This window comes from Megasphaera sp. ASD88 (assembly GCF_002287425.1).
In the GTDB taxonomy this organism is placed as follows: domain Bacteria; phylum Bacillota; class Negativicutes; order Veillonellales; family Megasphaeraceae; genus Megasphaera; species Megasphaera stantonii.
Genome location: NZ_NQXW01000021.1, coordinates 1 through 43,491 on the forward strand (window position 1 = coordinate 1; position 43,491 = coordinate 43,491).

At 54.0% G+C, this 43,491-nt stretch carries 38 protein-coding genes, 1 tRNA gene and 1 pseudogene; 33 read left to right on the forward strand and 7 right to left on the reverse strand.

What is annotated here, in order from left to right; translation table 11 throughout:
* Positions 1–212 precede the first annotated feature (212 nt).
* Entirely contained in the window at positions 213–599 is a 387-nt protein-coding gene (locus CJ260_RS09835; protein WP_087477062.1) for a hypothetical protein, read from the forward strand.
* A 95-nt stretch (positions 600–694) separates the two neighbouring features.
* Here CJ260_RS09835 and CJ260_RS09840 read toward each other — a convergent pair whose 3' ends face one another.
* Positions 695–1,801, reverse strand: a complete 1,107-nt coding sequence (locus CJ260_RS09840; RefSeq protein ID WP_095630056.1) for an acyltransferase — start codon at positions 1,799–1,801, stop codon at positions 695–697.
* Positions 1,802–1,898: 97 nt separating this feature from the next.
* Between CJ260_RS09840 and CJ260_RS09845 the strand changes: the two genes are divergently transcribed.
* The 16 genes and pseudogenes from CJ260_RS09845 to fumC all read left to right on the forward strand — a co-directional run bounded on the left by CJ260_RS09845 (position 1,899) and on the right by fumC (position 15,586).
* Positions 1,899–2,420, forward strand: coding sequence for an ECF transporter S component (locus tag CJ260_RS09845; RefSeq protein ID WP_087477060.1), 522 nt, complete (start codon positions 1,899–1,901; stop codon positions 2,418–2,420).
* A 28-nt stretch (positions 2,421–2,448) separates the two neighbouring features.
* A pseudogene (locus tag CJ260_RS09850) lies at positions 2,449–2,845 on the forward strand (DUF3592 domain-containing protein).
* Positions 2,846–2,872: 27 nt separating this feature from the next.
* On the forward strand, positions 2,873–3,505 hold the full coding sequence (folE, locus tag CJ260_RS09855; RefSeq protein WP_095630057.1) for a GTP cyclohydrolase I: 633 nt from the start codon (positions 2,873–2,875) through the stop codon (positions 3,503–3,505).
* Complete coding sequence (gene folB / locus CJ260_RS09860) at positions 3,493–3,855, forward strand: dihydroneopterin aldolase (RefSeq protein ID WP_095630058.1); 363 nt, start codon at positions 3,493–3,495, stop codon at positions 3,853–3,855. Before folE ends, folB begins: the two co-directional genes overlap by 13 nt.
* Entirely contained in the window at positions 3,848–4,327 is a 480-nt protein-coding gene (folK, locus tag CJ260_RS09865; protein ID WP_095630059.1) for a 2-amino-4-hydroxy-6-hydroxymethyldihydropteridine diphosphokinase, read from the forward strand. Before folB ends, folK begins: the two co-directional genes overlap by 8 nt.
* A gap of 16 nt (positions 4,328–4,343) precedes the next feature.
* Entirely contained in the window at positions 4,344–5,009 is a 666-nt protein-coding gene (locus tag CJ260_RS09870) for a response regulator transcription factor (RefSeq protein WP_095630060.1), read from the forward strand.
* Complete coding sequence (locus tag CJ260_RS09875; RefSeq protein ID WP_095630061.1) at positions 5,006–6,550, forward strand: HAMP domain-containing sensor histidine kinase; 1,545 nt, start codon at positions 5,006–5,008, stop codon at positions 6,548–6,550. The genes CJ260_RS09870 and CJ260_RS09875 overlap by 4 nt, the downstream gene beginning before the upstream one ends.
* Before the next feature lie 149 nt (positions 6,551–6,699).
* Entirely contained in the window at positions 6,700–7,461 is a 762-nt protein-coding gene (locus CJ260_RS09880) for a dihydroorotate dehydrogenase electron transfer subunit (RefSeq protein WP_095630062.1), read from the forward strand.
* Complete coding sequence (locus CJ260_RS09885) at positions 7,461–8,375, forward strand: dihydroorotate dehydrogenase (protein WP_095630063.1); 915 nt, start codon at positions 7,461–7,463, stop codon at positions 8,373–8,375. The genes CJ260_RS09880 and CJ260_RS09885 overlap by 1 nt, the downstream gene beginning before the upstream one ends.
* A 198-nt stretch (positions 8,376–8,573) precedes the next feature.
* A complete protein-coding gene (purE, locus tag CJ260_RS09890) occupies positions 8,574–9,068 on the forward strand; it encodes a 5-(carboxyamino)imidazole ribonucleotide mutase (protein WP_198643478.1) in 495 nt (164 codons plus the stop codon).
* A gap of 36 nt (positions 9,069–9,104) precedes the next feature.
* The gene (gene purF, locus CJ260_RS09895; protein WP_087477050.1) at positions 9,105–10,532 is read left to right on the forward strand and encodes an amidophosphoribosyltransferase; all 1,428 of its coding nucleotides are present in this window, start codon (positions 9,105–9,107) and stop codon (positions 10,530–10,532) included.
* Entirely contained in the window at positions 10,513–11,577 is a 1,065-nt protein-coding gene (gene purM, locus CJ260_RS09900) for a phosphoribosylformylglycinamidine cyclo-ligase (RefSeq protein WP_095630064.1), read from the forward strand. The genes purF and purM overlap by 20 nt, the downstream gene beginning before the upstream one ends.
* Positions 11,570–12,184: a phosphoribosylglycinamide formyltransferase gene (purN, locus tag CJ260_RS09905; RefSeq protein ID WP_095630065.1), complete on the forward strand. Its 615-nt coding sequence runs from the start codon at positions 11,570–11,572 to the stop codon at positions 12,182–12,184. The genes purM and purN overlap by 8 nt, the downstream gene beginning before the upstream one ends.
* Before the next feature lie 12 nt (positions 12,185–12,196).
* Positions 12,197–12,802, forward strand: coding sequence for an IMP cyclohydrolase (locus tag CJ260_RS09910; protein WP_095630066.1), 606 nt, complete (start codon positions 12,197–12,199; stop codon positions 12,800–12,802).
* A complete protein-coding gene (purD, locus tag CJ260_RS09915; protein ID WP_095630067.1) occupies positions 12,802–14,073 on the forward strand; it encodes a phosphoribosylamine--glycine ligase in 1,272 nt (423 codons plus the stop codon). Before CJ260_RS09910 ends, purD begins: the two co-directional genes overlap by 1 nt.
* A gap of 124 nt (positions 14,074–14,197) precedes the next feature.
* Positions 14,198–15,586 (forward strand): class II fumarate hydratase, encoded by a 1,389-nt coding sequence (fumC, locus tag CJ260_RS09920; protein WP_095630068.1) that lies wholly within the window; start codon positions 14,198–14,200, stop codon positions 15,584–15,586.
* A gap of 81 nt (positions 15,587–15,667) precedes the next feature.
* On the opposite strand, the gene CJ260_RS09925 is transcribed toward fumC, so the two are convergent.
* Complete coding sequence (locus CJ260_RS09925; RefSeq protein ID WP_095630069.1) at positions 15,668–17,179, reverse strand: NAD(P)/FAD-dependent oxidoreductase; 1,512 nt, start codon at positions 17,177–17,179, stop codon at positions 15,668–15,670.
* Positions 17,180–17,446: 267 nt separating this feature from the next.
* On the opposite strand from CJ260_RS09925, the gene topA reads away from it, so the two are divergent.
* The 13 genes from topA (at position 17,447) to CJ260_RS09990 (ending at position 34,539) form a co-directional block, all read left to right on the forward strand.
* A complete protein-coding gene (topA, locus tag CJ260_RS09930; RefSeq protein ID WP_095630070.1) occupies positions 17,447–19,720 on the forward strand; it encodes a type I DNA topoisomerase in 2,274 nt (757 codons plus the stop codon).
* Positions 19,710–21,032 (forward strand): methylenetetrahydrofolate--tRNA-(uracil(54)-C(5))-methyltransferase (FADH(2)-oxidizing) TrmFO, encoded by a 1,323-nt coding sequence (trmFO, locus tag CJ260_RS09935; protein ID WP_095630071.1) that lies wholly within the window; start codon positions 19,710–19,712, stop codon positions 21,030–21,032. Before topA ends, trmFO begins: the two co-directional genes overlap by 11 nt.
* 4 nt (positions 21,033–21,036) lie before the next feature.
* Entirely contained in the window at positions 21,037–21,576 is a 540-nt protein-coding gene (gene hslV, locus CJ260_RS09940; protein ID WP_198643487.1) for an ATP-dependent protease subunit HslV, read from the forward strand.
* 25 nt (positions 21,577–21,601) lie between these two features.
* The gene (gene hslU / locus CJ260_RS09945) at positions 21,602–23,005 is read left to right on the forward strand and encodes an ATP-dependent protease ATPase subunit HslU (protein ID WP_095630072.1); all 1,404 of its coding nucleotides are present in this window, start codon (positions 21,602–21,604) and stop codon (positions 23,003–23,005) included.
* Between the two features lie 11 nt (positions 23,006–23,016).
* Positions 23,017–24,240 (forward strand): class I SAM-dependent rRNA methyltransferase, encoded by a 1,224-nt coding sequence (locus CJ260_RS09950; RefSeq protein WP_158221398.1) that lies wholly within the window; start codon positions 23,017–23,019, stop codon positions 24,238–24,240.
* 62 nt (positions 24,241–24,302) lie between these two features.
* On the forward strand, positions 24,303–25,805 hold the full coding sequence (thrC, locus tag CJ260_RS09955; RefSeq protein ID WP_095630074.1) for a threonine synthase: 1,503 nt from the start codon (positions 24,303–24,305) through the stop codon (positions 25,803–25,805).
* A gap of 31 nt (positions 25,806–25,836) precedes the next feature.
* Positions 25,837–26,724 carry a DMT family transporter gene (locus CJ260_RS09960; RefSeq protein WP_095630075.1) on the forward strand — a complete coding sequence of 296 codons (888 nt, stop codon included), beginning with the start codon at positions 25,837–25,839 and terminating at the stop codon, positions 26,722–26,724.
* Between the two features lie 3 nt (positions 26,725–26,727).
* Positions 26,728–27,456 carry a TVP38/TMEM64 family protein gene (locus CJ260_RS09965; protein WP_095630076.1) on the forward strand — a complete coding sequence of 243 codons (729 nt, stop codon included), beginning with the start codon at positions 26,728–26,730 and terminating at the stop codon, positions 27,454–27,456.
* 550 nt (positions 27,457–28,006) lie between these two features.
* Positions 28,007–29,377, forward strand: coding sequence for a short-chain fatty acid transporter (locus CJ260_RS09970; RefSeq protein ID WP_233127957.1), 1,371 nt, complete (start codon positions 28,007–28,009; stop codon positions 29,375–29,377).
* Between the two features lie 80 nt (positions 29,378–29,457).
* Positions 29,458–30,417 (forward strand): 3-hydroxyacyl-CoA dehydrogenase family protein, encoded by a 960-nt coding sequence (locus CJ260_RS09975; protein ID WP_087477034.1) that lies wholly within the window; start codon positions 29,458–29,460, stop codon positions 30,415–30,417.
* Between the two features lie 155 nt (positions 30,418–30,572).
* Positions 30,573–31,931, forward strand: coding sequence for an FAD-dependent oxidoreductase (locus CJ260_RS09980; RefSeq protein WP_087477033.1), 1,359 nt, complete (start codon positions 30,573–30,575; stop codon positions 31,929–31,931).
* Between the two features lie 221 nt (positions 31,932–32,152).
* Positions 32,153–33,625: a hypothetical protein gene (locus CJ260_RS09985; RefSeq protein ID WP_087477032.1), complete on the forward strand. Its 1,473-nt coding sequence runs from the start codon at positions 32,153–32,155 to the stop codon at positions 33,623–33,625.
* Positions 33,626–33,645: 20 nt separating this feature from the next.
* Positions 33,646–34,539, forward strand: coding sequence for a hypothetical protein (locus CJ260_RS09990; protein WP_095630078.1), 894 nt, complete (start codon positions 33,646–33,648; stop codon positions 34,537–34,539).
* A gap of 152 nt (positions 34,540–34,691) precedes the next feature.
* Here CJ260_RS09990 and CJ260_RS09995 read toward each other — a convergent pair whose 3' ends face one another.
* The 5 genes from CJ260_RS09995 to CJ260_RS10015 form a co-directional block, all read right to left on the reverse strand.
* Entirely contained in the window at positions 34,692–35,924 is a 1,233-nt protein-coding gene (locus tag CJ260_RS09995) for an aminopeptidase (protein ID WP_095630079.1), read from the reverse strand.
* 12 nt (positions 35,925–35,936) lie between these two features.
* On the reverse strand, positions 35,937–37,274 hold the full coding sequence (locus CJ260_RS10000) for an MATE family efflux transporter (protein WP_095630080.1): 1,338 nt from the start codon (positions 37,272–37,274) through the stop codon (positions 35,937–35,939).
* Between the two features lie 64 nt (positions 37,275–37,338).
* Positions 37,339–37,605 (reverse strand): 30S ribosomal protein S20, encoded by a 267-nt coding sequence (gene rpsT / locus CJ260_RS10005; protein WP_087477028.1) that lies wholly within the window; start codon positions 37,603–37,605, stop codon positions 37,339–37,341.
* Positions 37,606–37,690: 85 nt separating this feature from the next.
* Positions 37,691–38,656, reverse strand: coding sequence for a class II fructose-1,6-bisphosphate aldolase (gene fba / locus CJ260_RS10010; protein WP_087477027.1), 966 nt, complete (start codon positions 38,654–38,656; stop codon positions 37,691–37,693).
* Positions 38,657–38,684: 28 nt separating this feature from the next.
* Positions 38,685–39,578 (reverse strand): RluA family pseudouridine synthase, encoded by an 894-nt coding sequence (locus tag CJ260_RS10015; RefSeq protein WP_198947444.1) that lies wholly within the window; start codon positions 39,576–39,578, stop codon positions 38,685–38,687.
* A 277-nt stretch (positions 39,579–39,855) separates the two neighbouring features.
* On the opposite strand from CJ260_RS10015, the gene dnaG reads away from it, so the two are divergent.
* From dnaG to CJ260_RS10030, 3 genes are all read left to right on the forward strand, one after another.
* Positions 39,856–41,649, forward strand: coding sequence for a DNA primase (gene dnaG, locus CJ260_RS10020; RefSeq protein WP_095630081.1), 1,794 nt, complete (start codon positions 39,856–39,858; stop codon positions 41,647–41,649).
* A 20-nt stretch (positions 41,650–41,669) separates the two neighbouring features.
* The gene (gene rpoD, locus CJ260_RS10025; RefSeq protein WP_087477174.1) at positions 41,670–42,938 is read left to right on the forward strand and encodes an RNA polymerase sigma factor RpoD; all 1,269 of its coding nucleotides are present in this window, start codon (positions 41,670–41,672) and stop codon (positions 42,936–42,938) included.
* Between the two features lie 66 nt (positions 42,939–43,004).
* Positions 43,005–43,079, forward strand: a tRNA-Ile gene (locus CJ260_RS10030).
* Positions 43,080–43,491: the final 412 nt, after the last annotated feature.

Here is a 43,491-nt window from a genome sequence, read left to right on the forward strand (position 1 = left end):
TACACGGAAGATGGATGAAAGATATCCAAAACAGTGGATATCACCATATACATTAGATACTAAAAGGCCGGATTTACATGCCAAGATGTTTCTGTCAAATATATACCCACAACAACTTGACACTGTCAGCTGCCGGGCTGTGTCTTCTTTTTTTTCGGCGTTCATGGTATAATCATCTTATTAGTAACTGTAATAAAGGATGGTGCATACAGGTGAAAACAAAAAAAATCGTACTGGCTCTGGCTATGACCTTGGCAATTTCAGCGACGGCATTCGCAGCGAAAGATAATATGTGGCAATACAATAAATACACGACGATCGATATGGATTCGGCAAAGATTTCCTACGATATGGGCCGTGAAGTATTGACCTTTGAAACGATCGAAGTCGCCGGCGATACGACGGACTACTGCACGTACGTCTACAACGTAGACGACCAGACGATCCAGCTCAAGGAAATGGTTACCAAGACGAAGAAGAGCAAATACAAGAGCAGCTTCTATCCCGAAGATATCAAAGACGGCAACAGCGTCATCAAAGCGCGGGCCCGCATGGCCAACGACGTATTGGAAAAGGTACGTCAGGAACGCCGGAAATAATTCAGCGGCCCTTCTTACATACGCGTAAAAACTCCCCGTCACGGAATGCAGGCGCATTCGCGGCGGGGAGTTTTGTCGTGTTGTCAGAGCTAGGTTTATTTGCCTTTCAGGCATACCGACAGCCAGCGGGGCAGGGGAAGGTTCATGACGACGGCGGAGTAGGCCGCGGCCAGGCCGGCTACGATGAGATAGATGGCGAGGATGTGGACGGCCCGCAGGTACAGGTGAAAATGGGCTGCCAGGCCGGTGCAGGCGCTGAGGAAGACGGGATGGACCAGGTAAATGGGATAGGAGTAGTTTCCCAGCATGGATAAGAGGCGGTGCATGACTGGCGGAACGGAATGGCATTCGAGCCAGTACAGGAAGAAGACGAGCGTCGTGACCGTATAGACCATGCCGACAGGGCTGAGCTGATGGACCGTAAAGACGGCGGACAGGACGTCGTAATGGAGGTAATCCATGACGCCGTAGTAGGCGGCCAGCATGCCTGCCGTAGCGGCCAGCTGAAGGACGTTGATGAAGACGCCGCGGCGGCTGATCCAGTCGACGGCCTGTTGGAAATGTTCGGCCATAAAGGCGCCGAACATGAAGATGAACAGGTAATGGAAGACGACGTAGTTCAGCCGGTATACGAAGGCGTCGTGCAGGAACGGCGAGTCCGTCGGCGCCGTCCAGATATAACTGGAATAAAAATTGAAGACGACGTTGGCCGCGAACAACAGCGTAAACGAGGCGAGAGGCGCCTTATCCATCTGGCGGAGCAGGCCGCGCCAAAGCGGCATGAGAAGGTAAAACCACAGCAGGATGACGAGAAAGTAGATATGATACATGGCTAGGCCATACCACAGGGTTTTCACGAAGGCCAACGGCTGAAACAGGTTGAAATTGTGACTGAGAACGGATACGTACACCATATAAAACAGGGACCAGGCGATATAAGGGACAAAGACTGTCCGCAGGCGGCGGCGCAGGTAGTCTTTGTAGGAAAAGGGCTGGTTCAGGGGCTGGCTGCAGAACATGCCGAAGGCCGACAGGAAGAAGAAGGCCGGTACGGAAAACCGCGACAGGATTTCCAATACGGCGACGAGCCACAGATTAGGCGTCGGATTGGCAATGGCTACGGAGCCGACGTGAATGCCGATGACGCCGAGCATGCACAGGCCGCGCATATAATTGATGGAATGAATAAATCGCTTTGACATTAGGCACCTCGAAAGATACAATAAGATGTGTGTAGTATGGTATAATAAAAAGACGTATTTATTATATCAAATTTTGACGCATTAAGCAGGTATCAGTATGAATCAATCTATGACGAAACGCATCACCCGGACGGGCCTGCTGCTGGCGGCGACGCTGATCTTGCAGGGGCTGCGCCTGTTTATTCCTATCCCTCCGCAGGTCAGCATGTTTGTCATCGGCTCTCTGGTCAACGCTTGCCTGGTGCTGGCAGTGTGGAGCGTCGGGCGGAAATCCGGCCTGGTCGTGGCCTGCGTGACGCCTGTCTTTGCCTGGCTGGAAGGGATGCTGCCCTTTTTGCCCTTCATATTTCCCGTCGCGGCCGGAAACTGCGCCTTTGTCTTCGCCGTCGATGGGCTGCGGCGGTTTCGCGCGGCCGGTTTAGCTGGCGCGGCGCTGTGCAAGGCCGCCGTCGTGTACGGCTCTTTTTATGTCTTGTTCAGCTATGTGGAATTTCCCGCTGCCGTACGGCACATGATACTGCTGGTCATGAGCTGGCCTCAAATCGTGACGGCCGCAGCCGGCGGCGTGTTAGCCTATGTCATTGCCAAGCGCCTGCCCCGTCTGGAGGGGCCGCGCTGATACCTGTCGTTTTAGGAGGAACGCATTCATGAGCATATTTTATTACCTGCCGGCTCTCATCGGCATCGTGTTTATCATCGTCGGGACCTATCACGGCTGGAAGCTCCGCCGCCTTGTCGGCCGCTGCAAGGCCGCCGCTACGGGGACGCTGCTGGGCTTTGAGCAGCAGAAATCGAAGAGCGGCGACCGGTATTTCCCCGTCGTCGAGTTCAGCGACGGCGAACAGACCTATCGGGCCCGGTATGGCTTCGGCTCGCCGAATGGGATATCGTCGCGGCGACGAAGTGGATTTGCGCTACAACCCGGATAATCCGGAAGAAATTTATTTGTATCACAAGCAGAGCCTGCGGCAGCAGTATGCCAGCCCGTTTTTCGTGATTGTCGGGGGGCTGATTTTTATTTTCGCCTACTACTATCTTTTGTAATAGATGAGGACGGAAAAGGAGGAGATTATGACGACAACGACATCATCCTATCCGGTCAATCCTGAAGCCGTGCAGGCTATGAAACAATTTTTGGAAGCCTTGGGACTGGATTTGACGGCCTTGGGCATGGAAAAGACGCCGTACCGCGTCGCCGAGGCCTTCGGCCAGTTTTTTTCCGGCCTGAAGGAAAATCCGGACGACGAGTGGGCCGCTCCGATTATATCGCAGACGAACGGCTTGGTAGCCGTCCGCAACATCCGCTTCCAGTCCATGTGCGAGCACCATCTCCTGCCGTTCTTCGGGACGGCCCATATTGCGTATTATCCCCAGGACGGGCGCATTGCCGGCTTCGGCCATTTTGCCCGGGCCGTCAGCGTCCTGGCCCGCCGCCCGCAGCTGCAGGAACGGCTGACCGAGGATTTATGCCAATCGCTGTGCCGGGGGCTCCAGCCGAAAGGCGTGCTCGTCGTCGTCAAGGCGACTCATCTGTGCCTGACGATGCGCGAGGGCATGGCTGCCGACGCCGACATCGTCACGGCGGCGACCAGCGGCTGCCTTCAGGCCGGCACGAAGGAATACGATCAGGCCTGGAAGCTTCTCATGGGCGATGCCGGAGCCGGTACTATACTGATGAAAGAGGAAGAATCATGGACACCATAACCATAAAGGGAATGCATTTTTACGGCTATCACGGCTGTCTGCCGGAAGAACAGCGGACGGGACAGCCCTTTCACGTCGACGCCGTGTTGTACGCCGATTTGTCAAAGGCCGGGGCCAGCGATGAGTTGAACGATACGATTGATTACAGCAGGGTGTATCAGCTCGTACAGTCTATCGTAGAAGGCCGGACGTACCGACTCATCGAGCGGCTGGCTGCGGTCATTGCCGACGAGGTGCTGGCCGGCTTTCCCGTCGACGCCGTGCGCGTCGCCGTACACAAGCCGCAGGCCCCTATTGGCGGCCCCTTTGACGACGTGGCGGTGACGGTGGAAAGGAGACGCCATGGCTAGATTTTATATCAGTGTCGGCGCCAATCTGGGCGACAGGGAGCAGAGCCTGCGCAAGGCCATCGACTGCTTGCGCCGGACGGAGGGTATAGATGTTGCGGCGGTGTCGCCGTGGTATGAAACGCCGCCATGGGGGAAAACGGATCAGCCGCCCTTTCTCAACGGTGCGGCGGCCGTCGATACGGACATGAGCGGGCAAGATCTGCTGGATATTTGCTTATCCATCGAGAAAGAGCTGGGCCGGGTGCGCCATGAAAAATGGGGAGCCCGGGTCATCGACATCGATCTCGTGTACAGCCCGGACGAGAGGAGCTGTACGGAGACGCTGAAGCTGCCCCATCCTTATATGCTGGAACGGGCCTTTGTACTCGTGCCGCTGCGGGATATTGCGCCGGATTTGGTGCTGGAAGGAAAGACCATTGACCAGTGGATAGACGGCCTGCCCGACGCCGGGCAGGTCAAGGTATACGTATAAAAAGGGGGAGAGCGTAGTGGAAAAAATATTGATTGCCGACGACGAGCAGCTCATGCGCCAGCTCGTCGTAGATTTTCTTCAGCCCGAAGGCTACGAGCTCATCGAAGCAGCCGACGGCAAGGAAGCGCTGGAGCTGTATCAGAAGGAACATCCTGATTTAGTCCTTCTCGACGTCATGATGCCGGGCTACGACGGCTGGACTGTATGCCGCGAAATCCGCCGCGAATCGGCCGTGCCCATTATGATGCTCACGGCCAAGGGCGAGGAAATCGACCAGCTCTTCGCCTACGATTTGGGCGTCGACGAATATATTACTAAGCCCTTCAGCCCGAAAATCCTGGTGGCAAAGATTAAGGCCCTCCTGCGCCGCGTTCAGAAGGAGCAGGAAGTGCAGAAGATTGAGGACGGCGTGTCGATCGACCAGGAAGCGCGCCAGGTTGTCCTCGACGGCAAGAACATCGATTTGAGCCCGACGGAATACAAGCTGCTGACTTATCTGGTCAGCAACGCCGGCAAGGCGCTGAGCCGCCGTCAGATTCTCAACAAGGTGTGGAATTACGATTATTACGGCGATTTGCGCACCGTCGACACGCACATCAACCGCCTGCGCATCAAGCTGGGCGATAAGGGCAAATACATTCAAACCGTCCGCGGCTACGGATACCGCTATGATGCCAAATGACGCGCCTGTCCCTGCGGGTACAGTCGGGCATGTACGTCCTCAGCTTTACCCTATTTTTTATCCTGACCCTTATCGGAGCGATTGGTTTCGGGTTTAACCATTATTTTTACGAAAGCAAAAAAGACGCCATGATGGAGGCAAGCCGCGAAATCGGCCGCATTTACGCCGAGCAAGGCCGGAATGGAGAAGAAGCCATCGATATGGTCAGTCAAAATACCGGCGTAGACGTGCTCATCGTCGACGACAGTCAGCTTGTATATTCGTCGCGGCCGAGCCGCCGCGTCTGGGTCAGCCCGCCGAAGATGGATGAAAACGACGTCGTAGTCGTCGTCGGCAAGGAAACAGAAGCGCAAAAGCACGACGCCAACACCCAGATGCCGCAGCATATACGGGAGCTGACGGATTTACTGCACGGCCGGGAGCCCGACGCGGCGACAATCGGTAAGGTTCGTTTTTATGAGCGCGATAATAATTTCCGTTATTTCGACCTCGTGACCCGTATGGACGACGGTGCGTACCTGCTGATGATCTGCCCGCTGGCGCCTATGCAGGAAAGCATCTACCTCGTCCAGAAGTTCATCGTCACCTGCGGCATTATCTGGCTCATCATCGCCGCCGTCGGCACCGTTCTTCTGACGAACAAGATGACCCGGCCCCTATTGGAGCTCAAGAGCTTGTCGGCGGCTATGACACATCTGGATTTTACCAAGAAATGGCAGGGGAAGCGGACTGATGAAATCGGCGAGCTGGGCACGAGTCTCAATATCCTGTCGGATCAGCTGAACGAAGCCCTGACGGCGCTGAAGCAGTCGAACGAAGAGCTGCAGAAGCAGCTCGACAAGGCCAAAGAAGTCGAACACATGCGCCAGTCCTTTATCTTCGCCGTGTCTCACGAATTGAAGACGCCTCTGGCGATTATTCAGGGCTACGCCGAAGGATTGGACAGCCTGCACATTGACGAGGCGACGCGGCAGAAGTACTGTCATGTCATCCAAAGCGAGACGGTTAAGATGGACAACCTCGTCAAGAGTCTTCTGAACCTGTCGCGGCTGGAAACAGGGTCTTTTAAATTAGAAAAGACTGCCTTTGATTTCGCCGCCCTGACGGACGAGGCGAAGGAACGCTTCGCCAACGCCATTCACAAGAAGGGCATCTGCATGGAATGGAGCGTGCCCGACGAAATGACGGTGTACGGCGATCCGGAGCAAATCGACATCGTTCTGAGCAATTTCCTGAGCAACGCCATCGATTATACGCCGGACGGAGGCAGGATTGCCGTCGGCTGTAAAGAGCAGGAAACGAACTACGTCGTAAGCATATATAATCAGGGGATTCAAATTCCCGAAGAGTATCAGCCCCGCATTTGGGAGCCCTTTTACAAGGTCGACACGGCACGAAGCCGCAGCGTCCGGCGGACCTTCGGCGGTCACGGCCTGGGACTGGGCATCGTCGCCGCCCTGGTCAAGCTTCACGGCCAGCAGTACGGCGTGCGCAACGAAGAGGACGGCGTGACCTTCTGGTTTACCATTCAAAAAGGATAGAAAATTGCAATGAGCCCGGCTGCGTCCCTGCGGCCGGGTTTTCGTATATATTGCCGCAGGAGGCGGAAGAGGCGGCGTTTCGTGTATTTATCTGGATGCCGTTCTATGATACAATACTAATAACTATGATAGTGGAAGGATGGGGACAAGTGAAAAAGTTTTTGGAAAACGCGGAAATTTTGCAAAATGAAGCGATTATTCCCGACGTTTGGAAAATGGTATTTCATGCGCCGAAGATTGCTGCCGAAGCAAAGCCCGGCCAGTTCGTCAATATGCAGAAGCAGGGAGGGAAGACGTTCCTGCGCCGTCCCTTCGGCATCGTCGACGCCGATACGGAGACGGGAGCCGTTACGATCATTTACCGCCTCGTAGGCACGGGGACGCAGGAGATGGCGGCTATGAAAGCAGGCGAAGTCATCAGCGCTGAAGGCCCTCTGGGTGAAGGCGTGTTCACGACGACGCCGGGCAAAGCGCTCCTCGTCGGCGGCGGCGTCGGCCTGGCTCCGCTTATTTTCCTGGCCAAGAAGCTGGATAAGCCCGTCGTGCTCGTAGCTGGAAAGACGGCGGCAGAAACGTTCTGGACGAAGTTTTTTGAGCCCTATGCGGAAAAGATTTACGTGACGACCGACGACGGCTCGCTGGGCATCAAGGGCTTTGCCGTCCATGCCTTGCCGACGATTTTTGCTGAAAATCCAATCGACCGCGTGTCGGTGTGCGGCCCGACGGTCATGATGCAGACCATTGCCGAAGCGTCCGATGCGGCCGGCGTTGCCTGTGAGGTTTCCATGGAAAAACGGATGGCCTGCGGCATCGGCGTATGTCTCGGCTGTACCTTTGAAAGCAAGATAAGCGGCAAACGCTATAAGGTCTGCGCCGACGGTCCTGTATTCCCGGCGAAGGAGGTCTTCTGATGAACAAGGAACGCATAGCTGTGAACTTTGCCGGCATTTCCATGAAAACGCCGGTCATGGGGGCGTCGGGAACCTTCGGCTTCGGCCTGGAATACGCCGACTTCCTCGACATTGACAACATCGGCGCTATTATATCCAAGGGCATTACGCCTTTGCCGCGGCCGGGCAATCCGGGCGTGCGCGTCGCCGAAACGCCGGCAGGCATGCTGAACTGCATCGGCCTGGAAAATCCCGGCGTAGACGCTTTTAAGCGGGATATCCTGCCGGAAGTAAGCCGTCACAGTACGCCGCTCATCGTCAATATCTCGGCCGGTACGGCGGAAGAATACGGCGAATTGGCTGCAAAGCTCGACGTAGACGGCGTCGCGGCCCTGGAAGTCAACATTTCCTGTCCGAACGTCAAAGAGGGAGGCATCGTCTTCGGCACCGACCCGAAGGCCGCCGCGTCGGTAGCCCGCAGCGTCAAGGATCACACGAGCAAGCCGGTCATCATGAAGCTGTCGCCGAACGTTACGGATATTACCGTCATGGCCAAAGCCGTGGAAGACGCCGGAGCCGACGCCGTATCGCTCATTAATACGCTGACAGGTATGGCTATCGACATCTATACGCAGAAGCCTCTGTTAGGAAATATTACGGGCGGCTTATCCGGTCCGGCCGTAAAGCCCGTGGCCCTGCGCATGGTATGGCAGGTTGCCAACGCCGTGAAGATTCCCGTTCTGGGCTTAGGCGGCATCGCGTCGTGGCAGGACGCCGTCGAGTTTATGCTGGCCGGCGCCAGCGCCGTCGCCGTAGGGGCTTACAACTTCGTCAATCCCTGCGCCGTAGAAGAAATTGCCGAAGGTATGGACGCCTACTGCGAAAAGATGGGAATTTCCCATATCAGCGAGATTATCGGCAAGATAAACGATTGACACGTATAGGCGTTTTTGGTAAAATCTAGGTGTATTTTGATAAGTTATGATTCAATAAGGAGATGCGCTATGGACATTGCTTTATGGACTGATAGTGAAGCGGTTTGTAAACGGGCAATGCAGCAGTGCGTCTAAGTGAATAAACCCAAAGGTGATTGCCTCACTTTTGGGTTTTACTTATTCTAAGGAGGGATTTTTTTGAAGGTCGGCATTATTATGGGAAGCGATTCAGATTTTCCGATCATGAAAAAAGCGGTTGATGTGTTGAAAGAATTTGGCGTAGAGTACGAAGTATTATTGGCTTCGGCGCACCGGACGCCGGCTGCCGTGCGGGACTTCGCCTCCGGCGCGGAAGAACGGGGCATCAGCGTCATCATCGCCGGCGCCGGCATGGCGGCTCATCTGCCCGGCGTCGTCGCCAGCTTTACGACGCTGCCGGTTATCGGCGTTCCTTTGGAAAGCGGCAGCCTGAAGGGCATGGACGCCCTGCTGGCTATCGTGCAGATGCCTTCGGGCATGCCCGTTGCGACGATGGCTGTAAACGGCGCGAAAAACGCGGCCCTGCTGGCTCTGCAGATCGGCGCGGTCAGCGACCCGGCGCTGGCTGCGAAATACAAAGCCTACCGTGAAGACATGGCGAACCAGGTCATGGAAAAGAACAAAAAGATTCAAGAAGCCGTACAGGCGTTGTAATCCAAAATTTCAGCATTTAGCAAACAGGAGGTTTTCATGTTTTACGATCCGATTTGGGATAAGCAGCATGAAGAATGCGGCGTATTAGGTATTTTCGACAAGACTCTGGATATTCCCCGCTACATCTACTGGGGGCTGTTCGCCCTGCAGCACCGCGGACAGGAAAGCGGCGGCATGGCCCTGACTGACGGCGTAGATATTCACACCTACCGCGGTATGGGCCTTATCAGCTCGGTATTTGAAAAAGGTGTTCCCGACGAAGAAGGCGGCCCTATCGGCATCGGCCACGTCCGCTATTCGACGACGGGCTCCAATAATCCTCGCAATATCCAGCCGTTGGCCGTGTATACGCCTATGGGACAGCTGGCGCTGGCTCACAACGGCAACCTGACCAATACGCGCGCCCTGCGGGAAGAGCTGGATAAAAACGGCGCCATTTTCCAGACGACCATGGACAGCGAAATCATCGTCAACCTGATCAGCCGCAGCCAGAAGGAAACGATGGAAGAACGCATCATGGAAAGCATGAACCGTCTCGGCGGAGCCTATTCCCTCGTGCTGATGACCAAGGATAAATTGTACGGCGCCCGCGATCCTTACGGCTTCCGTCCGCTGTGCATCGGCCGGACCGACGGCGGCGGCTGGGTATTGGCGTCGGAAACATGCGCTCTCGACGCTATCGGCGCGACCTTTGTCCGCGACGTACAGCCCGGCGAATTCGTAGAAATTACGGAACAAGGCGTAAAATCGAGAATCTTTGCAACAGTAGACCGCAAACAAATCTGTTCCTTTGAATATATTTATTTTGCCCGTCCGGACAGTACTATTGACGGACAGGACGTATACCAGGCCCGCCTGAACATGGGCAAGGAAATGTGGAATGAAACGCAGTACGATGCCGATTTGGTCATTTCCGTACCGGACAGCGGCAACACGGCGGCTATTGGCTATTCCCAGGCTTCGGGGATTCCGTTCCGCCACGGCCTTATCAAAAATCGCTACATGGGCCGTACCTTCATCAAACCGAATCAGAAGCAGCGCGAACTGGCCGTGCGCATGAAGCTGAACGTCGTCAAATCCGTCGTAAAGGGCAAGCGCATCGTCATGGTCGACGACTCCATCGTCCGCGGCACGACGAGCGGCATTATCTGCAAGCTCCTGCGCGAGGCCGGAGCGAAGGAAGTCTACATGTGCGTATCGGCACCGCCGATTAAGTATCCCTGCTTCTACGGCATCGACACGTCGGTCCGCAAGGAACTCATCGCGTCGACTCTCAACGTAGAACAGATACAGAAATACATCGGCGTAGACAAGCTGCATTTCATTTCCATTGAAGGCCTGAGCCGTGCCATTTCGAATATTCCGCGGGAAGACATGTGCCTGGCCTGCTTCAACAACGACTACCCGACGGCCATTCCCACGGCGAATGAGGAAGGAGAAAAATATGCTCTCGAACACAAATAAAGGATTAACCTATGCAGACGCCGGCGTAGATATCGATGCCGGCAACAAAGCAGTAGAACTCATGAAGGATTCGGTCAAAGCGACGTATCGTCCGGAAGTCCTCGGCGACCTCGGCGGCTTCGGCGGCCTCTTTTCGCTCATGAACAGCGAGATAAAAAATCCGATTTTGGTAAGCGGTACTGACGGCGTAGGCACGAAGCTGCGCCTGGCCATCATGATGGACAAGCATGATACGGTCGGCCAGGACTGCGTGGCCATGTCCATTAACGATATTCTCGTCCAAGGGGCGGAACCGTTATTCTTCCTGGATTACATTGCCGTAGGCAAGCTGGACCCCGTACAGGTAGCGACGATCGTAAAAGGAGTCGCCAATGCCTGCAAGGAATCGGGCTGCGCCCTCCTCGGCGGCGAAACGGCTGAAATGGCCGGCTTCTACGCGAAGGACGACTACGACTTAGCAGGCTTCGGCGTCGGCATCGTCGACCGCGAAAAAGTCATTACGGGTGAAACGATCAAAGCCGGCGACGTTCTCATCGGCCTTCCGTCGACAGGCGTTCATTCCAACGGCTTTTCGCTGGTCCGCAAGATCGTCTTTGAACGGATGAACATGAAGCTCGACCAGTACGTCGACGAATTAGGCATGACCATCGGCGAATGCCTGCTCACGCCGACACGCCTCTATCCGAGACCGTGTCTGCCCATTATCCGCGATTTCGACGTCAAGGGCATGGTGCACATTACAGGCGGCGGCTTCTATGAAAATATTCCCCGCGTGTTGCCGAAGGGCGTAGGCGTGGAAATCGACGTGACGTCGTGGCCGCAGCTGCCGATTTTCAGCCTTCTCCAGAAATGGGGCAACGTAGACAAGCGCGAAATGTACCGCACCTTCAACATGGGCATCGGCATGATCATGATCGTCGACGCGAAGGATGCCGACGCCGTCCTGGCCAACCTGGCTGAACGGGACGAAAAGGCCTATGTCATCGGCAAGGTCGTCGATTCGGACGTGCCGGTCACGCTGCAGGGAGGCGCGTTCAATGACTAAAAAGCGCATGGTCATCTTTGCTTCGGGCCGCGGCTCCAACGCCGTCGCCCTGCACGACGCCGTGGAAGCCGGCGCCATTAACGCCGAAGTCAAGGCGCTGGTCTGCGATATTCCCGGCGCGCCCGTCATGGACCGGGCCAGGGAATGGGGCGTGCCGGTTATCCTGGCGGACCGCAAGCAGTTTGGCTCCAAGGCGGAATTTGAACAATTCATCCTCGACCAGATTGCGCCGTATCAGGCCGACGTCATCTGCCTGGCTGGGTTTATGCGGCTTCTCAGCGGCGATTTTATTTCCCGCTATGAACATAAAATCATCAATATCCATCCGGCATTGCTGCCATCCTTCCGCGGCCTGCACGCCCAGCGCCAGGCTTTGGAAGCGGGCGTAAAAATTGCCGGCTGCACCGTTCACTTCGTCGTTCCCGATATGGACGCTGGCCCGATTATTCTGCAGTCGTCCGTCCCCGTTATGGAAGACGACACGGAAGATACGCTGGCGGCCCGTATCTTGACGAAGGAACATCCTACATTTATCAAAGCCGTTTCCCTGTTCTGCGACGACAAGCTCCGCATTGAAGGCGGCGTCGTCAAAGGCACGCAAGCATAAGGAGGAATTATCATGAAGGTTAAACGCGCGCTCATCAGCGTATCCGATAAAACGGGCGTCGTCGAATTAGGCAAGGCCCTGGCCGATATGGGCGTTGAAATCATTTCTACAGGCGGCACGATGCGGGCTCTGAAAGAAGCCGGCGTACCGGTCATGGCTGTACAGGATGTTACGGGCTTCCCGGAAATGATGGGTGGCCGCGTCAAGACGCTGAATCCGAAAATCCATGGTGCTATCTTGGCCGTCCGCGACAACCCGGAACATGTCCAGGCCATGAAAGACCACGACATTACGCCGATCGATTTAGTTGTCGTCAACTTGTACCCCTTCCAGCAGACCATTGCCAAACCGGACGTCACGCTGGCCGAAGCGATTGAAAACATCGATATCGGCGGCCCCTGCATGGTCCGGGCGTCGGCTAAGAACAATAAGTACGTAGCTATCGTTACGAATCCGGCTAAATACGGCGAAATCATCGACATCCTCCGCAAAGACGGCGAATTCAGCGACGAATACCGTTTGGAACTGGCGCAGGAAGCGTTCCATCATACGGCCGTATACGACACGGCCATTGCCGAATACCTGGCCGGCCAGGTTGCGAAAGGAGCTGCGAAATAATGAAAGTAGCAGTGATCGGCAGCGGCGGCCGCGAACACGCCCTGGCCTGGAAGCTGGCGCAGAGCAAAACCGTTGAAAAATTATACGCTATCCCCGGTAGCGCCGCTATGGCGGAAATTGCCGAATGCATCGACATCCCCGTATCGGATTTGGAAAAAATCGCCGTATACTGCTGCGGCGAAGGAATTGACATGCTCGTCGTCGGTCCGGAAGTTCCCCTGACGGAAGGCTTGGCTGATATTTGCCAGGCTAAGGGTCTGGCCGTATTCGGCCCGAACAAGGCCGCCGCGCAGATGGAAGGTTCTAAGGCCTTTGCCAAGGATATCATGAAAAAATACCATGTTCCGACGGCGGCGTACGCTACCTTTACGGATGGGGAAGCGGCAAAGAAATATATTCATGAACAAGGCGCTCCCATCGTCGTCAAGGCCGACGGCTTAGCCGCCGGCAAGGGCGTCGTCGTCGCCCAGACGGAAGAAGAAGCCGTAGAAGCGGTTAACGCCATGATGGAAGACCACATCTTCGGTGCGTCAGGCGGCCGCATCGTCGTCGAAGAATGCATGGTCGGCGAAGAAGCGAGCCTGCTGGCTTTCGTCGACGGCAAGACCATCGTTCCCATGATTTCGGCTCAGGACCACAAGCGTATCTTCGACAACGACGAAGGCCCCAATACGGGCGGCATGGGCGCATACGCTCCCGCTCCGGTCATGACGCCTGAGCTGGTGAAGGAAGTAGAAGAAAAAATCCTCCGCCCTGTCGTAGACGGATTGGCTCAGGAAGGCATCGTATATCAGGGCTGCTTATACGCCGGCCTCATGATTACGGCCGACGGCCCGAAGGTCGTCGAATTCAACTGCCGCTTCGGCGATCCCGAAACGCAGGCTGTGCTGCCTCTCCTCGACGGTGATTTGGCGGAAATCATGTACGCCTGCACGCAGGGGACGCTGACGAAGGACATGGTGGCCTGGAAAGACGCTTCGGCGTGCTGCGTCATCATGGCCTCGGCTGGCTATCCGGCGTCTTCCCATAAAGGCGACGTCATTTCCGGACTGGACTCCCTTGACGATACGGCCATGGTATTCCATTCCGGCACGGCCAAGAAGGACGGCCAGTATGTGACGAACGGCGGCCGCGTCCTCGGTGTGACGGCCGTAGCTTCGACGCTGAAGGAATCTATCGACGAAGCGTACCGTCATGTTGCGGCTATCCATTTCGACGGCCAGCAGGTCCGCAGCGACATCGGCGCGAAGGGCTTGAAGCATTTACAGTAAGAAACGTCTGCGGCCTGTTGCGACAGAGCGTAAGACGAAGCAAGGCTCCCTGCGGGGAGCCTTTTTCATAAAAACATAGTATGTATCATGCCCGTTTTTACGGGATAGACAGGAGGATACGAACATGGAATATCGCATAGAAAGGGATTCGATGGGAGAAGTGAAGGTGCCTGCCGATAAATTATGGGGGGCCCAGACGCAGCGGAGCTTTGAAAATTTCCAAATCGGCACGGAAAAGATTCCCGCTGAATTGGTGACGGTATTTGCCTATTTAAAGAAAGCGGCTGCTTTAGTCAATAAGGAACTGGGTGCCGTAGACGGCGACAGGGCCGACGCGATTGCTGCCGCCTGTGACGACGTGCTGGCCGGAAAATTGGACGGCAATTTCCCCTTGGCCGTATGGATGACCGGCAGCGGCACGCAGTTCAACATGAACATGAACGAAGTCATTGCTCATCGGGCTATGCAGCTGTTGCAGGAACAGGGAAAAGATGTCAACGTTCATCCGAACGACCACGTCAACCATTCGCAGAGCTCCAACGACATATTCCCTACGTCGCTCCACGTAGCGTCGCTCCTGCTCATCAAGAATCAGCTGTTCCCGGCCATGGACACGCTGTACCATGCGCTTCATGCCAAGGCGGAAGAATACGCCGATATCGTTAAAATCGGCCGCACCCATCTGCAGGACGCTACGCCTCTTACCTTGGGGCAGGAGTTCAGCGGCTGGGCCCGCATGATCGAACGCAATAAAGAAATGCTGGAACGAGGCATTGATTTCCTCCGCGATCTGGCCATGGGCGGCACGGCTGTCGGTACGGGCATCAACTGCCCGGCAGGATACGACGTAAAGTTTGCCGAAACACTCAGCCAGCTGACGGGGGAAGCGTTCCATACGGCGCCGAATAAATTTCACGCCCTGACCAGTAAGGACGAGCTCGTCGTCGTCCACGGCATGCTGAAGGCCCTGGCCTGCGATTTGATGAAAATCGCCAACGACGTGCGCTGGCTGGCGTCTGGCCCCCGCTGCGGCATCGGCGAAATCACCATTCCGGAAAATGAACCGGGCAGCTCCATCATGCCGTCGAAGGTAAACCCGACGCAGTGCGAAGCCATGACCATGGTGGCCGTACAGGTCATGGGCAACGACGCGACCGTCGGCATCGCCGCCAGCCAGGGCAACTTTGAGCTCAACGTGTTCATGCCGGTAATCGCCTACAACATGGTGCAGTCTATCCGCATTCTGAGCGACGTCATGGATTCGTTCTGCAGGCATTGCGTTGTCGGCATTCAGCCGAATCTCAAAAAAATCGATTACAACCTGCATCAGTCCCTCATCCTCGTTACGGGCCTCGTACCCCTCGTCGGCTATGACAAGGCCTGCACGATCGCCAAGACCGCGGCTAAGGAAGGGCTGACGCTGCGCGAATCGGCCATTGCCAGCGGCTTGGTTACAGGCGAGCAGTTCGACGCCGCCATGGATCCAGCGAAGTTAGCAGGCGTAAAGGCATAAATATATTGTATATATAGAAAAAGCAGAAGCGCCATGCCTCTGCTTTTTCTATATGCTGAATGGGAAATGATACAGGTATCGTCATTTCTTTTCGTAATAATACCGCGTCCACATGGTAACTTCCGACAAGGCTGGATGAGGCGTCATCGTTTCGCTGAGGGTGTAGACGGGATTCGGGGCCAGATTTCTGGTCAACGGCAGGGCTCGCAGCGCTTGGGCCGTCGGCGAGGCAATGTCCTCATGAATCGGCGCGATGGTATGGAAGCCGCAGGTCAGCTGATTGACGAAGGGCTGAATCAGGATAGACGCTTCATGGCCGATAATATGAGCTCCCAGGATATACTTCGTTTTCTTGTCGATCACCAGCTTGACGAATCCGTCGTCATCATCGCCCGGTTCCAGGCCCATGGCGTATCCTTTGGCCGAAGCGGAATAATGATTTACAGCGATTTCGATGTCATAGCCTTTCTTGCGGGCGTCGGCTTCGCTGAGGCCGACGTGGGCTGCTTCGGGATAGGTAAAGGTGACGGCAGGAACGATGTCGTAATGAACCCAGCGCCACTGTTCGGGCGGTATGTCGGAGAAAAGATTGTGCGATAAGATTTCCGCTTCGTGATTGGCCTTGTGGCGGAACGGCGCCTGGCCGTTTACGTCGCCGATGGCCCAGATGCCTTCGGCGCTGGTTTCGAGAAATTCATTGGTCATGATGAAGCCGCGGCTGTCAGTGCGGACGTCTGTATGTTCCAAATGAAGCAAATCCGTCATGGGGCGAATGCCCGGCGCAACGAGGATTTCGTCGGCGTACAATTCCGTCGTCTCTCCCGTCGCTTTATCCTGTACGGTCAGGCACTTTTTGCCATCCTTGACTGAGGCGGAAAGGGTCGTCTGATTGAGGCGGACGGAAATACCGTGGTTGGTGAGCTGCTTCAAAATAAAGGCGGAAATATCTTCGTCTTCCTTAGGCAGCAGGCGGACGTTGCGCTGGACGATGGTGACCTTAGTGCCGGCGGCGTTGAACACGTGGGCGAATTCGCAGCCGATAGGGCCGCCGCCGATGATGAGCAGGCTGTCGTAGGGCCGTTTCGGATATTTGCTGCCGAACAGCGTTTCCGATGTCAGGTAGCCCGTTTCTTCCAGGCCGGGAAGGTCGGGGATATTGGTACGGGCGCCGACGCCGATGAAAATCTTGTCGCCGCTGATGTCTAGGGCCGTACCGTCGTTCATAGCGATATGCAGGCTCTTTTTGCCCGTAAAGGACGCCGTGCCTTCGTAGACGTCGACGTTCGGGAAGGCGGCGTAATAGTCCTTGATCGCGCTGTTTTCGTTGATTTTATGCCACAGGCGGCGGGTGATGACGTCCCAGTCCATGCGCACGTTGTCGGCATAGACGCCGATGCGGCGCGCTTCCTCCATTTCCCGGACGACGTTGGCCGCCGTGACCATGATTTTCGTGGGGATGCAGCCGCGGTTCAGACAGGTGCCGCCGAAGCGGTCCCGTTCGACGACGGCGATGCGCAGGCCCTGCCGCTGGGCCGCGTCGGTAATAATATTGGCAGCGCCGGTGCCAATGACGATGACATCATAGTGGTTCATACGTATCGTCTCCTTTTGTATACGAATTTTGTATGCTTTTAGTATACGGTAATTTTAAAAAGTCCGCAAGGGATTCGCCCTTTAAATTTTGTCGCTGCCAGTCCTTTATGGGAATACGTATTGTCCTGCAGAATAGGTATATCCTAAGGTCAAACCTTGAAAGGCCCGTCGGAATAGTGTATTATTTTAAAATAGATTTGTTGCTAAGTGTTAGCTTGTACAGAAAATCCGGCTTAAATGCCGGCAGGGAAGTTAGGATGGAGATATATGCTGGAATTTCCGATTAAACGAACGATTATTATTGACGATACGAAGAAAAAGAAGCGGGGCCGCAAGAAGAAAGACGACGGCGAAAAGATGGTTATTAATGGGACTGTAAATCTGCCGGAAAAGAAGCCGCTGAAAAAAATGGACCCCTTGCCGAAAAACGCCAAAAATCTGGTTATCGTGGAATCGCCGGCCAAGGCCAAGACGATTGAACGCTTTTTAGGCAGCTCGTATAAGGTAATGGCCAGCCGCGGCCATCTCCGCGATTTACCGCGCAATCAGTTCGGCGTCAATATCGAAGACGGGTTTACGCCGTCGTATACGAACATGTGGGATAAGCGCAAGCTCATTGAAGAGCTGCAGGACGAGTTCATCCGTTCTAAAAAAGTATATCTGGCGACTGACCCGGACCGCGAAGGCGAAGCGATTTCCTGGCACTTAGCTCATTTGCTGGAAATCGACCCGAAGGACGCCTGCCGCGTCATGTTCCACGAAATTACGAAAAAGGCCGTACTGGCCGGCATGGAAGACCCTAAGCCCATCGATTTGAAGAAGGTCGACGCCCAGCAGGCCCGCCGCGTCCTGGACCGCATCGTAGGGTACAAGTTGAGCCCCCTGCTGTGGAAAAAGGTCTGTAAGGGGCTGAGCGCCGGCCGCGTGCAGTCCGTAGCCGTGCGGCTTATCTGTGAGCGCGAAGAAGAAATCAAGGCCTTTGTGCCGGAAGAATACTGGACTGTCGGCGGGACGTACAAGACCGAACAGGGCCTGGTCCTTACGACGGAGCTGGTGAAAATCGACGGTGAAAAGGCCAAGATCAGCGATGGAGACATGGCTCAGAAGATTGCCGCCGATTTGCAGTGGGAACAGCGCGGCGAAGAAGGCCGCGAACCGGACCGAATCGTCAAGGTCGAAAAGAGAAAGCGCAAGCGTCAGCCCCAGCCGCCCTTTACGACGTCGACGATGCAGCAGGAATGCGTCAGCAAGCTGAACTTCGGCGCTAAGAAGACGATGATGCTGGCCCAGCAGCTGTATGAAGGCCTGGATATCGGCGAACAGGGCCACGTGGGCCTGATTACGTACATGCGTACGGACTCGACGCGTATCAATGACGACATGGTCCAGGCGGCCCGCGATTTCATCATGTCGACGTACGGGAAGGAATACGTGCCGGAAAAGGCCCGCGTATATAAGACGAAGCAGTCCAGTCAGGATGCCCACGAGGCGATCCGCCCGACATCGCTGGAACTGACGCCGCACGTCGTCTCGCCGTTCCTGACGCGGGACCAGCTGCGGTTGTACACGCTCATTTGGAACCGTTTCCTCGCCAGCCAGATGGAAGCCGTAGAAACAGAGCACATGGCCATCAGCATCGCCAGCGGCATATACGAGCTGCGGGCAGCCGGATATAAAGTATTGTTTAAAGGCTTTACGGAGCTGTACGAAGATGCGAAAAAGGATAAGACCCTGTCGGAGCTGCCTCATATCGAAGAAGGCTCCGTCGTTCATAATCAGACCGTAGAACCGGCGCAGCATTTTACGCAGCCGCCGGCCCGCTATACCGAAGCCAGCCTTATCAAGACGCTGGAAGAAAAGGGCATCGGCCGGCCGAGCACGTACGCGCCGATTATGGATACGATTCAAAACCGCAACTATGTGGAAAAGAAGGATAAGCAGTTTATCCCGACGGAATTGGGCGTCATTATCGTCGACTTGCTGAAAAAGTATTTCGAGCGCATCATCAATGTCGGCTTTACGGCTCATATGGAAGAAGAGCTGGACGATATCGAACAGGGAAAGGACACGTATACGCACGTCCTGCAGGAATTTTACGACGTGTTTAAGCCGGAAATGGATGTGGCGGAGCAGCAGATGGAAAAGGTAGCCGTAGCCGGTCAGGATTCCGGTCAGGTCTGCGAACTCTGCGGCGCGCCTATGGTATATAAATTCGGCCGCTTCGGCAAGTTCCTGGCCTGTTCTAATTTCCCCGAATGCCGCAATACGAAGGCTATCGTCGAGGATTTGGGCATTACCTGTCCCAAGTGCGGCCAAGGAAGCCTGATCAAGCGCAAATCGAAGCGGGGCCGCGTGTTCTACGGCTGCAGCGAATACCCTAACTGCGATTTTGTCCTGTGGAACCAGCCTATCGATAAAAAATGTCCCGTCTGCGGCAGCATCATGGTCGTCAAGCATTATAAAAAAGGACCGGATAAAATCTTCTGCAGCAACGCAGAGTGTGAAAATCATAAGAAGGGTGAAGCAATCAATGAAGAATAGCGTACTTGTCATCGGGGCGGGACTTGCCGGCTCCGAAGCGGCATGGCAGCTGGTGAAGCGGGGGATTCCCGTCGAGCTCGCAGAGATGCGGCCCGTCAAATCGTCGCCGGCTCATCATACGGAATTATTTGCAGAATTGGTGTGCAGCAATTCGCTGCGCGCCGCCAACATAGAAAACGCCGTCGGGCTGCTGAAGGAGGAAATGCGCCGTCTCGGCTCTATCATCATGGAATCAGCCGATACGCACCGCGTGCCTGCCGGCGGAGCCTTAGCCGTAGACCGCGTGCCGTTCAGCCAGTTCGTAACGGACCGGCTGCGGAACCATCCTCTCATTACGGTACGAAATGAAGAAATTACGGAGCTGCCGGACGACCAGATCTGCATCGTCGCCACGGGGCCGCTGACCAGCGACGCCATGGCCGAAACGATACGGGCTATGACCGGCGCCGATTACTTCCATTTTCACGACGCCGCGGCTCCCATCGTCACCGTCGACTCGCTGGATATGAGCAAGGTCTATCGGGCGGCGCGGTACGGCAAGGGCGGGGCCGATTATTTGAACTGCCCCTTTACGAAGGAAGAATACGAAGCCTTCTGGCAGGCCCTGACGACGGCCGAATGCGCCGAACTGCACGAATTCGAAAAAAACGACAACGTGTTCGAAGGCTGCATGCCCATTGAAATCATGGCTTCCCGCGGCGTCGACACGATGCGTTACGGCCCCATGAAGCCCGTCGGCCTGGAGCTGCCCGATACGGGTGAAATGCCCTACGCCGTCGTTCAGCTGCGGCAGGACAACGGCAGCGCGACGCTGTACAATATCGTCGGCTTCCAGACGCATCTCAAATTCGGCGAGCAGAAGCGGGTCTTTTCCATGATTCCCGGATTGGAACAGGCGGAATTCGTCCGCTACGGCGTCATGCACCGCAACTCGTATATCAATTCACCGGAGCTTCTGGAACCGACGCTGCAGTACCGCCGCAATGGGAATATCTTTTTCGCCGGTCAGCTGACAGGCGTCGAAGGGTATTTGGAATCGGCGGCCATGGGCCTGCTGGCCGGCATCAACGCCGCCCGCATGCTGGACGGGAAGGACTGCCTGACCTTTTCGCGCCGCACGGCTATCGGCGGCCTGAGTCAGTATATCTCCAGCGGCCCGAACGATAATTTCCAGCCCATGAATATCAACTTCGGCATTATGGAACCGCTGGGCGTCAAGAAGCGCATGAAAAAGAAGGAAAAGAACGCTATGCTGGCGCAGCGTGCTTTGGAAGAAATTGAAGTGATGAAGGAGAAGATAGAGAATGTCTGATATGATGTCTACAGAATTTCACGCGACGACTATCGTCGCCGTACAGCGCAACGGCAAGACGGCCATTGCCGGCGACGGCCAGGTGACGATGGGCAACGCCGTCATTATGAAGGGCACGGCCCAGAAGGTGCGCCGCCTGTACCACGGCAAGATCATCAGCGGCTTCGCCGGCTCTGTCGCCGACGCCTTTACTTTGTTTGACCATTTTGAAGAAAAACTGAACGAATACAACGGAAATCTCGTCCGTAGCGCCGTAGAACTGGCCAAGGACTGGCGTTCCGATAAAATACTGCACAAGCTGGAAGCGCTGCTCCTCGTAGCGGACAGCCAGCGCATCCTCCTGATTTCCGGAAACGGCGAAGTCATCGAGCCCGACGACGGCATTTCGGCCATCGGCTCCGGCGGCAACTACGCCTTGGCGTCGGCCCGGGCCCTGATGCAGAATACGGACCTGTCGGCCCGTGATATTGCAGAAAAATCGCTGCACATCGCCGCTGATATCTGCGTGTATACCAATCACAACGTCATCGTAGAAGAAATATAATAAACTATACAGAAGAGGGAATGACATGAACGAAATTGAATTGACACCAAAGCAAATTGTCGCAGAGCTGGATAAATACATCGTAGGCCAGAAGGAAGCGAAAAAGTCCGTCGCCATCGCCCTGCGCAACCGCTGGCGCCGCAAGCGGCTGAACGAAGAAATGCAGGATGAAATTATTCCGAAAAATATCCTGCTCATCGGCCCGACAGGCGTGGGCAAGACGGAAATTGCCCGCCGCCTGGCCCGGCTCGTCGGCGCTCCCTTCATCAAAGTCGAAGCGACGAAATATACGGAAGTCGGATACGTAGGCCGCGACGTCGAACAGATCATCCGCGATCTCGTAGCCAACGCCATCCGCATGGTCCAGGAGCAGGAAAGCCTGCGCTATGAAGCCAAGGCCGAAGAAGAAGCCAATAAGCGCATCCTGCAGGTTTTCTGGCCGAAGAAGATGGCTATTAAAGAAAAGGCAGCTAATCCGATGGATATTTTCTTCTCCAGCGACGATACGTCTGACGAAGAAGAGCAGCCGAAGCAGCTCGAAGAGCCGAAGTCGGACCGCCGGCAGAAGATGTACGAAGACATTTGCGCCCATAAGATGGACGACAGGGAAATCGAAGTAGAGGTCCGTGAACAGGAACGGGCTATACAGGGCATCTTGACGGGCAATTCGACGGAAGAGCTGACCAGTAATTTCCAGGAAATGCTGGGCAGCATCATGCCGAAAAAGAAGAAGAAAAAGAAGATGACTGTAGCTAAGGCCCGGGAAATCTTCAAGGATGAAGAGCTGGAAAAATGTCTCGACATGGACGTCATCGTCGACAAGGCCATCGAGGCGACGGAACAGGCCGGCATCGTCTTTATCGACGAATTCGATAAGATCGCTGAAAAGAACCGCGGCGGCGGACCGGACGTATCCCGTGAAGGGGTGCAGCGCGATATCCTGCCCATCGTCGAAGGGGCGACAGTCAATACGAAATACGGCCCCGTAAAGACGGACCATATCTTGTTTATCGCGGCTGGCGCTTTTCACGTATCGAAGCCCAGCGACCTCATTCCGGAACTGCAGGGACGCTTTCCTATCCGCGTAGAGCTCCAGTCCCTGACGGTCGACGATTTCCGCAAAATCTTGACCGAGCCGAATCAATCCCTCGTCAAACAGTATACGTCCTTGCTGTCGACAGACGGCGTAGAACTGGAATTCACCGACGACGGCATCGATGCCATTGCCGAATACGCCCATCGCGTCAACTTGGAAACGGAAAATATCGGCGCTCGCCGCCTCCATACGATGCTGGAAAAAATACTTGAGGACGTCGCCTTTGAAGCGCCGGACGTAGACGAGCACCATATCGTCGTCAACAGCGATTTCGTTGCCGGCAAGCTGAACGACGTCGTCCAGAACGTCGACCTGAGCCATTATATTTTATAAAGGAGATTCTAGTGAGACCGTACGCTAAACTATATATAACCCGAAAAGGGGAAATGGCTGCCCGCAGCGGCCATCCCTGGGTCTACGGCGAGGAAGTCACCCGCGTAGACGGCGCGTATGCGACGGGCGATATCGTCGATGTTTACAGCCAGAAGGACCGGTATTTGGGGACGGGCTTTGCCAACGACATATCGAAAATCCGCGTCCGCATCGTATCGGACAACGCCAACGACCGCTTCGACGACGCCTTTTGGCAGCGCCGCGTCAAGTATGCTCTCCAGTACCGCTATACCGTCATGGGGCCGACTGACTTTTCCTGCTGCCGCCTGATTTTTGGCGACGCCGACCAAATGCCGGGCCTGACCGTCGACCGGTATAACGACATATTGGTGGCGCAGACCTTATGCTACGGCATGGATCAGGTCAAGCCGGTGATCTTCAAGGCCCTCGTCGACGAGCTGGCTGCTATGGGCGTTTCCGTCCGCGGCATTTATGAGCGCAACGACGTCAAGGTGCGGGAGCTCGACGGCATGGCCCAGTATAAGGGCTGGTATAAAGCCGATTTTCTGCCGCAGCCGGGCAGTCCCGTGACGACGATCAATGAGAACGGCGTTTTGTATGACGTAGACGTGGAAAACGGCCAGAAGACGGGATTTTTCCTCGACCAGAAGTATAATCGCCTGGCCGTGGCTAAAATCGCCGCCGGCCGCCATGTATTAGACTGCTTTACCCATACGGGGGCCTTCGCCCTCAACGCCGCGAAGGGCGGGGCCGCGTCCGTTACGGCTGTCGACGTGTCGGAAGAAGCTGTCGCCATGACCAATGAAAACATCCGCCGCAACGGGCTGGAACAGATTGTGACGGCCAAGCAGGCCAACGTATTCGACTTGCTTACGGAATTAGCCGAGCAGAAATGCCGCGATTACGATTTCATCATCCTCGACCCGCCGGCCTTTACGAAATCGGGCCATACGGTGCACAACGCTGTACGGGGATATAAAGAAATCAACCTGAAAGCCATGAAGCTCCTGCCGCGGGGCGGATACCTCGCCACGTGCTCGTGCTCCCACTTCATGCGCGACGACCTGTTCCGCCGCATGCTCCGCGATGCGGCGAAGGATGCCGGCGTCCATCTGCGGCAGATTGAAGGCCGCCAGCAGTCGCCGGATCATCCGATTTTGTGGAACGTGCCGGAGACGGATTACCTTAAATTTTATTTATTCCAGGTTGTATAAGCCTGTTTCATGATATAATGATCTGATACTAGCTTTGCTTATATAAAAGGGGGAAGACATACATGAAATTCAGAAGTACACGCTCCAATACCTGCGTAGCTCCGTCCTACGCCCTGCTTCACGGCCTTGCGCCGGACGGTGGCCTGTACGTGCCGGAAACCTTTCCGGAACAGGTGCTGCAGTATAAGGACTTGGCGGGAAAATCGTATCAGGAAATCGCCTCCGTCGTCTTGTCGTATTTCTTCACGAATTTTACGGACGAAGAACGCGATGCCATGATCGCCTCGGCCTATAATGAAAACACCTTCCGGGACGAACGCATCGTGCCCCTTCATTCCATCGATACAGATGTCAGCATTTCCGAGCTGTTCCACGGCCGCACGCTGGCCTTCAAAGACCTGGCCCTGTCTTTGTTCCCGTACTTGCTGACGGCGGCGAAGGCTCAGGAAAGGGAAGACCGGGATATCCTGATTCTGACGGCGACGAGCGGCGATACGGGGAAAGCGGCTCTGGAAGGCTTTAAGGACGTGGCGGGGACGAATATCATGGTCTTCTATCCCAGCGAGGGCGTCAGCCCTATGCAGAAGCAGCAGATGCAGAAGCAGGAAGGGAACAACGTCAACGTATCGGCGATTTACGGCAACTTCGACGACGCCCAGAGCTTCTTGAAGCGGGTTTTCGTAGATCCCGACGTCAACGCCTACGCCAATGAAAAAGGCGTACTGTTTTCCAGCGCCAATTCCATCAACATCGGCCGCCTCTTCCCGCAAGTTGCCTATTACGTTTCGACGTACGTATCCCTCGTCGACAACGGCGCGATTTCCGAAGGGGAAATCTTTGACGTCGTCGTGCCGACAGGCAACTTCGGCAATATCCTGGCCGGATATTTTGCCAAGAAGATGGGCGTTCCCATCGGCAAGCTGATTTGCGCTTCCAATAAGAATAAGGTCCTGGCCGATTTCTTTGAAACGGGCGTGTACGATATGAACCGCCAGTTCTTTACGACAGACAGCCCGTCCATGGATATTCTCCTGTCCAGTAACTTTGAACGGTTCCTGTTTTATGTCGCCGGGCAGGATGCGGAAAAGGTTGCGCAGTGGGAAAAGGACTTGTCTGAAACGGGAAAAATGGCCGTATCGGCAGAAGAATTGGCCCAGCTCCGCCGGGAATTTGAAGGCGGCTGGATCGACGACGGCGAAACGGAAGCCGTCATCAACCACGTGTACAACGATTACGGATATCTTTTGGACCCCCATACGGCCGTAGCCTACGGCGTATACATGAACCGCCGCAGACAGGGGCTGTGCGAAGGCCGCCATACCGTCGTCATGGCGACGGCACATCCCTATAAGTTCCCGCCGGTCATCTGCCAGGCGCTGGCCTTGCCTAAGCACGACGATGCCTTCGACGAGCTCCTTGAAATCGCCGACGTAACGGGCATGGCCCTGCCTAAGCCGCTGGCAGAACTGCGGAATAAGCCCGTCCGCTTCGGCAGCTCCATTGAGAAAGAAGATATGAAACAGGCCGTCCTCGCCTTCGTCGACGCGATTCACGGCCGGGCGTGAGCCTTGATAGGGAAGAGGTAAAGGAAGTCGTATGAGTAAAGGCGTCATTTACATGATATTGTCGTCGCTGGCGTTTAGCTTGCAAAATGTCATCGTTAAAGAATTGTCGTATACGATGAGTACAGGAGAAATATCGTTTTTCCGCGGCTTTTTGAGCGCCTTGCTCATTTTGGCGCTCATGAAGGCCCAGCATGTTCATTTTTCCAAGTACGACCGTCCGACGCTGTGGTTTCGCGGCGTCGTCGGCGGCGCGGGCATGATTTGCATTTTCTATGCCCTGCGGGGCATGCCTCTGGCTGACGTGTCGATTTTATCCCAGCTGTCGGCGTTTTTCGTCATGATATTTGCGGCTGTCTTTTTAAAGGAAGTCATGCCCAGGGGAGCGGCTCTGCCCTTGGTAGTCATTGTCGTCGGGGCTTGTCTGGTCGTACGGCCGTGGAATTTTTCGTCGTTCAACGTATATTCCCTATTCGTGCTGGCCCAGGCCCTGTTTGCCGCCATGGCCTATACGACGATCAGCAAGCTGACCGGTTCCGGCCGCCATCATCAGTACGAAATCGTCTTTTATTTTCTCTTTTGTGCAGCCGTGGCCGGCGCGATTCTCATGGGCTTCGACTTCCAGATGCCGAACGGCAAGGAATGGCTGTTGTACGCCGCCTTAGGCGTTATTACCGTCGTTGCCCAGATCTGGATGACCGACGCCTACGCCTACGGCAACCCTGTCGTCGTCAGCTTCGTCGCGTACATTGCCGTCGTGTTCAACGCCCTCTGGGGCTTCGTCTTCTTTGATGAAATGCTGACGGCTATGACGATTATGGGCGGTATCTGCATTGTCGGAGGTTCCATGTATTTGACGAAATTAAAGCACGACCGGATTCGGAATCGTACCATTGTGACCGTACGGGAACGTAAAGGATAAGCCATGAAACACGCTGCCACTTTGTCGGAAACACATATAAAAATTATATTCTTTGCCCTGCTGATCGGCGTATTAGGCGGCATCCACCTGCTGATACCTGATTTTTACCGCACTGTATGGGAATTGTCCGTCAGCGGCAATTTAGACGGGACGATTGAATACCTGCGCTCCTTCGGCGTGTGGGCCGTCGTCGTCAGCATGATCATCGACATCGTCATCAATATCGTCGGATTTCTGCCGTCTATCTTCATTTCGGCGGCTAACGGCGTCTTATTCGGCATCGCCGCCGGGACGGTCATTTCCTGGCTGGCCGAGACGATCGGCGTCGTCATCAGCTTCTTTTTCATGCGGACGCTGTTTCGCCATAAGGCCAAGGAGCTCATTGAAAAGAGCCGTATGCTCAGCAAGCTGGACGAATACAGCACGCTGAAATCCATGGCCGTCGCCAGAGCTCTGCCGTACTCGCCGAACGGGCTGATTACGGCCCTGGGGGCGTTGAGCAGCATCAGCTACCGCGATTATATACTGGGCACGCTGATCGGCAAGCTGCCTTCCGTTGCCGTGGAAGTCGTCGTCGGGCACGACGTCGTAATGCTGGAAGACAACGCCGGCCGCCTGACGGTCCTGATCGTCATCGTTGTCATCGTATACGGCGGCCTGTGGTATTGGAACCGCCGTCAAAAAGCCAAGAAAGTATTAGAACAATTGAAGAGAAATATGGAGAAGAAATAGTCCATTCCCAGTGAACCGCTTCCTGTCTGTCAGCAGGGGGCGGTTTGTTACGTTAGGAACAAAGCGTATGCCTGTCGCATTGCATATTTGTCGTATAAAATAATATGCAGCACAAAAATAATTTATAAAACGAAATATTCCCGTATAGTCAAAAAATTCTTACCTTTCCACAGCATGCCATCTCCGTAGTCAAGGAGCATGCAGGGCAGCATATATAGAGATATTTTTTTGCAGTAAGGCGCAGTACACAGTGCTGTTCCGGCAGATAGGAGGGAAAATATATCAGTTTTATGATATAACGAGAAAATGGTTGGCAAATATTTAAGAGTATTCAATATGATTCGTTAAAATTTAAATATGAATCAAGTGAATTCAATTTTTCGTTTATTTAGTCAATATAGTCTATTAATTCTAACTGTTATTCAATATAAAACAGGGTATAATAACAGTGTAGCATATTAGGAGAAAAGGCAGTCTTCTGAAGGAAAGGCGGAAGACCGCCGTATTAGGTGAAAGGTGTCACAATAAAACAAAGAAAGGAGAAATGAGTATGTCTACTCAAAAGAAGCAATTTACTGATTATTTTACCGACTTTGCCCAAAAATGGGTACCTGATTCGTATGTCATCGCTTTAATTCTTACTATTGTCGCATTTATTTTAGCACTTATCTTCACGCCGGCCAGCCCCTTCGAAACGGTTATCGCCTGGGGCAAAGGTTTCTGGACCTTGCTGGCATTCTCCATGCAGATGTCCTTAATCGTTATTACGGGCTATGCATTGGCAACGACGCCTATCTGCACGCGCCTCATTTCCTCGGCCTGCAGCAAACCTAATTCTCCTACTGGCGTATATGTATACTGCGTCATCCTTTCCACGATTGGCTACTATTTGAACTGGGGCTTCGGCTTAGTATTCGCCGCCCTGATTTGTAAGAACCTGGCTGTCCAGGCTGAACGCAAAGGCATTGCCATCGACTACCGCTATCTGTGCGGTGCCGGCTGGACGCCGTTCTTCATCTGGCACATGGGTCTTTCCGGTTCGGCTCCGCTGCTCGTCGCTACGGCTGACCACTTCATGGTCAAAGAAATGGGCGTTATTCCTATTTCCATGACTATCTTCCATCCGTACAACCTGATTCTGACAGCAGCTTCCATCATCGCTATCCTCGTCCTCTTCGGCTTCGTACTTCAGCCTAAGAACAAGGAAAAAATGGTATCTATTTCTCAGTGGAATCCGGCTCTGGCTCAGATCGATCCGCCTGCTGCAGATACGAAAGTGGAAATCAAGACGCCGAGCGAATGGGTTACGTATAAACCGTGGTGCTCCTACATCATCGGCCTCATGTTCCTGGCGTACCTGTTCTATCATTTCTTCATCCTCGGTCAATCCTTGGACATCAACGTCTTGAACTTCCTGTTCCTGACCTTGATCATCTGGCTGTACGGTTCTCCGGCAGCTATGCTGAAAGCTGTTAAGGCTTCCACGCCGGCAGCCTGGGGCGTTATCCTCCAGTTCCCGTTCTATGCCGGTATCTTCGGTATCATGAAATTTACGGGCCTCGTCGATACGATCGCCGCTTGGGTTATTTCCTTCAGCACGACGACGACGTTCCCGGCTATCGCTGCTATCCTGAGCAGTATCATCAGCTACTTCATTCCGTCCGGCGGCAGCAAGTGGGTTATCGAAGCTCCGTTCCTTATTCCTGCCGGCAAGGCCTTGGGCGTTCCCGATGCGCAGACCGTTATCGCCTACATGTTCGGCGGCGACTTGACTGCATTGGTTCAGCCGTTCTTCGCCGTACCGTTCATGGCAGTCTGCGGCTTGGAATTCAAGGACTTCGTCGGTTACAGCTTCGTAGCCTTCATCGTTTTGGCTCTTATCATGATCTTCGGCTTGACATTCGTTCCGTTTGCAGTCTAAGATTATAATAGAGAGCAGAGTATAGTGTAATACGAGTTAGTAATAATTAAAAATACATAAAAGAAGGAAGGTAAAAACACATGAAAAAATTCGAAGACATTAAGACGATTTGCAACCTCGGCTGCGGAACGATGGGTTTCGGCACGGCGATTGCTTTTGCAAAGAGCGGTTACGAAGTCAACATGTTCGGTCGTAAGGATGCCAGTATCGAACGGGCTATGAAAAATATCCACTTCACGCTGGACGTTATGAAAGCGAACGACCTCTTGACGGAAGAAGAAGAAAAAGGCCTCCTCAGCCGCATCCACGGCGTAACGACGCTGAAAGACGCTGCTGCCAACGCTGATTTCGTCATCGAATCGGTTGCAGAAGATTTGGATATCAAAAAAGCCGTTTACAAAGAAATGGAATCCTACTTAGGACCCGACGTTATCTTTGCTACGGACTCCTCCGGATTGTCCCCGACAGAAGTCGCGTCGGCTTTGGATCATCCCGAACGCTTCGTCGTCGCTCACTTCTGGAATCCTCCTCATCTGATTCCGTTGGTTGAAATCGTTCCGGGCGCTAAGACGAACCAGGAAACTGTCGACATTACATGGAAGCTCATGGAAAAAATTGGCAAAAAACCGGTTGCGCTGCTGAAAGAAGCTCCGGGCTTCGTCGGCAACCGCCTCCAGTTTGCTCTGCTTCGTGAAGCCCTGCACTGCGTAAAAGAAGGCATCGCTACGGCAGAAGCTGTCGACGCCATCTGCAAATACAGCATCGGCCGCCGCTTAGGCGTAACGGGCCCGATCGAAACGGCTGACTTCGGCGGTCTCGATATCTTCTACAACATCTCCGCTTACTTGAATGCCGACCTGGCTGACGACAAGGAAGCTTCCGATGTTATGAAGAAATGCGTCGACGAAGGAAACTTGGGCGCTAAGACCGGCACGGGCTTGTACAACTGGACTCCGGAAGATATTGACAGAATCAAACGGACGAGAGAAGAAGTCCTCATCGAATGGCTGAAAAAAGACGCATCTGGTCAGAAATTCTAAGGTTCAATCTGAGCTGTTGGATGTGCTGACGCGATGATGCAGCTGTCATCCCGAAACAGGGGAACTAGGTCCTGCTGTTTCGGGATGACTTTTTTTGTCAAAATGTTGTATACTATACGTGGTGTATACTATTAAAAAGCAAAGGATGAGAAACTATGGTAGAGTATAAAGACGTCTTGGGATTTGAACAGGAACCGTTGGAAAGCGCCGATTTCGCCAGCTTGAAAGAAGCCGTCGAAGAAGCGCGCCGCTGCCTGAACTGCGCCGTTCCGCAGTGCCGTAAGGGTTGTCCTATCAACAATGAAATTCCCCAGTTTATTCATGCGCTGGCTCAGGGCAACATCGGCGAAGCTGCCGAACACATCGCGCACAACAGCTGTCTGCCCGGCATCTGCGGCCGCGTCTGCCCGTGGGAAAAGCAGTGTGAAGGGGCCTGCGTATTGGGCAAAAAGGGAAAACACGTTGAAATCGGCAAGCTGGAACGCTTTGTAGCCGATAAATGCTTCGAAGGCGAATTGCTGCCCGTTCCTAAAAAGGGCGACGCCGTTGCTAAGGTCGCCGTAATCGGCAGCGGCCCTGCCGGATTGGCTGCCGCCCACGAGCTGCTTAGCCGGCAGTACGACGTAACGATTTTTGAAAGCGCTTCCGAGCCGGGCGGTATGCTCATGTTCGGCATTCCTTCGTTCCGTTTGCATAAAAAGCACGTATACCGGGAAATGGAATACCTGCAGCAGCTGGGCGCCGTCTTCCAATTCAATACGAAAATCGGCGCGGACAAACAAATCAGCGACTTGTTTGCCGAAGGATATGAAGCCGTCTTCATCGCTACCGGCGCGCCTGTAGGCTGGAATTTGGGCGTTGAAAACGATACGGTCGACGGCGTCGTCGACGCGCAGCATTTCCTGACCCAGGTTCAGCAGGTACAGCTCGGCCAGGCGAAGCAGGAAGACTTGCCGATTCAGCCCGGAGACGACGTCATCGTCGTAGGCGCCGGCAACGTGGCTATCGACGCGGCCCGCACGGCCCTGCGCCTGAAAGCCAACGTCACTATCGTATACCGCCGCGCAGAAAAGAACATGAAGTGCCTGCCCTCGGAATATGAAGCTGCGAAGGCTGACGGCGTCGCCTTTAAATTCTACTCGGCTCCGAAGGCCGTCGTAGGTCAGGACCATGTAGAAGGCCTGCAGTACGAAAAACAGCAGATTTTGGAAGACGCCACGATGGTGCCGACAGGAGAATTCGGCGTCGTGCCGGCTAATAAAATCATCGCCGCTATCGGCAACCGGCCGGAATTGGACTGCATGCGCCAGTTCAGCGTCGACATGAACGGTGACGGTTACATCTTCACGAAGGACGAACCGTACGGCATGACCAGCCAGACCGGTGTATTCGCCGCCGGCGACATCGTCCATAAACCGGCAACCGTCGTATTGGCTATGCGCGAAGGGAAGAAAGTGGCTGTCGGCATCGACCAGTATATAAAGGCCAAACACCTGATGGCTAAGTGTCAGTAAGAATCCGTATGAAAAAAATTCATTTCTTATAAAGATTCTTCATAATAAATAAATATGGAACGATAAAATTGCCCGATATACGCTGTAATTTGCTGCGTATATCGGGCAATTTTTATTTTCAGTAATATTGCATAACTATTCCTCATGACATGCCTTTCATTCTTGTCATGCCATGAAAAACATGGTAGCATAGCAATATGCCATAACGAGGGGGTATTTGCTTGGTATCTGAAGAATATGCAGTGATATTGAAAAAACTGATTACGATAACGGAAACGAAGAATTTAGTCTTGGCGAACATAACGGGATACGACGTGTCCTATATCAGCAAGTGGGTGAACGGCGTAAAATTGCCGGCGACGAAATATATCGAGCAGATCAATGAAAAACTGGCTAAGTGCTTCGCCGAATCAGTCATAACCAACGGGCAGATTGACGAACTGAGTACATTGTTTGCTGTCCCTGTGACGCGAGAAACGGCGGAGTTTGAAATATTGCAGCAGTTAAGCGCCTCCTATCGGTTTTCCATGAAGCATCACGGCCGCCACCGGCAGGAAGCTGCCGTGCCGGCGAAGGTCATTACGGGGAATCACGATGTCTTTCTATTTATGAATACAGTATTTAAGGAAAAGGTGCAGAACGCCAAAGAGGGAAGCAACCTGCTGATTTTAGGCGATTTCTGCACGCTGCTGGACATTGATTTCTGGAAATTTCTGGAATTTCCCAATGAGACGGCGCCGCACATTACGATTCACGTCGGCATCGATTTGGAAAAATTGTCCCGCGATACGAAATATACGGAGCAGCTGTACATTATTCTGGGAAAATACCTGAATTACGAGTTTAAGCTGTATCATTCCGACGTCTTAAAGCAGGGCAATACGATCATCATGGAAAATGAGTTCGTTATTCAATATTCCCTGCAGGGAGAGCGCAGTATCGGCATTTGTACCTATATTTCCGACGCGGCCCTGGTGCAGGATATTTATAACCGATTTTACGTCGGCTTTGCCAACCAGCAGGCAGCGCTGGCCCCGGTGAAAACCTTGGGAATCGAGGATATCGGGTTTCGGACGGCCTTTTATTCGTCTGACAAATATTTCTTTTTCCTGACAAACGGCGTCGATTTCCTGCTGCCGCCGCAGGCCGTTTCTGAATTTTTGACGGAAATCAAGGCGTCGAAGCAGGTGACGAGGCAGATCGGACAGCTGCAGATCATGTGGGATGAAATGATGGCCTCAGGCGAAGTGGAATTTATGCTGCCGATGACGTCGATTATCCGTTATATCGAAACGGGATATATGTTTTTTACCGATAAGGAATTCAAGATGAAGGCTCCGTATCGCAAGATGCACCTGCAGCATGCGCTGGATATTATGGAAAAAAATCCGAAAATTACCGTAGGCGTCATTCAGGCCTCCATGGAAATGTCGGAATATCAGGTGACGAATTTATCCTTTTATTCCAATTATACGGCCGCTTTTTTTAAGAAAAATCCTCAGTATATTCGCGAATCGGTATGCCCGTTTTACGTCGTAGCGAATAAAAAATTGGTTGAATGCTTCCATACCTTTTTCAGGCAAGTGAAGCAGATGCCTATGTACCATCATTATGCGTATACGGACATCCGGCAGAAGTACGAGCAGTATAAGGGATTTGTAGAGCGGACGATTGATTTGTACGAAGACGCGTAATTCCGTCAGGAGGAACGACTATGAACAAGACGATGCACGCAGGCTTTTTAGTGCTGTATTTTATTGCCCTCGTCCTGTCCGGCACGTCGCCGCTGTTTGCGGCAGGCGCCGCCCTGGTGTTCTTTTTAGTCACGTCCTTTCAGGTGCTGAAAATGATCGTCGTCCTGGCCGTGATAATCGGCGGGCTGTGCGTCCTCTTTCCCTTTTTGGCTCCCGTGGCCTTTATACTGGCCGTCGTATTTTTTGTGCTGCGCATACGGTTTATCATCCGAAATATATACGCCATTTTGGCCGGGGCTTACATGTACGGCCTTCTCGCCGCCTTTGGCGCGTCCCATATAGGTCTTCTCGGCTATGCGGCGTATGCCTTGGCTGCGGCGGCAGTCCTCGTGCTGCATGTCATATTAAAATGGCTGTATCGAATGGGCTATACGACGAAGCAGGCCTTCGGCATTATGGGCTTGGTGCCGCTGCTGGTCGTCGCTTTTGTCTTGCCCTTCTTAAAAATCCCTGTTGTTCACGGCGACGTAGTCGTAAGTCCCGACGTATATCCTGACGCTGCGCCGCCCCCCGACGTCGTCCACAGCGGCGTTGCAGTCCGTCCTGCTGCATATCCGGGAACTGCGGCTTCTCCTGACGTCGTTCACGATGGTATTATCGTACGGCCTCCTATATATCCTGATACCGTTCACAGCGGCATTACCGTGCATCCCGGCGTATATCCCAGCGCCGGAGTGTCCTATGACGCCGTTCATGGGGCTCACGTCAACCATTCCTCTTATATAAATCCCTATGCCGACGAGCCTACGGTGACGGTCCGGCCGTATATTAAAGGTGACGGAACGGTTGTAAAAGGCCATGTCAGGACGGCTCCCGACGAAGTGGAATCGAATAATCTTTCCTACAGAGGGTAAGAACATACCGGGAATTTCCCATAGCTCCCTTGCGAGGACGGCACGGTCGTCTGCCGTAAGGGAGCGTTTTTGCATTGGAATATACAAATCCCCTCGTTACCGATAGGGACAGGTAACGAGGGGATTTACGCTGATGCAGGCAGCGTGAGCCTTTATTCTGCCCAGTCGCCGTTCAGAAAGATAGGTACTTTGCTGCCGTCGGCTTTGATGCCCGTAATGGACAGATCCGGCGAGCCGACCATGAAATCGACGTGAATCATGGAATCATTCAGTCCGGCCTGTTCCGTTTCTTCCTTTGTCATTTCCGCTCCGCCGGCAAGGCAGGTCGGATAGGACGCGCCGAGCGCTAAATGGCATGACGCGTTTTCATCGAATAAGGTTTCATAAAAGAGGATATTCGATAGGGAAATGGGCGAATGGTAGGGAATGAGGGCGACTTCGCCGAGGCGGACCGCTCCTTCGTCGATGGCGACGAGCTTCTGCAGGACGTCGTCGCCTGTTTCGGCATGGGCTTCGACGACCTTTCCGTCTTTGAATACGAGGTGGAACGTGTCGATGACGTTGCCGTTGTAGACGAGAGGCTTCGTGCTGTATACGACGCCGTCTACGCCGTCAGCGCGGGGAGCGGTGTAGATTTCTTCCGTCGGGATATTGGCGTTGAAGGAAATGCCGCTGGCAGATGTTTCCGCGCCTCCCTGCCAGATATGGTTTTCCGGAAGGCGGATCGTCAGGTCCGTGCCGAGGGAGTTCGTGTAGTGCAGGGCGGCGAAATGCTGCTCCGTCATCCACTGACGACGGGCTGCTAAGTTGGCGAGATGAGCGTCCCAATCTGCCAGGGGATCAGCCCCGTCGGCGCGGGACGACTGGAGAATCTGGTTCCACAAGGCGTTATAAGCTGCATCGTCTTCCAATTGGGGATATAAAATGGATGCCCAGACCTTGCTGGGAACGGCGGCGACGAGCCACGTCGTCTTGGAAGCCATCATGCCGTCGATATACTCTTTTAAGGCTTCATTCTGCGCTTTCTGCCAGGCAAAGATCTTCTTCGTGTCGATGCCGCTCATGAGGTAGGGATTGGCTGAAATGAGGCTTAAAAAAGCGGCGTTTTGGCGGTAGTAGGACAGGCTGAATTCGCGCCGCCATTCGGGAAAGGATTCAAACTGTTCCTGGCCTTCGTATTTATAGCGCAGGCGGGCCGTATCGTCGCAGCGCCAGTTGCATACGACTTGCGACGCGCCGCAGATATAGGCTTCCTTGGTCAAAATCGTTACGAAAGCGCTCGATTCGACGGGGGCGTTGACGACCAGGATTTGGCCCTTTTGCAGGTTCAGGCCCTTGGTCAGCAGGATATTGGCATAGACGGCCAGTTGTTCATTTGTTGGCATGAGAATCACTCCTTAATGTTGAAATGCTGTGTGACGCCATAAGCGGTAATTCAGGGCGCTGGAATTGATGATCAGGCTGATGACGAAACACAGCCAGTATCCGTACGGCCCGTACGGCGTCAAATGGGCGCAGGCGTAGCCTAGGGGAATGCTGATGAGCCAGTAGGTGACGAAGGCGATGTACGTAATGACCTTGACGTCCTTGTAGCCGCGCAGGATGCCCTGGACGGGCGTGCCGGCCGCGTCGAGAAAGACGAAGGCCATGGCGTATACGAGAAATTTGCGGATAGCCGCGAAGGTCTCCGCATCGTGCGTAAACAAGCTGCTGATTGGGTCCAGGAACAGGTACGTCGCCGTAACGGTCACCGTCGCCACGGCAAAGGCCGTCATCTGGCAGAGGAGGGCGTACTGGCGGGCGCCGGCAAAATTCTTAGCGCCTACTTCGTAGCCGATGACGATAGTCGCCGTCAGGCTGACGCTCCAGGGAATCGTATAGGTCAGCGTGGCGTAGCTGATAGCCGCCTGATTGGCCGCCAGGTACAGCGTCCCAAATTCGGCCATGAGGAGGCCGACGATGCTGAACAGGCTCGTTTCGCAGAATACGGCGATAAAGATGGGGACTCCCAGCTGCAGCTGGTGATAGCAGTGGGCCCAGCTGACGGGGCGGGGCTTCGTCCAGATGGCATAGGAGCGAAAGGGCTCCTTCCATTGGAATACGGCGGCAAAGATGAAGAAGGCGATCCACGAGGCGATGGTCAGGGCGTAGCCCGTGCCGATGCCGCCCATGGGAGCGATGCCCAGTCCGCCGAAGATGAGGAGGCGGAACAGGAGTACCGTGACGACCATATGAAATACGATGATGGCCATAGAAATGTGAGTCATGCCGTGGGCGTCGACGACATAGCGCATCGTCGCCATGAGAAACATAGGCAGAATGCCCAGGGCCAAGGCGAACAGGTACTCGCCGGCAATGTAGCGCACTGCCGGTTCCAGTCCCATAAAGTCGAGAAAGGGCGGCAGGACGAGGCTGCCCAGGGCGATGGCGACGACGGTAAAGAAGACGGCGATATACAAGCTCTGGGCGATATACATGGGAATGCGGCTGTCCTTGCGGGCTCCCCGCAGCTGGGAAATAATCGGCGACACGCCGAAAAAGAGGCCGCAGACGCCGGCGAAGATGGGCACCCAGATGTTGACGGCGACGGCGACGCCGGCCAAATCGACTGTGCCGGCCTGGCCGCTGAAGATGCTGCTGAATACGCTTGTGCCTATTTGCGCTACCTGCGTGAATAGGAGGGGGAAAAATAAAATAAGAAAATGTCTAAACTGTGAAAACTGGGGGAACTGCATAGGGCCTCCTTGAGAATAGAAAAACAAGGCCCGTCGTATTCGGCGGGCCTTGTCAGCATTTACATTATTTTCCCATTGCGTTGACTTTAGCAGCCAGGCGGGACTTTTTGCGAGCTGCGTTGTTTTTATGGAGAACGCCTTTCTGAGCGGCGCTATCGATTACACTGCTTGCTTTATCAAAGGCTTTCTTTACAGCGTCGGCATCACCAGCGGCAATTGCTTCAGTCGTGCGGCGGATAGCCGTATGAACGGAAGATTTTACTCTGGAGTTAGCTGCGTGACGAGCTGCGTCCTTTTCCATGGATTTGATGTTGGATTTAATTTGCGGCAATTGATTCACCTCCCTAAATTACAAGAACACTAGAAAGTATTCTATCATATAGAGCGCTAAAAATCAATATATTTTTGTAATTTAGTTAGATTTTACCTTCCGAGCCGAGAACGCATTTGATCTTATGCGCTACGATGTCATGGACGAACTGGCGGCCGTCCGTGAGGTACTGGCGCGGGTCGAAATGATCGGGATGCTGCGCCATGTGCTGGCGGATGCCGGCGGTCAGGCCCAGGCGGAGGTCGGAGTCGATGTTGATCTTGCAGACTGCCATGGAAGCGGCTTTGCGGAGCTGGTCTTCGGGAATGCCGATGGCGTCGGCCAAGTTGCCGCCGTTGGAGTTGATGATCTTAACGTATTCCGGAACGACGGACGAAGCGCCGTGCAGTACGATGGGGAAGCCGGGCAGGCGTTTGGAAACTTCTTCGAGGATGTCGAAGCGCAGCGTCGGCGGAACGAGGACGCCCTGTTCGTTGCGCGTGCACTGTTCCGGTTTGAATTTATACGCGCCGTGGCTGGTGCCGATAGCGATAGCCAGGGAATCGACGCCGGTGCGGGTTACGAATTCTTCTACTTCTTCCGGACGGGTATACGAAGCTTCATGAGCGGCGACTTTTACGTCGTCTTCAATGCCGGCGAGCTGGCCTAATTCGCCTTCTACGACGACGCCGTGGGCGTGAGCGTATTCGACGACTTTTTTCGTCAAGGCGATGTTGTCTTCAAACGAATGCTTGGAGCCGTCAATCATAACCGACGTAAAGCCGCCGTCGATGCAGTCCTTGCACGTTTCAAAGTCTGCGCCGTGGTCGAGGTGAAGGGCGATGGGCAGGTCGTTCGTTTCCAGAGCCGCTTCTACGAGATGTTTCAAATATGCCGGTTTAGCATATTTTCTGGCGCCGGCCGAGGCCTGAAGAATAATAGGGGATTTCAGTTCGGCAGCTGCTTCCGTAACGCCCTGAACGATTTCCATGTTGTTGATGTTGAACGCTCCGATGGCGTAGTGTCCTTCATAGGCTTTCTTAAACATTTCTGTGGTTCCGACTAATGGCATTTGGCATACCTCCTAAAAATAAATGAAATTAATGAAGCCTTGCGTATATGTAATTCCAGCCGGCCTGGCTGACAAGGCGCGCCATATCAGCAGGGAGGGAGGAATTGACCGAAATAAGCTGTCCCGTCATGGGATGGACGAACTGCATGGCGTAGGCGTGCAGCGCCTGCCGCGTCATGAGGGCCCGTGAACCGCCGTACAAGTCGTCGCCGACCAAGGGATACCCGAGGTAGGCACTGTGTACGCGGATTTGATGGGTCCGGCCCGTGTACAGGCAGACGCTGACCAGGCTGTAGGCGTCGCCGGCGGCCAGACAGGTGAAATCCGTATGGGCCGGTTTTCCGCCGGCCATGACCTGACGGGTAATGATACTGTCCGGGCAGCGACCGATAGGGCTGCGGACGGTGGCGAAGGGGCTGGGAAAGCGGCCTTCTGTCAACGCCATGTACAGCCGTTTATAAGCTGTCTCTTTTTTGTCGAATTGGGACTGCACCTGCGGTTCTTTGGCAATCATGCACAAGCCCGACGTATTCTTGTCCAGGCGGTGCATCGGGTGGTACGAGCAATGCTGGCGGCTTTGTTCGTAGTAGTACGCCACGGCGTTGGCCAGCGTACCCTGCCGCACGGCTGCCGTCGGATGCATGAGCAGGCCTGCGGGCTTGTCGACGACGAGGAGGTAGTCGTCCTCGTAGGCGATAGACAAAGGGATGGGCTCGGGCGAAAACGAATTGACCTGAGGCAGGTCGACGCGGACTACGTCGCCCTCATAGACAAACTGCGTTGTCGAAGCAATCTGGCCGTTGACCGTGCAGACGCCGTTGCGTTTGATGCGGCGGCGCAGCGTCGACGATACGCCGAAATGGCGCAGCGCTCCGAGAAGGCTCGTGGGCCTGGATAGCGGGCCTACTGTAAAATGAATCATTATACCATCCTTTAATGCAAATCTAAGATTATTCATCTATATTATACAAAATGGTAAAAAATAAATCTATACATTTCTAGGCTCCCCCGTCAATTTGCAAATAAAATTAAATGGAAAAGAACGTTGACCGATGGGCAGGGAATGTATTATGATAGGAGCGTTGCGGATTTTTTGCAGGTCTCCTGTTTTTTTCGCGGTTTGGAAATAAAAGAAGGATTTTGGCCGGGCCATAGAGAATATATTATCGTCGGAATAATTAAAGGTACAGGTGATTGGCGTGAGGAGATTTTCCAGTGAATTCATTGAACAGGTGCGGCAAGCCAACGACATCGTCGGCGTCATATCAGGGTATGTGTCTCTGAAGCGCCAGGGACGGAATTTCTGGGCCTGCTGTCCTTTTCACAGTGAAAAAACAGCGTCTTTCAGCGTCGCCGCTGACAAAGGTTTTTTTTATTGTTTCGGCTGTCATGCCTCGGGCGACGTATTTAAATTCATTATGATGCAAGAGCACGTTTCCTTTTCCGACGCCGTGACGATGCTGGCCGAGCGGGCTCATATCCCCCTGCCGGAAGTCCAGAAGTCGGCTGAGGAAATCGAACGGGAACGGCTGGCAGGCCGCTTGTATCAAATCAATGAAATGGCCGGGAATTTTTTTCATAATTGTCTGACGAAAACTCATTACGGAGAACCAGGACTGGCCTACTTTCACAAGCGCCGCGTATCCGACGGGACGATCCGGGAATTTAAGCTCGGTTTCGCGCCGGACAGCTGGAATAAGCTGACCGACGCCTTTATGAAAAAAGGCGTGTCGGGAAAGGATTTGGTGCTGTTGGGACTGGCAAAGGAAAAGAACGGCCGTTTTTACGATGCCTTCCGCAATCGGGTTATTTTTCCCATACGGGACGGCCGCAGCCGCATTGTCGGGTTCGGCGGCCGCGTGCTGGACGACAGCCGGCCGAAATACCTGAATTCTCCCGAAACGCCTATATTTAATAAACGCCGCTTATTATTTGCCATGGATCTGGCTCACAAAGCCATTTATGAAGAGGGAAAGGCGGTCCTCGTCGAAGGCTACATGGACGTCGTAGCAGCTCACGACAAGGGCATACGCAATGTCGTAGCCTCTCTGGGTACGTCGTTTACGCTGGAGCAGGCCCGCCTGCTGCAGCGGCAGGCCGACGAGCTGGTACTGTCCTACGACATGGACGGCGCCGGCCGGCAGGCGACGCTGCGGGCGATGGAGATCGTCCGCGGCATGGGCCTGCGGATACGCGTTGTGTCGCTGCCCCAGGGAAAGGATCCGGACGAATATATTAATTCAGCCGGGCCGGAAAAATTTAAAGAAGCCGTTGCCAACGCGCCCAACGCTCTGGACTATATGCTCCAGACGGCGCTGCGCCAATACGACGGCACGACGCTGGAAGGAAAATCCTCCATTACGGCCATGGTTCTTCCCGTCGTGGCGACCGTAGACAACCGGGTCGTTTTAGACGGCTTTTTAAAGAAAATGGCCAGGCAAATACAAATTGATGAAACAGCTGTCCGCAGCGAATTTAATAAATACGTGGCCAAGCATCCGGAATTAGGCCAGCAGCAAGTCGTCATATCGCCGACAGTGTTTCATGAAAACGCGGCGGCCCGTGGACAAGGCTCCATGGCTGTGGCGGAAGAAAATATTCTGCGCTTCTTATTGGAAAAACCGTCGGCATGCGAACGCATCCGGCAGAAAATCGATATCGCCTTTTTTATGGATGAACGCCGGCGCCGCATATATCAAACTATTTTAGACGTCTACGCCTCGCAGGGGGCCTATGCCAAAGCGGATATTCAGCAGCGCCTGACGCCGGAAGAGGCGGAAGAAGTAGCGCGGATTATGATTTTGCAGGACGTCCCTATGGACGAAGCCGTGCTGATGGATTATGTCAGGCGGTTCCGCTTAGCCGAGCTGCAGAAGCAGTATATCGAGCACAGCCAAAAAGCGACTGCGTACAGCCGCAATAACGACCAGCGGGTTATAGAAGAATTAGCAGCATGCAAGCGAATAAACGAAGAAATCAAGAAGTGGTCTTAGGAGAAAGGAGCTTGTACGTCATGGTAAAAACGACAGATGCAGTTGAAAATACAATAGAAAAGAAAGCCGGCGCGAAGAAAAGTACAGCGAAGAAAGCGCCAAAACGCAAAACAAGTAAGAAAAAAGAACCGGCAAAGCAGATGAGCGAACAAGAACGCCGTGAAATCGTCCTGCAGCACATTAAGCAGCTTCTCCAAACGGGCCAGAAAAAAGGCTGTCTCACGTATACGGAAATCATGAACGTCATGGAAGAGGACGACCTGTCGCCGGAACAAATCGACAAGATGTACGAGCTGTTTGCTGATAAGGGCATCGACATCATCGGCGAAGACGATTCCCTGAACGACAACGACGACCTCAACGTCGATGACGACGGCGAACCCGTTCCCGATCTGCACAACGTCGATTTAAGCGTTCCCGAGGGCATCAATATCGACGACCCTGTCCGCATGTATTTGAAGGAAATCGGCCGGGTACCCCTCCTGTCGGCGACGGAAGAAATCGCGTTGGCTCAGGCTATCGAGCGAGGCAATTCGCCTGACGCGACGGAAGAAGAATTAAAGGCCGGAGCTATGGCCAAGAAAAAACTGACCGATGCGAACCTGCGCCTCGTCGTCAGCATTGCCAAGCGGTACGTAGGACGAGGCATGCTGTTTCTCGACCTCATTCAGGAAGGCAATCTGGGCCTCTTGAAAGCCGTTGACAAATTCGATTACAGCAAGGGCTATAAATTCAGTACCTATGCAACATGGTGGATTCGCCAGGCCATTACCCGGGCTATTGCCGACCAAGCCCGGACGATACGCATTCCCGTCCACATGGTCGAAACGATTAATAAGCTCATCCGCATTTCCCGTCAGCTCCTGCAGGATAAAGGCAGAGAGCCCCTGCCGGAAGAAATTGCCGAAAAGATGGATATTCCCGTAGAACGCGTCCGGGAAATCATGAAGATTGCCCAGGAACCGGTATCGCTGGAAACGCCTATTGGCGAAGAAGAAGACTCCCATTTGGGAGACTTTATCGAAGACTCCGAAGCGATTGCTCCGGACGACGCAGCGTCCTTTATTTTGCTGAAAGAGCAGATTGAAGACGTGTTCTCCTGCCTGACAGACAGGGAACGCAAGGTCCTGTACCTGCGCTTCGGCTTGAAGGACGGCCGCCCCAGAACGCTGGAAGAAGTAGGCCAGCATTTCAACGTCACGCGCGAACGAATCCGCCAGATTGAAGGCAAGGCCCTCAGCAAGCTGCGCAATTGGGGCAAGCGGGAAAAGATTAAAGATTTTCTTTAATCCTTAACTTGACGAGTCTACTTTCTTATCGTATAATTACTTGGTAAGGGTTTTGCCTTACCTTTAGGGCCTATAGCTCAGCGGTAGAGCCCCCGGCTCATAACCGGTTGGTCCCTGGTTCAAATCCAGGTGGGCCCACCAACTGAATCATAGATGCAGGATAGAAGGTTCGGCATCTGAATATAAAACACGGAGGCAGCAAGTGCAGAGAACTTGCTGCCTCCGTGTTTTGCATATGCGATAGAAATATATAGTTAAAGTTACCGAATCATTATCCGCACGGATCAGGCGAGAACTTTTCAGTGGTATATGGGAAATGTTAAAAAAGTAGCGGTAAATTGCAAGTTGAATTTGAACAACCATAATCAGGAAACACACTCACTAGCATAAACTTCATCGAGGAATGCATCAAATAGCTCTGACGGCGTATGGTAGCCCAAAACACGCCGTGGGCGCTGGTTCAGCGTATCTGCCATGTTCAGGATATCCTCATCAGAGAACCGCTCCATGGACATGCCCTTTGGGATGAAATCCCTCAGCAGGCCATTGTGGC

Coding starts and splice junctions, on each gene's coding strand:
- purF (WP_087477050.1), top strand. CDS start 9,105: ATGTTTTACGATCCGATTTGGGATAAGCAGCATGAAGAATGCGGCGTA.
- fba (WP_087477027.1), bottom strand. CDS start 38,656: ATGCCATTAGTCGGAACCACAGAAATGTTTAAGAAAGCCTATGAAGGA.
- folB (WP_095630058.1), top strand. CDS start 3,493: ATGGACACCATAACCATAAAGGGAATGCATTTTTACGGCTATCACGGC.
- CJ260_RS10015 (WP_198947444.1), bottom strand. CDS start 39,578: ATGATTCATTTTACAGTAGGCCCGCTATCCAGGCCCACGAGCCTTCTC.
- CJ260_RS09975 (WP_087477034.1), top strand. CDS start 29,458: ATGAAAAAATTCGAAGACATTAAGACGATTTGCAACCTCGGCTGCGGA.
- hslU (WP_095630072.1), top strand. CDS start 21,602: ATGAACGAAATTGAATTGACACCAAAGCAAATTGTCGCAGAGCTGGAT.
- CJ260_RS09845 (WP_087477060.1), top strand. CDS start 1,899: ATGAATCAATCTATGACGAAACGCATCACCCGGACGGGCCTGCTGCTG.
- CJ260_RS10000 (WP_095630080.1), bottom strand. CDS start 37,274: ATGCAGTTCCCCCAGTTTTCACAGTTTAGACATTTTCTTATTTTATTT.
- folK (WP_095630059.1), top strand. CDS start 3,848: ATGGCTAGATTTTATATCAGTGTCGGCGCCAATCTGGGCGACAGGGAG.
- thrC (WP_095630074.1), top strand. CDS start 24,303: ATGAAATTCAGAAGTACACGCTCCAATACCTGCGTAGCTCCGTCCTAC.
- CJ260_RS09885 (WP_095630063.1), top strand. CDS start 7,461: ATGAACAAGGAACGCATAGCTGTGAACTTTGCCGGCATTTCCATGAAA.
- CJ260_RS09970 (WP_233127957.1), top strand. CDS start 28,007: ATGTCTACTCAAAAGAAGCAATTTACTGATTATTTTACCGACTTTGCC.
- trmFO (WP_095630071.1), top strand. CDS start 19,710: ATGAAGAATAGCGTACTTGTCATCGGGGCGGGACTTGCCGGCTCCGAA.
- CJ260_RS09965 (WP_095630076.1), top strand. CDS start 26,728: ATGAAACACGCTGCCACTTTGTCGGAAACACATATAAAAATTATATTC.
- CJ260_RS09875 (WP_095630061.1), top strand. CDS start 5,006: ATGACGCGCCTGTCCCTGCGGGTACAGTCGGGCATGTACGTCCTCAGC.
- purN (WP_095630065.1), top strand. CDS start 11,570: ATGACTAAAAAGCGCATGGTCATCTTTGCTTCGGGCCGCGGCTCCAAC.
- CJ260_RS09990 (WP_095630078.1), top strand. CDS start 33,646: ATGAACAAGACGATGCACGCAGGCTTTTTAGTGCTGTATTTTATTGCC.
- CJ260_RS09995 (WP_095630079.1), bottom strand. CDS start 35,924: ATGCCAACAAATGAACAACTGGCCGTCTATGCCAATATCCTGCTGACC.
- CJ260_RS09980 (WP_087477033.1), top strand. CDS start 30,573: ATGGTAGAGTATAAAGACGTCTTGGGATTTGAACAGGAACCGTTGGAA.
- rpoD (WP_087477174.1), top strand. CDS start 41,670: ATGGTAAAAACGACAGATGCAGTTGAAAATACAATAGAAAAGAAAGCC.
- CJ260_RS09840 (WP_095630056.1), bottom strand. CDS start 1,801: ATGTCAAAGCGATTTATTCATTCCATCAATTATATGCGCGGCCTGTGC.
- hslV (WP_198643487.1), top strand. CDS start 21,037: ATGTCTACAGAATTTCACGCGACGACTATCGTCGCCGTACAGCGCAAC.
- topA (WP_095630070.1), top strand. CDS start 17,447: ATGCTGGAATTTCCGATTAAACGAACGATTATTATTGACGATACGAAG.
- purM (WP_095630064.1), top strand. CDS start 10,513: ATGCTCTCGAACACAAATAAAGGATTAACCTATGCAGACGCCGGCGTA.
- CJ260_RS09925 (WP_095630069.1), bottom strand. CDS start 17,179: ATGAACCACTATGATGTCATCGTCATTGGCACCGGCGCTGCCAATATT.
- purD (WP_095630067.1), top strand. CDS start 12,802: ATGAAAGTAGCAGTGATCGGCAGCGGCGGCCGCGAACACGCCCTGGCC.
- CJ260_RS09960 (WP_095630075.1), top strand. CDS start 25,837: ATGAGTAAAGGCGTCATTTACATGATATTGTCGTCGCTGGCGTTTAGC.
- CJ260_RS09910 (WP_095630066.1), top strand. CDS start 12,197: ATGAAGGTTAAACGCGCGCTCATCAGCGTATCCGATAAAACGGGCGTC.
- folE (WP_095630057.1), top strand. CDS start 2,873: ATGACGACAACGACATCATCCTATCCGGTCAATCCTGAAGCCGTGCAG.
- fumC (WP_095630068.1), top strand. CDS start 14,198: ATGGAATATCGCATAGAAAGGGATTCGATGGGAGAAGTGAAGGTGCCT.